The 55,913-nt window shown below is 68.6% G+C and carries 58 protein-coding genes and 2 tRNA genes (1 of these 60 running past the window's edge); 44 read left to right on the top strand and 16 right to left on the bottom strand.

Going from position 1 to position 55,913, the window contains the following annotated elements; translation table 11 throughout:
• The 7 genes from ABZ396_RS28695 to ABZ396_RS28665 form a co-directional block, all read left to right on the top strand.
• Window positions 1-222 carry the end of a nucleoside deaminase gene (locus tag ABZ396_RS28695; RefSeq protein WP_358917344.1) on the top strand. The gene continues 306 nt to the left of window position 1, outside the view, so the window shows 222 of its 528 coding nt (coding positions 307-528); its start codon lies off the left edge, out of view; it ends in the stop codon at window positions 220-222.
• A gap of 64 nt (window positions 223-286) precedes the next feature.
• Window positions 287-371: transfer RNA gene (locus tag ABZ396_RS28690), tRNA-Ser, on the top strand.
• A gap of 307 nt (window positions 372-678) precedes the next feature.
• The gene (locus ABZ396_RS28685) at window positions 679-855 is read left to right on the top strand and encodes a hypothetical protein (protein ID WP_358917345.1); all 177 of its coding nucleotides are present in this window, start codon (window positions 679-681) and stop codon (window positions 853-855) included.
• A gap of 21 nt (window positions 856-876) precedes the next feature.
• Window positions 877-1,170 (top strand): Dabb family protein, encoded by a 294-nt coding sequence (locus ABZ396_RS28680; protein WP_358917347.1) that lies wholly within the window; start codon window positions 877-879, stop codon window positions 1,168-1,170.
• A gap of 211 nt (window positions 1,171-1,381) precedes the next feature.
• Window positions 1,382-2,284 (top strand): RNA polymerase sigma factor SigF, encoded by a 903-nt coding sequence (locus ABZ396_RS28675; RefSeq protein WP_358917349.1) that lies wholly within the window; start codon window positions 1,382-1,384, stop codon window positions 2,282-2,284.
• Between the two features lie 437 nt (window positions 2,285-2,721).
• Window positions 2,722-3,636, top strand: coding sequence for an RNA polymerase sigma factor SigF (locus ABZ396_RS28670; RefSeq protein ID WP_358917351.1), 915 nt, complete (start codon window positions 2,722-2,724; stop codon window positions 3,634-3,636).
• 550 nt (window positions 3,637-4,186) lie between these two features.
• Window positions 4,187-4,429, top strand: a complete 243-nt coding sequence (locus ABZ396_RS28665; RefSeq protein ID WP_358917352.1) for a hypothetical protein — start codon at window positions 4,187-4,189, stop codon at window positions 4,427-4,429.
• 188 nt (window positions 4,430-4,617) lie between these two features.
• Here ABZ396_RS28665 and ABZ396_RS28660 read toward each other — a convergent pair whose 3' ends face one another.
• Window positions 4,618-4,821 carry a hypothetical protein gene (locus ABZ396_RS28660; protein ID WP_358917354.1) on the bottom strand — a complete coding sequence of 68 codons (204 nt, stop codon included), beginning with the start codon at window positions 4,819-4,821 and terminating at the stop codon, window positions 4,618-4,620.
• Window positions 4,822-5,016: 195 nt separating this feature from the next.
• On the opposite strand from ABZ396_RS28660, the gene ABZ396_RS28655 reads away from it, so the two are divergent.
• From ABZ396_RS28655 to ABZ396_RS28640, 4 genes are all read left to right on the top strand, one after another.
• Window positions 5,017-5,589, top strand: coding sequence for a MarR family transcriptional regulator (locus ABZ396_RS28655; RefSeq protein ID WP_358917356.1), 573 nt, complete (start codon window positions 5,017-5,019; stop codon window positions 5,587-5,589).
• Between the two features lie 19 nt (window positions 5,590-5,608).
• Window positions 5,609-8,146 carry an MFS transporter gene (locus tag ABZ396_RS28650; RefSeq protein ID WP_358917357.1) on the top strand — a complete coding sequence of 846 codons (2,538 nt, stop codon included), beginning with the start codon at window positions 5,609-5,611 and terminating at the stop codon, window positions 8,144-8,146.
• A 112-nt stretch (window positions 8,147-8,258) separates the two neighbouring features.
• Window positions 8,259-9,080, top strand: coding sequence for a YceI family protein (locus ABZ396_RS28645; protein ID WP_358917359.1), 822 nt, complete (start codon window positions 8,259-8,261; stop codon window positions 9,078-9,080).
• Window positions 9,081-9,134: 54 nt separating this feature from the next.
• The gene (locus ABZ396_RS28640; protein WP_358917361.1) at window positions 9,135-9,608 is read left to right on the top strand and encodes a PPOX class F420-dependent oxidoreductase; all 474 of its coding nucleotides are present in this window, start codon (window positions 9,135-9,137) and stop codon (window positions 9,606-9,608) included.
• A gap of 20 nt (window positions 9,609-9,628) precedes the next feature.
• Here the strand turns inward: ABZ396_RS28640 and ABZ396_RS28635 are convergent, their stop codons facing one another.
• The 9 genes from ABZ396_RS28635 to ABZ396_RS28595 form a co-directional block, all read right to left on the bottom strand.
• Window positions 9,629-10,363 (bottom strand): TetR/AcrR family transcriptional regulator, encoded by a 735-nt coding sequence (locus ABZ396_RS28635; protein ID WP_358917450.1) that lies wholly within the window; start codon window positions 10,361-10,363, stop codon window positions 9,629-9,631.
• A 118-nt stretch (window positions 10,364-10,481) separates the two neighbouring features.
• Window positions 10,482-11,864, bottom strand: a complete 1,383-nt coding sequence (locus ABZ396_RS28630) for an MFS transporter (RefSeq protein ID WP_358917363.1) — start codon at window positions 11,862-11,864, stop codon at window positions 10,482-10,484.
• Between the two features lie 114 nt (window positions 11,865-11,978).
• Window positions 11,979-14,201, bottom strand: coding sequence for a glycosyltransferase family 39 protein (locus ABZ396_RS28625; protein ID WP_358917365.1), 2,223 nt, complete (start codon window positions 14,199-14,201; stop codon window positions 11,979-11,981).
• Entirely contained in the window at window positions 14,198-15,688 is a 1,491-nt protein-coding gene (locus ABZ396_RS28620; RefSeq protein WP_358917367.1) for a bifunctional glycosyltransferase family 2/GtrA family protein, read from the bottom strand. The genes ABZ396_RS28625 and ABZ396_RS28620 overlap by 4 nt, the downstream gene beginning before the upstream one ends.
• A gap of 14 nt (window positions 15,689-15,702) precedes the next feature.
• Window positions 15,703-17,367, bottom strand: coding sequence for a HAMP domain-containing sensor histidine kinase (locus ABZ396_RS28615; RefSeq protein WP_358917369.1), 1,665 nt, complete (start codon window positions 17,365-17,367; stop codon window positions 15,703-15,705).
• Window positions 17,364-18,104, bottom strand: coding sequence for a response regulator transcription factor (locus ABZ396_RS28610; protein ID WP_225826737.1), 741 nt, complete (start codon window positions 18,102-18,104; stop codon window positions 17,364-17,366). Before ABZ396_RS28610 ends, ABZ396_RS28615 begins: the two co-directional genes overlap by 4 nt.
• Window positions 18,105-18,373: 269 nt before the next feature.
• Window positions 18,374-19,246 carry a DUF2797 domain-containing protein gene (locus ABZ396_RS28605; RefSeq protein WP_358917371.1) on the bottom strand — a complete coding sequence of 291 codons (873 nt, stop codon included), beginning with the start codon at window positions 19,244-19,246 and terminating at the stop codon, window positions 18,374-18,376.
• A gap of 633 nt (window positions 19,247-19,879) precedes the next feature.
• On the bottom strand, window positions 19,880-20,101 hold the full coding sequence (locus ABZ396_RS28600; protein WP_358917373.1) for a hypothetical protein: 222 nt from the start codon (window positions 20,099-20,101) through the stop codon (window positions 19,880-19,882).
• Between the two features lie 673 nt (window positions 20,102-20,774).
• A complete protein-coding gene (locus ABZ396_RS28595) occupies window positions 20,775-21,605 on the bottom strand; it encodes a hypothetical protein (protein ID WP_359186283.1) in 831 nt (276 codons plus the stop codon).
• Between the two features lie 875 nt (window positions 21,606-22,480).
• On the opposite strand from ABZ396_RS28595, the gene ABZ396_RS28590 reads away from it, so the two are divergent.
• From ABZ396_RS28590 to ABZ396_RS28580, 3 genes are all read left to right on the top strand, one after another.
• Entirely contained in the window at window positions 22,481-22,846 is a 366-nt protein-coding gene (locus tag ABZ396_RS28590) for a VOC family protein (RefSeq protein WP_358917377.1), read from the top strand.
• A 572-nt stretch (window positions 22,847-23,418) separates the two neighbouring features.
• On the top strand, window positions 23,419-23,739 hold the full coding sequence (locus tag ABZ396_RS28585; protein ID WP_358917379.1) for a site-specific integrase: 321 nt from the start codon (window positions 23,419-23,421) through the stop codon (window positions 23,737-23,739).
• Between the two features lie 143 nt (window positions 23,740-23,882).
• Window positions 23,883-24,065 carry a hypothetical protein gene (locus ABZ396_RS28580; RefSeq protein WP_359186280.1) on the top strand — a complete coding sequence of 61 codons (183 nt, stop codon included), beginning with the start codon at window positions 23,883-23,885 and terminating at the stop codon, window positions 24,063-24,065.
• Window positions 24,066-24,145: 80 nt separating this feature from the next.
• Here ABZ396_RS28580 and ABZ396_RS28575 read toward each other — a convergent pair.
• Together ABZ396_RS28575 and ABZ396_RS28570 are read right to left on the bottom strand one after the other, a co-directional pair.
• Window positions 24,146-24,218, bottom strand: a tRNA-Arg gene (locus tag ABZ396_RS28575).
• A gap of 512 nt (window positions 24,219-24,730) precedes the next feature.
• A complete protein-coding gene (locus ABZ396_RS28570; protein ID WP_358917382.1) occupies window positions 24,731-24,940 on the bottom strand; it encodes a hypothetical protein in 210 nt (69 codons plus the stop codon).
• 210 nt (window positions 24,941-25,150) lie between these two features.
• On the opposite strand from ABZ396_RS28570, the gene ABZ396_RS28565 reads away from it, so the two are divergent.
• From ABZ396_RS28565 to ABZ396_RS28420, 30 genes are all read left to right on the top strand, one after another.
• Window positions 25,151-25,513, top strand: coding sequence for a hypothetical protein (locus ABZ396_RS28565; RefSeq protein WP_358917384.1), 363 nt, complete (start codon window positions 25,151-25,153; stop codon window positions 25,511-25,513).
• 16 nt (window positions 25,514-25,529) lie between these two features.
• Window positions 25,530-26,138: a hypothetical protein gene (locus ABZ396_RS28560; RefSeq protein ID WP_358917386.1), complete on the top strand. Its 609-nt coding sequence runs from the start codon at window positions 25,530-25,532 to the stop codon at window positions 26,136-26,138.
• Window positions 26,135-26,632, top strand: a complete 498-nt coding sequence (locus tag ABZ396_RS28555) for a hypothetical protein (protein WP_358917388.1) — start codon at window positions 26,135-26,137, stop codon at window positions 26,630-26,632. Before ABZ396_RS28560 ends, ABZ396_RS28555 begins: the two co-directional genes overlap by 4 nt.
• Complete coding sequence (locus tag ABZ396_RS28550; protein ID WP_358917389.1) at window positions 26,629-27,006, top strand: hypothetical protein; 378 nt, start codon at window positions 26,629-26,631, stop codon at window positions 27,004-27,006. The genes ABZ396_RS28555 and ABZ396_RS28550 overlap by 4 nt, the downstream gene beginning before the upstream one ends.
• Window positions 27,003-27,200: a hypothetical protein gene (locus tag ABZ396_RS28545; protein WP_358917391.1), complete on the top strand. Its 198-nt coding sequence runs from the start codon at window positions 27,003-27,005 to the stop codon at window positions 27,198-27,200. Before ABZ396_RS28550 ends, ABZ396_RS28545 begins: the two co-directional genes overlap by 4 nt.
• Complete coding sequence (locus tag ABZ396_RS28540; protein WP_358917393.1) at window positions 27,197-27,952, top strand: hypothetical protein; 756 nt, start codon at window positions 27,197-27,199, stop codon at window positions 27,950-27,952. The genes ABZ396_RS28545 and ABZ396_RS28540 overlap by 4 nt, the downstream gene beginning before the upstream one ends.
• A complete protein-coding gene (locus tag ABZ396_RS28535) occupies window positions 27,949-28,125 on the top strand; it encodes a hypothetical protein (RefSeq protein WP_358917394.1) in 177 nt (58 codons plus the stop codon). The genes ABZ396_RS28540 and ABZ396_RS28535 overlap by 4 nt, the downstream gene beginning before the upstream one ends.
• A complete protein-coding gene (locus ABZ396_RS28530) occupies window positions 28,122-28,439 on the top strand; it encodes a hypothetical protein (protein WP_358917396.1) in 318 nt (105 codons plus the stop codon). The genes ABZ396_RS28535 and ABZ396_RS28530 overlap by 4 nt, the downstream gene beginning before the upstream one ends.
• Before the next feature lie 316 nt (window positions 28,440-28,755).
• Window positions 28,756-28,920 (top strand): hypothetical protein, encoded by a 165-nt coding sequence (locus tag ABZ396_RS28525; RefSeq protein ID WP_358917398.1) that lies wholly within the window; start codon window positions 28,756-28,758, stop codon window positions 28,918-28,920.
• Between the two features lie 85 nt (window positions 28,921-29,005).
• The gene (locus ABZ396_RS28520) at window positions 29,006-31,114 is read left to right on the top strand and encodes an FtsK/SpoIIIE domain-containing protein (protein WP_358917400.1); all 2,109 of its coding nucleotides are present in this window, start codon (window positions 29,006-29,008) and stop codon (window positions 31,112-31,114) included.
• Between the two features lie 356 nt (window positions 31,115-31,470).
• On the top strand, window positions 31,471-32,112 hold the full coding sequence (locus ABZ396_RS28515; RefSeq protein WP_358917402.1) for a hypothetical protein: 642 nt from the start codon (window positions 31,471-31,473) through the stop codon (window positions 32,110-32,112).
• Between the two features lie 783 nt (window positions 32,113-32,895).
• The gene (locus ABZ396_RS28510) at window positions 32,896-33,489 is read left to right on the top strand and encodes a hypothetical protein (RefSeq protein ID WP_358917403.1); all 594 of its coding nucleotides are present in this window, start codon (window positions 32,896-32,898) and stop codon (window positions 33,487-33,489) included.
• 175 nt (window positions 33,490-33,664) lie between these two features.
• On the top strand, window positions 33,665-34,057 hold the full coding sequence (locus ABZ396_RS28505; RefSeq protein ID WP_358917405.1) for a hypothetical protein: 393 nt from the start codon (window positions 33,665-33,667) through the stop codon (window positions 34,055-34,057).
• A gap of 453 nt (window positions 34,058-34,510) precedes the next feature.
• A complete protein-coding gene (locus ABZ396_RS28500; protein WP_358917407.1) occupies window positions 34,511-34,990 on the top strand; it encodes a hypothetical protein in 480 nt (159 codons plus the stop codon).
• A gap of 502 nt (window positions 34,991-35,492) precedes the next feature.
• Window positions 35,493-36,281 carry a TIGR04255 family protein gene (locus tag ABZ396_RS28495; protein WP_358917408.1) on the top strand — a complete coding sequence of 263 codons (789 nt, stop codon included), beginning with the start codon at window positions 35,493-35,495 and terminating at the stop codon, window positions 36,279-36,281.
• Window positions 36,271-36,924, top strand: coding sequence for a helix-turn-helix domain-containing protein (locus ABZ396_RS28490; RefSeq protein ID WP_358917410.1), 654 nt, complete (start codon window positions 36,271-36,273; stop codon window positions 36,922-36,924). Before ABZ396_RS28495 ends, ABZ396_RS28490 begins: the two co-directional genes overlap by 11 nt.
• 3 nt (window positions 36,925-36,927) lie before the next feature.
• Window positions 36,928-37,635 (top strand): hypothetical protein, encoded by a 708-nt coding sequence (locus ABZ396_RS28485; RefSeq protein ID WP_358917412.1) that lies wholly within the window; start codon window positions 36,928-36,930, stop codon window positions 37,633-37,635.
• Window positions 37,636-37,800: 165 nt separating this feature from the next.
• Window positions 37,801-38,022, top strand: a complete 222-nt coding sequence (locus ABZ396_RS28480) for a hypothetical protein (RefSeq protein WP_358917414.1) — start codon at window positions 37,801-37,803, stop codon at window positions 38,020-38,022.
• 164 nt (window positions 38,023-38,186) lie between these two features.
• Window positions 38,187-38,450 (top strand): hypothetical protein, encoded by a 264-nt coding sequence (locus tag ABZ396_RS28475; RefSeq protein WP_358917416.1) that lies wholly within the window; start codon window positions 38,187-38,189, stop codon window positions 38,448-38,450.
• A gap of 43 nt (window positions 38,451-38,493) precedes the next feature.
• On the top strand, window positions 38,494-38,652 hold the full coding sequence (locus ABZ396_RS28470) for a hypothetical protein (RefSeq protein ID WP_358917418.1): 159 nt from the start codon (window positions 38,494-38,496) through the stop codon (window positions 38,650-38,652).
• Between the two features lie 119 nt (window positions 38,653-38,771).
• Complete coding sequence (locus ABZ396_RS28465) at window positions 38,772-39,512, top strand: DUF6879 family protein (RefSeq protein ID WP_358917420.1); 741 nt, start codon at window positions 38,772-38,774, stop codon at window positions 39,510-39,512.
• On the top strand, window positions 39,509-40,354 hold the full coding sequence (locus ABZ396_RS28460; protein ID WP_358917422.1) for a helix-turn-helix transcriptional regulator: 846 nt from the start codon (window positions 39,509-39,511) through the stop codon (window positions 40,352-40,354). Before ABZ396_RS28465 ends, ABZ396_RS28460 begins: the two co-directional genes overlap by 4 nt.
• An 87-nt stretch (window positions 40,355-40,441) precedes the next feature.
• Entirely contained in the window at window positions 40,442-41,221 is a 780-nt protein-coding gene (locus ABZ396_RS28455) for a DUF6415 family natural product biosynthesis protein (RefSeq protein ID WP_358917424.1), read from the top strand.
• Between the two features lie 94 nt (window positions 41,222-41,315).
• Window positions 41,316-41,816: a hypothetical protein gene (locus tag ABZ396_RS28450; protein WP_358917426.1), complete on the top strand. Its 501-nt coding sequence runs from the start codon at window positions 41,316-41,318 to the stop codon at window positions 41,814-41,816.
• An 80-nt stretch (window positions 41,817-41,896) separates the two neighbouring features.
• Entirely contained in the window at window positions 41,897-42,550 is a 654-nt protein-coding gene (locus tag ABZ396_RS28445; RefSeq protein WP_358917428.1) for a class I SAM-dependent methyltransferase, read from the top strand.
• A gap of 5 nt (window positions 42,551-42,555) precedes the next feature.
• Window positions 42,556-42,999, top strand: coding sequence for a hypothetical protein (locus ABZ396_RS28440; RefSeq protein ID WP_358917430.1), 444 nt, complete (start codon window positions 42,556-42,558; stop codon window positions 42,997-42,999).
• Between the two features lie 237 nt (window positions 43,000-43,236).
• Window positions 43,237-43,764 (top strand): hypothetical protein, encoded by a 528-nt coding sequence (locus tag ABZ396_RS28435; protein ID WP_358917432.1) that lies wholly within the window; start codon window positions 43,237-43,239, stop codon window positions 43,762-43,764.
• Window positions 43,765-43,925: 161 nt separating this feature from the next.
• Complete coding sequence (locus ABZ396_RS28430; RefSeq protein WP_358917434.1) at window positions 43,926-45,212, top strand: HEPN/Toprim-associated domain-containing protein; 1,287 nt, start codon at window positions 43,926-43,928, stop codon at window positions 45,210-45,212.
• Window positions 45,213-45,491: 279 nt separating this feature from the next.
• On the top strand, window positions 45,492-45,713 hold the full coding sequence (locus tag ABZ396_RS28425; protein WP_358917436.1) for a hypothetical protein: 222 nt from the start codon (window positions 45,492-45,494) through the stop codon (window positions 45,711-45,713).
• A gap of 207 nt (window positions 45,714-45,920) precedes the next feature.
• Window positions 45,921-46,508 (top strand): hypothetical protein, encoded by a 588-nt coding sequence (locus ABZ396_RS28420; RefSeq protein ID WP_358917438.1) that lies wholly within the window; start codon window positions 45,921-45,923, stop codon window positions 46,506-46,508.
• Between the two features lie 237 nt (window positions 46,509-46,745).
• Here the strand turns inward: ABZ396_RS28420 and ABZ396_RS28415 are convergent, their stop codons facing one another.
• The 4 genes from ABZ396_RS28415 to ABZ396_RS28400 form a co-directional block, all read right to left on the bottom strand.
• Window positions 46,746-47,300: a hypothetical protein gene (locus ABZ396_RS28415; RefSeq protein ID WP_358917440.1), complete on the bottom strand. Its 555-nt coding sequence runs from the start codon at window positions 47,298-47,300 to the stop codon at window positions 46,746-46,748.
• Between the two features lie 186 nt (window positions 47,301-47,486).
• Window positions 47,487-50,861 carry a DUF499 domain-containing protein gene (locus tag ABZ396_RS28410; protein WP_359186271.1) on the bottom strand — a complete coding sequence of 1,125 codons (3,375 nt, stop codon included), beginning with the start codon at window positions 50,859-50,861 and terminating at the stop codon, window positions 47,487-47,489.
• A 106-nt stretch (window positions 50,862-50,967) separates the two neighbouring features.
• Entirely contained in the window at window positions 50,968-53,778 is a 2,811-nt protein-coding gene (locus ABZ396_RS28405) for a DUF1156 domain-containing protein (protein ID WP_359186269.1), read from the bottom strand.
• Window positions 53,775-55,766, bottom strand: coding sequence for a helicase-related protein (locus tag ABZ396_RS28400; protein WP_359186315.1), 1,992 nt, complete (start codon window positions 55,764-55,766; stop codon window positions 53,775-53,777). Before ABZ396_RS28400 ends, ABZ396_RS28405 begins: the two co-directional genes overlap by 4 nt.
• Between the last annotated feature and the right edge of the window lie 147 nt (window positions 55,767-55,913).

The raw sequence follows: 55,913 nt of genomic DNA, 5'->3' as shown, positions 1-55,913 counted from the left end.
CTCGTGGTCACGCTGGAGCCCTGCACCATGTGTGCCGGTGCCCTGGTCCAGTCCCGCGTGGACCGGCTCGTCTACGGCGCCCGCGACGAGAAGGCCGGCGCCGCCGGCTCGCTCTGGGACGTCGTACGCGACCGGCGCCTGAACCACCGCCCCGAAGTCGTCGAGGGCGTCCTCGCCGAGGAGTCCGCCCGGCTGCTCACGGAGTTCTTCCGCGACCGCTGAGGGCCGCCCCAGGCCCCGAATACGGATTTCAGGGCATGGCCCCCCGTGCTGTAAGGTCTCCCTCGGTAGCGTGTCCGAGCGGCCGAAGGAGCTCGCCTCGAAAGCGAGTGTGGCGCAAGTCACCGAGGGTTCAAATCCCTCCGCTACCGCTGAAGAAGGGCCCCGCCGAAAGACGGGGCCCTTTCTGCGTCCGCGGACGGGGTCATTTCCACTGTCACCGCCGGCCACGGGGAGGCGCCGACGCGCGCCCCCCGACGGGGTCTGTCCCAATTCCCGCCGGGTCCGCCCGGGCAGAGCTCCGTCCTGCGCCCCCGGCCGCGCCCCGGAACCGCCAAAGAGCCTCGACCATCGGGCCGTTGGTCGCCCCGGGGGGCGTGAAGGTTACACTCGCGCCCGGCAGCAGGGTCCACAGGCTACGCAGACACGCCGGCAGATGCAGGCACAGGGGAGGCCGCGGTGGCGGTGAATGCCAGGAAGATCGCCACGTACGTGCTCGTGGTCTTCGCGCTCTACGTGATCATCACAGACCCGGCCAAAGCGGCCGATTATGTTCAGATAGGCTTTGAGGGCATTTCGGACGCGGCCAAGGCCATCGGGTCGTTCATGACCTGGCTCGCCAACGGAGCCAAATAGCGCACCACCCCGGGAGCATCCATGATCCGCCACCTGGTCCTCTTCAAACTCAACGACGGCGTCGAGCGCGACGATCCGCGGGTCGTCGCGGGCGCCGATGCCTTCTTCGCACTCGGCGACCAGATCGAGGAGCTGCGCTTCTGGGAGTGCGGCTGGAACATCACCGAGCGCCCCATCGCCCACGACTTCGCGATCAACTCGGCCGTCGAGGACGGGGACGCGCTGAAGCGGTACGTGGAGCACCCGGCCCACCAGGCGGCCGCGGCGCAGTGGCGGGAGTTCGCCACGTGGGTGATCGCCGACTACGAGTTCTGAGCAGTACGGCACCCCCCGGAGAGCAGTACGGCGCCTACTGGAGGCGGCCCTCCGCCGGGAACGGCAGGGGGCTTTTCTGTGTCTTATGCCCCAACTTGCCGTTTTTCACTCTCAACACGACGTTATGGGGTGCTTGCGCACAGTGCACATGTGTTGTGATGCTATGACCGCTTTTGACGGATGATTGACCGATGAAGAGGTGGCGTTGACCGTGTCGGCCAGTTCTGCGCCGCCCCAGGAAGAGGCGCCCGCCCCCACTCACCCCTCCGCCCAGACCCCCACCGCCCAGACCCCCACTCACCCCACCGCCCAGGCCGCCGTCCAGGCGCCCGCCCCGACCCCGGAGAAACGACGGGGCGCCGACACCAGGGCGCTGACCCTGGTGCTCTTCGGTCAGCTCAAGGACCTCAAGCCGGGCACGCCGGAGCACACCCGGGTGCGCGCGGCGCTCATCGAGGCGAACCTCCCGCTCGTGCGCTATGCGGCCGCCCGCTTCCGCTCCCGCAACGAGCCGATGGAGGACGTCGTCCAGGTCGGCACCATCGGGCTGATCAACGCCATCGACCGCTTCGACCCGGACCGGGGCGTGCAGTTCCCGACCTTCGCGATGCCGACCGTCGTCGGCGAGATCAAGCGCTACTTCCGGGACAACGTACGCACCGTGCACGTCCCGCGCCGGCTGCACGAGCTGTGGGTCCAGGTAAACAGCGCGACCGAGGACCTGACCACCGCCTTCGGCCGCTCCCCCTCCACCGCCGAGATCGCCGAACGGCTGCGGATCAGCGAGGAGGAGGTGCTGTCCTGCATCGAGGCCGGCCGGTCGTACCACGCGACCTCGCTGGAGGCCGCCCAGGAAGGCGACGGCATGCCGGGCCTGCTGGACCGCATCGGCTACGAGGACCCGGCCCTGGACGGCGTGGAACACCGCGACCTGGTCCGCCACCTGCTGGTGCAACTCCCCGAGCGGGAGCAGCGGATCCTCCTCCTGCGCTACTACAGCAACCTCACCCAGTCGCAGATCAGCGCGGAGCTGGGCGTCTCCCAGATGCATGTCTCCCGCCTCCTGGCCCGCAGCTTCCAGCGGCTGCGCTCGGCGAACCGCATCGAGGCCTGACCCCCGTCGCAAGGTCCGGCGCAAAGCCGGGCGCAAGGCTCGGCGCAAGGCCTGCGGCGAGCGCCGTCGCACGCGCCGTGGCAAGACCCGACGCAAGCGCCGTCGCAGGGCACAGCGCAGCGCCCGTTACCGGTCCGAGACACGCTCCCGGCGACTTGGTGCGACCGTAACCGCAAGCAGGATCGAGCCATCACCGGTGCGAGCGAATCGCTCACCAGCGCACTTTCCGACGGTTGGGCGTCCAAAAAGCGTCAGACCCCCTGCATCCAGGGCGGATTCGCGTATCCCATGTCGACATGTCACTACAGCGTGTTGCCGACATGTGACATTCTGCGGGAAGCGCGTTTGCCGGGGCTCCGCCTCCGGTATTCAGGTGAAGGCGCCGTTCCCAGCATGGGAGCGCCGCTGCGACCGTCCCGCGACCCAAAGGGGGTGGCATGTCCGCAGACCAGGGCAGCTCGAAGGTGCTTACGCCCACGAAGAGCGAGGCAGCGCCCAAGGAGCTCGACGCCATCGACGTGCTCGACAGCATCGACGGCGCCCCGGCGCTGGAGACTCCTCCGACGCCCGCAGTCCCGGGCACCTCGGAGGGCCTCGACACCCGCACCCTGTCCCGCTCCCTGTTCCTGCGCCTTGCCGCACTCGATGAGGACAGCCCCGAGCGTGCCTACGTCCGGGACACCCTGATCGAACTCAACCTCCCCCTCGTGCGCTACGCGGCGGCCCGCTTCCGCAGCCGCAACGAGCCGATGGAGGACATCGTCCAGGTCGGCACCATCGGCCTGATCAAGGCGATCGACCGCTTCGACTGCGAACGGGGCGTGGAGTTCCCGACGTTCGCGATGCCGACGGTCGTCGGCGAGATCAAGCGGTTCTTCCGCGACACGTCCTGGTCGGTCCGCGTACCGCGCCGCCTCCAGGAGCTGCGCCTGGCCCTCACCAAGGCCAGCGACGAGCTCTCCCAGAAGCTGGATCGCTCCCCGACGGTCCCCGAACTGGCCGCGGTCCTGGGCGTGTCCGAGGAGGACGTGGTCGACGGTCTCGCCGTCGGCAACGCCTACACCGCCTCCTCCCTCGACTCCCCGGCCCCCGAGGACGACGGCGGCGAGGGCTCCCTGGCCGACCGCCTCGGCTACGAGGACACGGCCCTGGAGGGCGTCGAGTACCGCGAGTCGCTGAAGCCGCTGCTGGCCAAGCTCCCGCCCCGCGAGCGCCGGATCATCATGCTCCGCTTCTTCGCGAACATGACCCAGTCTCAGATCGGCGACGAGGTCGGCATCTCCCAGATGCATGTCTCCCGCCTGCTGACCCGCACCCTGGCCCAGCTCCGCGAGGGCCTGGTCTCGGACTGAACCCGCTCCGACCGCTTCGTTAGTGACGGGGCGTCAGCCACACTGGCGCGATGCTTCTCCGTAGGACACCGAGTGGCCGCCGAGGCGCCTTCACGGCAGCGTCGGCGGCCGCCGTCTGCCTGGCCTCCGCACTCACGGCGTGCGCAGGGGGTGGCAGCGGCGGCTATACGGCGGTGGGGGCGGCCGGCCCCCGTCCGGGGGCCGGGGACGTCGTCGAGACCGACGGGATCGGTGACGCTGGTCCCGCTGGACGGCTCGGCGGGGACGGCGAACGGGTCACCCTCGGCCGAAGGCGGTCACCCTCGGCGGAAGACCGCCCGGCCACCACGGAAGACGGCTCGGCCGCCGGGCGGCCGGTCCCCCTTCCGGCCCCGAGGCAACAGCCCTGCCGCCCTCACCCTCGCCCTCTTCCTCCCGCCGGGACGGCACCCAGCCCCAGCGATCCGATCCGCCGACGCCGAACTCACCGCACCCCACGGCCTCTTCACCCGCCTCCCTCATCTGGAGCGCCCCCACGCTCGAGCCCACGGACAAGCGGTGGTGCGAGAAGGTGACGGTCGAGTTCCGCAACTCGGGCGGTACGGCGGTCCGTTCCGACACGATCACCCTCGGCGCGCACATCATCGACCTGCTGGGCATCGACTGGGCGACGATCAACTCGACGCAGTCCCTGCCGGCCCCGAGCGCGCCCAACTCCCGTACGAGCGGGACCTGGACAGTCTGCGTGGACGACTGGCGCGCACCCCTGGGCATGCATATCGAGACCCGGGTCGTGGCGGCCGACTGGAGCTGAGTGGAGCTGAGTCGGTGCGCCCCGGGCGACTTTGGGGGCGCGAGGGCGGCCGGGGTCGTACGGGCACGACGAAAGCCCGGGGCGGGAGACCCCGGGTTCTTCGTCGCGCCGCCGCCCTGGCCGTCGTATCGCCCGAGGTGCTGACCGAGCGACCAGCGACCGTCGGACGACTTGTGACCGTCGGGTGACTACTTGAGCGCGAGCCAGGCCACCGCCGCCACCACGACCACTACGGCGACAATGCCGAGGATCAGGCCGATGCGGGGGCCGCCGGAGGAGGAGGTGGACGCCGTCTGCTGGGAGGTCTGCGGGGCCTCGTCGACGAACGCGCGGAACATCTGGGTGCTGCCGGCGGGGTCGTAGTTGCCCTGGGGGCCCTGGGTGTTAGCCATGCCCCGAGACACTAGCGAATCCCGGGGTGTGGCCCAAGTGGGGGGCCACCCGGGGGCACAGCCCACCTCACCTGGATGTTTACGTTCGCAATACTTGCCTTTGCCAAGCTTTTATATCCATATCCCGCTCTTTTATTTGCCTGTGGCAACCAAGCAGTTCTATGGTTGCCCCAAGCAACGAATAGGGGAGGTGTGATGGCGGAGCAGGCGCAGTTCGAGGAGCTAGCGCGTCAGCTCAGCGCCGTCGGAGCCGTGAAGCGGGACCTCGCGCGGATCCTGCCGCACGAATGCCCGGCCGGTTCCGCGGCCGTGCTGACGCTGCTCGGCCGCTACGGATCCATGCGCATGAGCAAGCTCGCCGAGCTGCTCGCCGTGGACATGTCCGTGACCAGCCGGCACGTGGCGCACGTCGCCGAGCGCGGCTGGATCGAGCGGTCCCCCGACCCGGCGGACAAGCGTTCCCGGATCGTGCACCTCACCCCCGCGGGCGAGGCCACCCTCCGGGACCTGTCCCGGCGCAGCACCGAGCTGCTCACCGAGCGGCTGGGCGACTGGAGCGACGAGGAGGTCGACCAGCTGATCCGGCTGATGACCCGGCTCCGGGACAGCTTCGGCGAGTGCCGGGCCGCCCAACCGCGTCTGACCGCGACGGCCCCGGCCACGCCCGACCCGGCGGCCTCGAAGGCCGCCGCGACGGCCAGGGTCACCTCCGCCGCCCGCGCCCCCACCACCCCCGCATTCGAACCGACCACCCGTACACCCGCGTAAGACGTAGAAAAGGAAGCCCATGGCAACGACCACACCAGCCGGTGTGCGGGCCCATGCCAAGCACGGGGGAGGCTCCGTCGAGCAGGCCCCGATGACGCACCGGCAGATCATGGAAGCGCTGTCCGGGCTGCTGCTCGGAATGTTCGTGGCGATCCTGTCGTCCACGATCGTCACCAACGCCCTGCCGCACATCATCACCGACCTGGGCGGCGGCCAGTCCGCCTACACCTGGGTCGTCACCGCCGCCCTGCTGTCGATGACCGCGGCCACCCCCCTGTGGGGCAAGCTCGCGGACCTGTACAACAAGAAGGCGCTCGTCCAGATAGCCCTGATCATCTACGTCCTGGGATCCGCGGCCGCCGGTCTGTCGCAGAACGCCGCCATGCTGATCGCCTGCCGTGTCGTCCAGGGCATCGGTGTCGGGGGTCTGTCGGCCCTCGCCCAGATCGTCATGGCCGCGATGATCTCCCCGCGCGAGCGCGGCCGCTACTCCGGCTACCTCGGCGCGACCTTCGCCGTCGCCACCGTCGGCGGCCCGCTGCTCGGCGGTGTCATCACCGACACCTCGTGGCTGGGCTGGCGCTGGTGCTTCTACGTCGGCGTCCCCTTCGCCGTCATCGCGCTGATCGTGCTGCAGAAGACCCTGCACCTGCCCGTGCTGAAGCGCGAGGTCAAGGTCGACTGGGCCGGCGCGTTCTTCGTCGCCGCCGCCGTCTCGCTGCTGCTGCTCTGGGTCACCTTCGCCGGTGACAAGTACGACTGGATCTCCTGGCAGTCGTACGCGATGGTCGGTGGTTCGATCGTCCTCGGTCTGATCTTCGTGCTCGTCGAGTCGAAGGCCAAGGAGCCGATCATCCCGCTGCGGCTGTTCCGCAACCGCACCATCACCCTGGCGTCGCTGGCCTCACTGTTCGTCGGTGTCGCGATGTTCACCGGCACGGTCTTCTTCAGCCAGTACTTCCAGCTGGCCCGCGACAAGTCCCCGACGATGTCGGGTGTGATGACGATCCCGATGATCGGTGGACTGTTCGTCTCCTCCACCGTTTCCGGGCAGTTCATCACCCGCACCGGCCGCTGGAAGGCATGGCTGGTCAGCGGTGGCGTGCTCGTGACGGCCGGCCTGGGCCTGCTCGGGACCATCCGGTACGACACGGCGTACTGGAAGATGTCGATCTTCATGGCGCTGCTGGGTCTCGGCATCGGCATGATGATGCAGAACCTGGTGCTGTGCACGCAGAACCAGGTCGCCCCCTCCGACCTCGGCTCGGCCAGCTCCACGGTCACCTTCTTCCGGTCCCTCGGCGGTGCGGTCGGCGTCTCGGCGCTGGGCGCGGTGATGTCCCACCGGATCACGCACTACATATCGGAGGGCGTCTCCGCCCTCTCCCCCAAGTACCAGGCCGCCCTGGCCGGTTCCAGCTCGTCCAGCGACAGCATCCCGGACCTGAGCAAGCTGCCCGCCCCGCTGCGCACCCTCATGGAGAGCGCCTACGGCCACGGCATCGCCGACGTCTTCCTGATCGCCGGCGGCATCGCGGCCCTCGCCTTCCTGATCACCCTGTTCATCAAGGAGGTCCCGCTGAGGACCAAGGGCGGGCTCGCCCAGGCCGCCGACGGGGACAGCGCCGAGGCCGCCCCGGCCGCCGCCGCTGCCGCCTTCGAGGCTCCCGCCGGGGAGAACGTGCCCAGCTGGGCCGCCCCGGTCGTGAGCAGCACCACGGATGCCGCTCCGGAAGCCACCCGGCAGCTCGCCGCCGTGGCGACCATCGCCGCCCCCGAGCGGTCGGCGGGCTCCGGCGGCACCCCGGTGCACGGCTTCGTGCGCGGCGCCGAGAGCGCCCCGGTCGCCCAGGCCGCGGTCACCCTCATCTCGCTCTCCGGCCGCCAGCTGGGCCGCTCGGTCGCGGGCTTCGACGGCTCCTACCGCCTGGACGCCCCCGGCGCGGGTTCGTATGTGCTGATCGCCTCCGCCGACGGCCACCAGCCGCAGGCCTCCACCGTCGTGGTGGGCGAGGACCCGCTGTCGTACGACATCCTGCTCAGCGGCACCAGCGGGCTGAGCGGTGTGGTGCGGGGCGCGGGCAGCGCGCTGCCGGTCAAGGACGCGATGGTGATCGTCACCGACGTGCGCGGCGACCTGCTGGCCACCGCGGCCACCGGTGAGCAGGGCCAGTTCGTGTTCGGCGAGCTGGTGCCGGGTGTGGTGACGGTCGCGGTGAACGCGGCCGGGTACCGCCCCCGTGCCCTGCCGGTCGAGATCGGCACCACCGGGGTCACCCGGATCGAGGTCGACCTGGACGCCGGCGCCCAGCTGCAGGGTGTCGTACGGGCCCCCCACGGGCCGCTGGCCGACGCCCGCGTCACTCTCGTGGACGCGGCCGGCAACGTGGTCGGCACGGCCACCACCGGCGTCGACGGCGCGTACGCCTTCGCCGACCTGGACGGCGGTGACTACACCGTGATCGCGACGGGCTACCCGCCGGTCGCCACGGCCCTGAACGTCACCGGCACCGGTGTCGACGGCCACGACATCGAACTCTCCCACCCCGGCGAGTAGTTCACCCCGGCCCGGGGCAGCGATGGTTCATCGGCTGCCCCGGGCCGCTCGCAATCCGCGCAACTTATAAGGCTTTTCACGCCTCTAGATCGGTTTTCAGGGAGAATTCGGGATGGGACTGACCGCGAGGATCCGCACCCGGGACGGATGGGCCGTGTCGCACGCGGTCGTCACGGTGACCGACATGACCGGCACGCAGGTGCTGCGCGCCGAGGCCGACGACGAGGGCACGGTACGGGACCCGAATCCGCTCGTGCCCGGTGCGTACACCGTCATCGTCACCGCCGTGGGCTACGCGCCCGCGGCCTGCAGCGCCATCGTCACCGCCAGCGGCCGCGCCGAGGTCGGCACGGTCACGCTGGCCAGGGTGGGCGGCACCGAGCTGCCGCCGCCCGGCCCGTGGACCGCCGACCCGGTGCACTCCACGGTCGGCGCCGTCGCCCAGCACCTGGGCATCTCCAGTGTCCGCGGCCGTTTCACGGACTTCACGGCCGCCATCGAGATCGCCCCCGACGACGTCACCAAGTCCCGGGTCCAGGCCGTCATCCGGGCCGCCTCCATCGACACCGGCAACGCCATGCGCGACACACATCTGCGCTCGGCCGACTTCCTGGACGTCGACCGGTACCCCGAGCTCACGTACACCTCGACCGGGCTCACGGCGGCCGGCTCCGACCGCTGGACGGTCCACGGCGAGCTGGCCATGCGCGGTGTCGTACGCCCCGTCGACCTCGACCTCGCCTACCTCGGCACCGGCGCCGACCCCTGGGGCGGCACCCGGGCCGCGTTCCGCGCCACTACCGAGCTGCACCGCGAGGACTTCGCGATGAACTACAACCAGGTCGTCCAGGCGGGCATCGCGGCCGTCGGTACGACCCTCAAGGTGGAGCTGGAGATCCAGGCGGTGCAGGGGGAGTCACTGCCGCAGGCGTGAACGTAGGCACGGCAGGAGCAGGCTGAGCGGGCCCCGCGGCCCTAGGCTGGCGCCATGGCACCGAACATCGCGACGAACACCGCCGTCTCCCTCGACGAACTGCTGGACTTCGTACGACCCCGCCACCGCGCGATCCTGCTCACGCGCCGCGCCGACGGGAGCCCGCAGGGGTCCCCGCTGACCTGCGGGGTCGACGATTCCGGGCGGATCGTGGCCTCCACCTATCCCGAACGGGCCAAGACCCGCAACGCCAAGCGGGACGAGCGGGTGAGCATGATCGTCCTGAGCGACGACTGGAACGGGCCGTGGGTCCAGATCGACGGCCGCGCCGAGGTGATCGACTCACCCGAGTCGGTGGAGCCTCTGGTGGAGTACTACCGGAACATCGCCGGGGAGCATCCGGACTGGGACGAGTACCGGGCGGCGATGCTGAAGCAGGGGAAGTCGATCATCCGGGTGACGCCGGAGAAGTGGGGGCCGGTCGCCACCGGCGGTTTCCCGGCGCGGTTGGCTTCGCCGGAGGCCTAGTGCCGCAACAGGCACTGGCCTCAAGCGGGTCGGGTCACCTTGGCTTCGATGCCCGCGATCAGCAGGTCCAGCGCGAACGTGAAGTCTCTGTCCAGCATTTCCGCGACCGTGTCCCCGCCCCTTGCCGCCATGAGGCTCTTTGATTCCTCCAGGACTTCTGCGGTGCCGGGGGCCTCGGTCGCCGCGTCCATGGCCGTGTTGAAGTACTCGTCGGGGGTCATGCCCGCCGTCGCCACCCTGGCGGCGAAATGGCCCTCGATCGTGCCGTAGCCGTAAACGAACTGGAAGACGGCCGAGATCGCGCCCGTCACCCCGTGCGCCGGCAGTCCGGCACGGCGCATGACGCGCTGGACCACGCGGGAGAAGGCGAGCGAGTGGGGGCCGATGTTGAGGTAGCGGCCGGCCAGCGGGGACAGCCAGGGGTGGCGGACCAGCAGCGCGCGGTACTCCGTGGCCAGCGCCCGCAGTTGCTCCCGCCAGTCGCCGTCGGTCACCTCAGGCAGCCGCAGTTCACCGAAGGCCGCGTCCAGGGCGAGTTCCAGCAGGTCGTCCTTGGTGTCGACGTACCAGTACACGGACATGGCGGTCACATTGAGTTCGGCCGCCAGCCGCCGCATGGAGAACTTGTCGAGCCCGTCGGAGTCCAGGAGACGGACGGTGGCCGAGGTGATGCGCTCGCGGTCTAGCCCGGAGGGCTGACCGGTACGGCCCCCCTTGCGCGCCTTCTCCTCCAGCCACACACTGGCCCGCGCCATCACGACCCCCTCCTCGACGATCACTTCTCAAGATGCTAAAGCTGCAGCGCCTCTTTTAGGGACGCGGGGCTATGTCCGATATGCGGCTACGGCCAATTCCACACCTACCCCCTCCCCCTCAGGCGACATTCCTCTCCGCCCGCCGAAGAAGCCCCGCCGCGACAAACCCCCCGACCACCACGGCGACCGCGCCCACCAACTGCCCGGCCCCCAGCCCCGCCGACAGCGACTTCCCCGACGCCACCCAAGAACTCAGCACCGCTCCCAGCACAGCGACCCCCAGCCCGTTCCCGAACTCCGCCAGCGTGCCGTTGATCCCGGCCCCCACCCCGGCCTTCTCCCGAGGGATCGCGCTCATGATGGCGTGCGCCATGGCCGGGTTGGCGATCGCGCACCCCGCGCCGATCAGCAGCAGACCGAGCAGCGTGCCGCCGTACCCGCTCGCATCCAGTACGGCGATGGACACCAGCCCGAGCGACATCAGCAGCATGCCCAGGGCTGTCGCCACCGGCGTGCCCATCCTGGTCGCCCACTTGGCCGACAGGCCCGTGAAGTTCAGGGCGACGACCGTGAGCGCGAGCGGTGCCGTGCGCAGGCCGGCCTCCAAGGGGCCGTAGCCGAGGACGAATTGAAGGTGCTGGGTGAGCAGGAACAGCGCGCCGCCCATGCCGAAGGTGATGAGCACCGCGCCGGCGACGGCGCCCGTGAAGCGGCGGTCCCTGAAGAAGTGGGGGTCGAGCATGGGGTACGGGATCCGGCTCTCCCAGTACGCGAAGGCGCCGAGGACCACCGCCGCCACGGTCGCCGTGACCAGCACCGGGGCGGACCTCCAGTCGTGATCGGGGCCGGAGATGATCGCGAAGACCAGTGCGGCCATGCCGACCGTGGAGAGCAGGGCACCGAGCAGGTCGGGGCGGTCGCCCTGCGGGTTCTTCGACTCGGGGACCAGGGCCACGACCGCTGCCAGGGCCAGTGCCGCGACCGGGAGGTTGATCAGGAAGATCGCGCCCCACCAGAGGTGGTTGAGCATGAACCCGCCGATCAGCGGGCCGGCGGCGAAGCCCAGCGCGTTGACGGCGCTCCAGATGCCGATGGCCTTGGAGTGCTCGTCGGGGGTGAAGATCTGCATCGCCACGGCAAGGGTGGTGGTGAGCAGGAGCGCGCCTCCCACGCCCATGCCGGCCCGTGCGGCGATCAGCTGGGCCGTGGAGTCGGCCAGGCCCGCGGCCAGCGAACCCGCGCCGAACAGGACGAGGCCCGTGATCAGCATCTTCTTGCGGCCGTAGCGGTCGGCCGCGCTGCCCGCCGTGAGCAGCAGGCCGGACTGGACGAGCGAGTACGCGTTGATCATCCACTGGATGTCCGCGGTGGCCGCGTGCAGTTCCTGGGTGAGGGAGGGGATGGCCACGTTCAGAACGGTGTTGTCGAGCAGCACGGTGAGCTGCGCGAGGCAGACGACACCGAGGATCAGCCAGCGCTGGGGGTGGCCCTGAGAACTCATGCTGTACACCGTAGAACGATTCCTGTACGGCGTACAACGCCGTACGCCGTTCCCCGCGCGTGCGGCGAGAGGGCGGTGGCCCGGGCCACCGCCCTCTCGCCGATCAGACCACCGTCAGCTGCTGCTGCTCGCCTTCTGTGTCATGTCGTAGAAGGTGGACGAACCGACCGTCACCTTCTTGAAGCTCTTCTCGACCCACGAGGTGATCAGCGAGGACGCACCGCTGCCGCTGCCGCCCATGCCGCCACCGGTACCGGAGGAGATGAAGTAGTGGATCTTGCCGTCCGCCACGTACTCCTTGAACTGGGCCAGTGTCGGGGCCGGGTCGGTGCCGTTGAAGCCGCCGATCGCCATCACCGACTCGTCGGTGGCGAGCTGGTAACTCGCCGCGTTCTGGGCACCGATGGCCGCCGCGACCCACGTGTAGTTCGACGAGTCCTTCTCCAGCAGCTTCTTGGCCTCGGAGGTGACGGTCGCGCCGTTCAGCAGGCCGACGCCACCACCGCCTTCGCCCATCCGGCCGCCGCCCGGGAAGCCGTTGCCGTTCTGCGTGCTTCCGTTGCCGTTCTGGCCCTGACCCTGCTGGTTCTGGCCCGGCATACCGTCGCCGAAGCCGCCGTTGCCGCCGCCAGGGAAGCCCTGCTGGTTCTGGGTGGTGCCGTTGCCGCCCTGCTGGTTCTGGCCGCCCTGGCCGAAGCCACCGCCGCCCATACCGCCACGGCCGCCGGGACCGCCGCCGAAGCCCATCATGCTCGCGCCCGCCGGGCCGGCCGTCGGGATGGAACCGGTGTGCGCCGAGTCCACCGTGCTCAGGGTGTACGCCGTCGGACCCGCCAGCGCGGCCACCAGGCCCACCGCCGCTGCTCCGAGGGCGAGTTGGCGGCTGATCCGGCCCGCGAAGACCAGGCCGAGCGCGGCGGCCAGACCGCCGATCAGGACCAGCCACTTCAGCCAGGGAAGGTAGGTGGAGGTGCGGTCGAGGAGCACATAGCCCCAGACCGCGGCCGAGACCACGGCGGCGGCGAGGGTGATCGGAGCCCACAGCTCGGCGCGCTTCTCCCACAGCAGCCCAGCGCCCATGCCGATCACCGCGGCGATGTAGGGGGCGAGGGCGACCGTGTAGTACTGGTGGAAGATGCCGGCCATGTAGCTGAAGACCACCATGGTGATCAGCAGCGAGCAGCCCCAGACCAGGAAGGAGGCCCGGGTCACCGAGGTCCGCTTCAGCTTGCGCGTCGCCACCAGGCCCGCGGCCAGCAGGATCAGCGCGGCCGGGATCAGCCAGGAGATCTGGCTGCCGATCTCGGAGTTGAACATCCGGTCCCAGCCGGTGGCGCCCCACTGGCCGGTGCCGGTGCTGCCGCCACCGCCGCCGACGCTGCCGGTCTCGTCGCCGCTGATCCGGCCGAGGCCGTTGTAGCCGAAGGTCAGCTCCAGGAAGCTGTTGTTCTGCGAACCGCCGATGTAGGGGCGGGAGGTGGCCGGCCACAGCTCGACGATCGCGACCCACCAGCCGGCGGAGACGATCAGCGCGCCGGTCGCGAGGGCCAGCTGGCCGATCCGCTTCTTCAGTTTGTGCGGGCCGACGGCCGCGTACAGGAAGGCCAGCGCCGGCAGGATCAGGAAGGCCTGGAGGGTCTTGGCGAGGAAGGCGAAGCCGATCGCCACGCCCGCCCACACCAGCCAGCTGGTCCTGCCGTCCTCGACGGCGCGGACGACGAAGTAGCAGGCCAGCGCCATCAGCAGGGCCAGCATCGCGTCCGGGTTGTTGAACCGGAACATCAGCGCCGCGACGGGGGTGAGCGCGAGCACGGCGCCCGCGATCAGGCCGGCCGCGGGGCTGAACCGGCGGCGCACGGAGGCGTAGACGACCGCGACCGTGCCGACGCCCATGAGGACCTCGGGGCCGAGGATCGTCCAGGAGTTCAGGCCGAAGATCCGGGCCGCGATCTCCATCGGCCACAGGAACGCCGACGGCTTGTCGACGGTGATCGCGTTGCCCGCGTCCAGCGAGCCGAAGAACGTCGCCTTCCAGCTCTTGGTGCCCGCCTGTATGGCGGCCGAGTAGAAGGAGTTGGCGTATCCGGACGCGCTCAGGTTGTAGAAGTACAGCAGCGCGGTGACGAACAGCAGGCCCAGGAAGGCCGGGCGTGCCCAGCGTGGGTCCTCGGGGCGGCCGCGCCAGAGTCTGCGTACGAAGGGCAGCCGGGGCTCATCCGACTCCGGCGCCGGCGTGGCGTCCCGGGTGTCCGGGACATCGGGCATGTGCTTGGGCGGCGGGGGAGCCGTGGGGGCCGGGCCCCACTGTGTCGGCTGGTCGGTGTGGGTGCTGCTCATCGGGGCTCCCCCGCGTCGGTGTCACGGGGGCGTACCGGCTGCAACTGCATGGTGGCGTCCCTCCAGGTGCCGTCCGCGGCTTCACCGGCGCGGAACGGAGTGGTCGTGGTGCCGCCCTGGGCACAGGGCTGGTGCGTCGGGCGCTGCGGGAGCGGGCCCTGCGGCTGGTATCCGCCGGGGACCGTGGTGTACGTCGGCGACGACGGGGTGTGCGCGGCCACCACCGTGGAGGAGGACTGCCGGCCGCCGTCGCGGTCCGGGAAGACCCAGGCGCGGAAGAGCAGGAAGCGCAGGACGGTCGCGGCGAGGTTGGCGGCGACCAGCACCGCCAGCTCGGTGGAGTGCGCGGGGTCGCTGCTCGCCGCGTTCAGGGCGGCGAGCGAACCGCTGGTCAGCGCCAGGCCGATACCGAAGACGACCAGGCCCTGCGCCTGGTGCCGCACCGCTCCGCCCCGGCCGCGCACCGCGAAGGTCAGGCGCCGGTTGGCGGCCGTGTTGGCCACGGCCGACACCAGCAGCGCGAGGGCGTTGGCGATCTGGGAGCCGGAGAACTGCCGGAAGAGGCTGTACAGCACCAGGTAGAAGAGGGTCGACAGGGCGCCGACCACACAGAAGCCGACGAGCTGGCGGGCCAGGCCCTTGGGCACGTCCTCGATGTCGCGGTCGCGCGGGTCGTCGCCGAAGGGACGGCCGACCCGGTCCAGCGGCAGCGAACCGGTGGCCAGGGCCTTGCCCACCCGCCAGACGCCCTTGAGGTCCTCGGTCGCCGTCCTCACGATGTGCACGGTCGAGTTCGGGTCGTCGACCCAGTCGACGGGCACCTCGTGGATGCGCAGGCCCGCGCGCTCGGCGAGCACCAGCATCTCGGTGTCGAAGAACCAGCCGGTGTCCTCGATGAGCGGCAGCAGCACCTGCGCGACATCACGCCGTATCGCCTTGAAGCCGCACTGCGCGTCCGAGAAACGGGCCTGCAGCGAGCCGCGCAGGATCAGGTTGTACGAGCGGCTGATGAACTCCCGCTTGGCGCCGCGGACCACGCGCGACGAGCGGGCCAGCCGGGACCCGATCGCCAGGTCGGAGTGGCCGGAGATGAGCGGCGCCACGAGCGGCAGCAGCGCGTTCAGGTCGGTCGACAGGTCCACGTCCATATACGCGAGGATCGGCGCGTCCGAGGTCGACCAGACGGTCCGCAGCGCACGGCCGCGGCCCTTCTGCTCCAGCCGGAACGACTTCACCTCGGCGATCTCCGCCTCAAGTCGCCGCGCCACCTGGGGGGTAGTGTCCGTGGACGCGTTGTCCGCGATGGTGATGCGGAACGCGTACGGGAAGGTGCGCTTGAGGTGCTCACGCAGTCTGACGACACATGGGCCGAGGTCCTTCTCCTCGTTGTAGACGGGGATCACTACGTCAAGGACAGGCGTACCGGCGTCTCCGGCCGGGAGGTGCTCCCGCGCCGGCAGGGGGCCGGGAGAAGAGTCGGTTCGCATGGCGACGACTCTGGTCAAGCGCCCTGTTGCACCCATGTGGTGGCACTGTGCTGTGCCTGTGAGTGCGATTGCCGGTTGGTTTGGGGGGCGGGCTGAGGGGCCGCCGGGGCAAGCGCGGGCAGATAGAACGTGAACACCGTGCGGCCGGGAACACTGTCCACGGTGACGGCGCCGCCGTGCGCGGACGCGACCGCCTGCACGATGGCGAGCCCGAGACCGGTGGAGCCGGTGGACCGGGACCGCGCGGAGTCACCGCGCGCGAACCGCTCGAAGACGTGCGGCAGCAGATCCTGCGGGATGCCCTGCCCGTTGTCCTCGACGTCCACGCACATCCAGGGCCCGCGCCGCTGGATACGGGCGGTGACGGTCGTCCCCGGCGGGGTGTGCTTGCGCGCGTTGCCCAGCAGGTTGACCAGCACCTGCTGGATACGGGCCGCGTCGGCGGCCACCAGTGCCGGCTCGTCGGGCAGGTCCAGCCGCCAGTTGTGGTCCATGCCGGCCGCCCGGGAGTCGCTGATCGTGTCGACGACCAGCGGGATGAGGTCGGTGTGCTCGAACTGGAGCGGACGGCCCGCGTCGAGCCGGGCGAGCAGCAGCAGGTCCTCGACGAGGAGGGTCATCCGGCCGGCCTCGGACTCGATACGGCCGAGGGCGTGCCGGGTGTCGGGCCCGACCTCCTCCCCGCCGCGCCGGGTCAGTTCGGCGTAGCCACGGATGGAGGCGAGCGGGGTCCGCAGCTCATGGCTGGCGTCGGCGACGAACTGCCGTACCCGCATCTCGCTCTGCTGCCGGGCGTGCAGGGCGCCGTGCACATGGTTGAGCATGCGGTTGAGCGCGGCGCCGACCTGGCCCACCTCGGTGTGCGGGTCGCACTCCGACTCCGGGACCCGCTCGCTGAGGTTGACCTCGCCGGTGTGCAGGGGGAGTTCGGAGACGCGGGTGGCGGTGTTGGCGACCCTGCGCAGGGGGCGGGTGGCAACGCCGACCATCACGGTGCCGGCGAGGGAGGCGGCGACCAGACCGGAGACGGTGAGGCTGATCTCGACGAGGATCAGGGTGTTGATGGTGCCGTCGACGTCGGAGGTCGGGAGGCCCACGTAGAAGCTGCCCTTGTTGCCCACGACGTACTGGACCTGGTACGTGCCGAGGCCGGGGATGTCGACCGTGTGCGGCTTCTGGTCCTGGGCGACGGAACCGAGCGCCTTGATCTGGGCCTCGGTGAGGTTCGCGGGGCTCATCTGCGTGTAGCCGGCGGAGTTGTTCTCCTTGGTGCCGACCTTGCCGCTGGTGATCGACCCGTTCTCGACCTTGGCCGCTACGGTCTTCTGCGGCTGCGGCCCCTGGGTGACGAAGGAGCCGAGGTCGGTCCTGTCATCCGGCTTGGGCGCCTTGCTGCCGGCCGGGAGGTTGCCCTTGCCGCCGAAGCCGCCCACGGGTCCGCCGGCCGCGCGCAGCGAGACCTCGCGCAGGTTGCTGTTCAGCTGCCCGTACAGGTGGTCCCGCAGCACAAGGGTGGTGACGGTCCCGATCACCGCGCAGACCACGGCGATCAGCGTCACGGACACGACGACGAGCCGGGTCCGCAGGGTGCGCGGCTGTCCCTCCCCCACTCTCGGCTTCGCTCGAGCGGGGGGACCCCCACGTCGCTTCTGCGCACGCGGCCGTCGTAGTCCGCTCATGAAACGGCGGGCTTGATCAGGTAACCGGCCCCACGCCGGGTGTGGATCATCGGCTCCCGGCCGGCGTCTATCTTCCTGCGCAGATACGAGATGTAGAGCTCGACCACATTGGCCTGCCCGCCGAAGTCGTACGACCACACCCGGTCCAGGATCTGGGCCTTGCTGAGCACGCGCCGCGGGTTGCGCATCAGGAAGCGCAGCAGCTCGAACTCGGTGGCGGTGAGGTGGATGGACTCCCCGGCCCGCGAGACCTCGTGGCTGTCCTCGTCCAGGGTGAGGTCACCGACGACGAGCACGGAGTCGGAGCGCCGGTCGGCCGCACCGGACCGCCGGATCAGCCCGCGCAGCCGCGCCACGACCTCTTCGAGACTGAAGGGTTTGGTGACGTAGTCGTCGCCGCCGGCGGTGAGCCCGGCGATCCGGTCCTCGACCGCGTCCTTGGCGGTGAGGAACAGCACCGGCACGTCGGGCAGCTCGCGCCGCAGGCGCCCCAGCACGGCGAGGCCGTCCATGTCGGGCAGCATCATGTCCAGGACGACGGCGTCGGGCCGGAACTCCCGGGCGGTCTGTACCGCGCCCTGGCCGTCGCCCGCACTCCTGATCTGCCAGCCCTCGTAACGGAGGGCCATGGAAAGGAGTTCGGTGATCGACAGCTCGTCGTCCACCACAAGCACTCGGACGGGGCTCCCGTCCGGCCTCAGCAGTTCGGTGCGCCCCTGGGGCGAGGTCGTGGTCATGGTGGACACCTTGTCGGCGTCCTCTGAGAACACGCTTTCACTGATCTGTGATTTCCCTGAGAAACACACAGGCGCCTCTCAGGGAACACCTGGGAACCCCATCACGTGCGCACCAACTCATGACCGCGCTCATGCCGGGCTGTGCGGATCTTGTACGTCCATTGCCAGCCCTGGACCGTTGATGAAGCGCTGATGAACAGGTGATGAGAGCGTACCGAGCCGGGCCCCGGAGAGCCATCGGCGGTCTTCGAGAGGTGCTCCCCCGGCGCTCAGAAGAGCCCGTCCTGGGGAGTCGCGAACCCCCTCACGGGCACGTCCAGTTGACCGCCGTCCCCCGCCCCGGCGGCGGTCAGCTCCCACCCCGGCAGCAAGCGCGTGTCCAGGACGACGACACCGCGCCCGGTGGCGAGGTGCAGATCGGGCCCCGCGGCCGCGACCAGCTCACCGCTCACCACTCCGCCCGGGACCAGCTCGGCCACCTCACCGAAGGCGGCAGGCAGCCCGCCCAGCCCGAACACCCGCACATGATCCACGGGTTGGCACGGCTCGGGCCGCAGGGACTCGGGCCAGCCGCCGAGCCCGACGGCCCGCGCGTGCAGCTCCTCGATCTCCGCGGCCCGCTCGGCCCGCGTCTCCGGCAGCACGGCGCGTACGACGCGCTTGTCGGCGTACGGGATACGGTCGGGCACCCTGAGCGCGGCCCGCAGCAGTTCTTCGGCCCGCCGCGCGGCCATCAGCGGCCCGGCGCCGAGCCAGCTGAAGCAGACCGCTCCCTGCTCCAGCAGCCGAGCCGGCCCCCGCTCGACGGCCGTGATCCCCACCTTGACCATCCCGGGCCCGAACCAGGCCAGATAGACGTGGTACGGCCGGGGGTCGTCGGCGATGTTGTCGGCGGCCACGGAGTGCGCCCGGTCCAGCCGCGCGCACTCCTCGCAGCGGGCCCCGGTGCTCCGCCCCGACACGGCTGCCCGGGTCGGGCAGGCGTTCCCCCGCGCCCCCACGCAGCTTCGGCCAACCCCTTCCGCGACCGCGAAGGCCACACGCTTCCCCCGGACGAGCGGACTGAGCCGCCCGCCGCTCCACACCAGCAGGGGCCCGTGGTCCGACCACCGCAGCCCCGAGCATTTCCACACCTGTGTCATCACTCGCGAGGGTAGAGGCCGTGACCCACCGCGAACCACCAGCGCCTGTTCCGCGACTGATCGGCCGGGCCGTGACCGTGCCGGCCGGGGTCAGAATGATCTACGTTCTGAGGCTCCGGAAAGCCGGCCCTGAACGAAGAGCGGGGGGGGTGCGGGACTTGAACCTACGTCGGCTCGCGCCACGGCGACTCGCGCCACGGCGGTTTCGAGGCCGTTCTCGCCTCGCGCGGGGCCTGGCCCTGGCTGCTGATCAGCCGCCCGCCCGCGCGGTCGCCGGCTCAGGCCCCCCGGTGGGGCCGTCGAGGTGCAGACGGCAGGTGGCCTGGACGCTCACGACACGTGAGACGGTCCCCGGCGGCTGTCGACACCCCTCACTCGTGGGAGCCGAGCCGCCTCGGGTCACGCCGCACGCGTGCCCCAGGTGGGCTCCTGCCCATCCTCTAGCAGGGCGGTCTCGTCTTCCCCGAAGTCCGGGGCCTGGAAGGGGTTTGTCGCCGGGGGCGGCGACGCCGCGGTGGAGCTGCGGGGTTGCCCTTCCAGGGCGGAGAACAGCGACGTCAGATCGATGAGAGGTCTCTCTTTCGTTACAGGTCCCCGAAGGGACCTGGTGTGCCGTGACCGGGCACAGCGGTCCTACAGCTTGGTCATTTTGGCGTACGGGCTCAAGATCCGCATTTGCGCCGAGCCGAAATCAACGAGCGCCGCGATTCCGTCCTCGACGCCGATCACCCGGCCGAGACCGTACATGTCGTGTGTGACCTGGTCGCCCACGGCGAAGTGCTTGGGAGCACGTGCGACCGGGGCCTTGAAGGGGCTGGTAGGCAGATGACGCTTCGGTGCAGCTGGCTTTGTCATTGTCCTCAGTATGCGCCCATGTGTGTCCCGTTGGCTGTGGCCGTCGGCACAGATCATCCGGTACGGCCTCAGCCACGCTACCGGCTTGGGCCGTCGACCGGAACAAACTGCGACAGCCGACCTGTGGCAGCCGCTTGAGCCTGATGCTCCGCCTCGGCCTCCGCCGGGGTCAAGCCGTTGCAGGTGTGCACCCCGTCATACGACCCCGAAACGAAAAAGACCCCGGAGTAACCCGGGGTCTTCACTCTGTGTGCACTCGGCAGGATTCGAACCTGCAACCTTCTGATCCGTAGGCGCGTTCACGCCGGATGCGTGCCCCGCCGACCGGCCATTCAGCACGGTTGATCCACGAAGCTGAGTCTAGATCGTCCGCGATTGCGTGCTGGTGCACGTGGCTGTTGATGTCAGACGTTGATGTCAGGGCGACGTTCCCTTTTCGGTCACGTCCACGGACGTGATGTACGGCGGGGTCAAGAACGTGGGCTCTGCTGCTAGCGGGCACGCGCACTGACGGGAGCAAGGCACTCATTCAGGTGATAGATGCCCTGGCGGGGCGAGCGAGGAGGATGTGACTGCCGCTCGAAGGCGGAGTGGGTCTGAGCTCGCGGTGGGCAGTGGCCGAAGGTCGGCGAAGCGGGTGGGTGACGGTGTCTCCAGGTCTGCAAGGCGGTGTTCAGCCTGTGCAGCCCAGGACACTTCCGGGCGGAGCACAGTTCTCCGGGGTGTTGTGACGAACCACGGACTGGTTGAGGGTCACGGTGCCGCCGGCTTTGTAGATGCCGCCGCCACTGCCGGGGCCTCCCGTCGCGGCATTGCGCAGGACCGTGGAGCGGGTCACCGTCAGCGTGCCTCCGCCGTTCCAGATGCCGCCACCGGAAGGGGCGGTGTTGCCATACACCGCGGAGTCGGAGACCGTCACCTCGCCCAGGTTGTTGCCGATGCCGCCGCCGTCACTCACTCTCGCGGTGTTGCCGTGCACCGCCGAGTGGATCACCGTGACCGTTTGGCCGGCGAGGTAGTTGAAGATGCCTCCGCCATTGTCTCCGGAGTTGCCGAACACGCTGGAGTCGCGCACCGTGAGGCGCCCGTTGTTGTTAATGCCGCCGCCGGCGCCCAGTGAGTAGTTGTCCCTCACCGTGGAGCCGATCACCGTCAGCGTGCCTTGGTTCTGGATGCCGCCACCTGGGCCTGATGACGCCGTGTTGTCTCTCACCGTGGAACGGCTCAACGTCAGCGCGCCCTCGTTGTTGACGCCGCCGCCGGAGGACACAGCGCTGCCATGGGTGAGGATCAGGTCGTCCAGGTGAACCTGGGCTCCGCTGCCGACCGTGACGGTGGAGCCTGCCTGGTTGCCGTCGAGCACCGTCCCACCGACGCCCCTCAGAGACAGGTCCTTGCCGATGGTGAAGGGGCCGGTGCAGGTCCCTCTCACCAGCAGGGTGTCTCCCGGCGCAGCGGCGGTGATGGCGGGCTGCAGGGCGTTCGGGTTGGCGTTGCAGCTCACCACAGTCCCCTGGGCAGCCGCGGCTGGGACCACTCCGGTCAGGCTGGCTGCCCCTGCCGCTACCGCTACAGTCGCCGGCCGCACCCAGCGACGCCGCAGGATCCTACCTACTTCGATGCGCATCTGGCTTTTCCTGACCTTTCATCACGCATGTCCGGAAAAGGGGTACCCCATCACGGCGTCTCCCAGCGCGGCGTGAGCACCCCGTGATCGCACATGTGGTGCCCCGGCCAGGCAGCGCAGCATCGGGGGCGACCGGCCTTCTCTCCGAATAGTCCAACAAACGCACCTATTCGGACTACACGAACCATTCGGGCTCGACCGAGGAGCCGGGCACGTCTTCCTCCGGTCGCACGCCATCCCTGGTCCACGGGAACCCTCAGACCTCTCGGCTCCCGATCCTCTTGGCAACCCTGAGAGAACCACGGTGGTGAATGGGCACCGCAGCCAACGGCCCCTGCCCGTGCTCGGCCACTCCGTCTGGCTGTGTTGTGGCGCGCCCTACCCGCAGACCATAGGCGTGTTCGCCCTGGATGAGCGGCCCGCCAACCAGCCCTTGAGCGCTGTCAATCCACAAGGGTCAGCGCTCGCTGGCCCGCCGTTGTGCCCTGGCGTGCGTGGCTGTCGATGTCAGCTGCCGTACACCACTTCCCTGGACGCACCGACATCCCCTGGCTGCGCCTGGACCGCACCGACTGCGGTCGCGCGCGGTCGTCAGGTGTGCGGGTTGACGTCCACCAGCGCCCGCCAGCTTGGCATGCCTGCTTCCTCTCCGCAGGGCACGCGAGCGTCACGGAGCCCGCGACGATGCCGGGGCAGCCGCCTCTAGGGTATTCACGCGGAAGTCAACCGATCGGCCCGGAGATGCCACGCCCATGCAGATGAAGTTGGTCGCGATAACGCTCGATTGCCCTGATCCGCTGGCTTTGGCGGCGTTCTACCAGCGGGCCACCGGCCTTGACCCGCATCCGAAGTCGGACGCCGACTTCGCGGGCCTGATTGGCGAGTACGGACTCTTCATCGGTTTTCAACGGGTCGACGACTACCGGGCTCCGAGCTGGCCCGACCAGATCGTTCCCCAGCAGCTTCACATCTGCTTCAAGATCGAAGAGGACTTGGACGAAGCCGAGGCCCGGTTGCTGAAGCTGGGTGCGGGCAAGCCGGATCACCAGCCTCACGGGGATAAGGCGCGGGTCCTGACCGATCCGGCTGGGCATCCCTTCTGCATCAGCACACGCTGATTGCTGGCTTCACGGACCAAGCCGTACACGCCTGCAGAGGATCGGGACTGCCTACTCATCGCAGAGACACAGTGACGCACGCCACTCAAACTTCGATGGCACACGAAGGTTCGTTGGCACAGGACAACTGTGTGCTGTGCCAACGAACGTTGAGCGCGTGCAGTCGAACTCTGAGTAATCGGCGAAGCATCAGCCTGCGACCAGTTACGGTCACGAGAAGACGCGGACGAGATGTGGCGCCTGATGCCGGAGGAACCCCTGCCCGAGAATCCCGCCGCCCCGGGCCCGAGGAGGCCGGACCCTCCAGCTCCAGCACCCTCCATACACATAGGCGACGTTCAGGGGCCGCTCGTCGTCGGGAGAGACGACTCCGCCATCTCCGTGGCGATGTCTTCGCGGGCGCTACTCTTCTACCCTTCGTAAGGCTCTGTGGACTGTGATGGGCAGCGCCCCGGCGGTCAGGACGTCGCCGCGCAGCTCGAACGCCCCCGCCGGCGGCGGCCCCCGCTGGTCGCCTACCTGTACCGCCTCGACCTGGCCAACGTCCGTTGGACGGCGCTGAGGCTCGACTGTTGCTCAAGACCGCCCGGCCCCAGCACCTCTACGCTCTGTGGCTGCTGCTCGTGTCGACGGGCCTGCGCCGGGGCGAAGCTCTCGCACTCACCTGGGAAGACATCGACCTCAAGAACGGCCAGGTCCGCGTCCGCAGGAACGTGCAGCGCATCCGGCGTGAACTGATCTTCGGTACCCCCAAGACCGCGCGATCGATTCGCAACGTGTTGCTCCCGAAGGTCTGCGTGCGGGCGCTGACCCAGCACCAGGCGCAGCAGGAGCGGGAGCGCAAGGTGGCGGGAAGAAGTGGCAGCCGACCCCGGGGCAGCCCAACGGGCTGATCTTCACCACGACGACCGGCCGCGTCACCGGCCCACGCAGTCTGAACCGGATGCTCACGATCCTGTGCCGGGACGCCGGCGTGCGGCGCGTGCGCGTGCACGACCTCCGGCACACCTGCGCCTGACTGCTGCTCGCTCAGGGTGTGGACGCTCGCACGATCATGGAAACGCTCGGACACAGCACGATCACCATGACGCTGGACACCTACGCCCACGTCATGAACACGACGCTCAAGGCCGCCGCCGATCGGATGGACGACACTCTCCGGCTGGACGACCCGAAGGAAGATTCACAGGAAAAGCAGGGGCCTGAGCCCGAGGAATGAGCGCCGCTTTCAGCCGCGTTGATGTCAGCCGTTGATGTCAAAGGCCCCGCCGGGCGAACCGGCGGGGCCTTTGACCTGTGTGCACTCGGCAGGATTCGAACCTGCAACCTTCTGATCCGTAGTCAGATGCTCTATCCGTTAAGCTACGAGTGCATGTTCTTTTGTTTTTTGTCTTCGCTTCCGGCCCTTCTGGCCCGCTCGCGGCGACAGGAAGAACATTACATGACTGCCGCCGCCATGTGAAATCCGTTAGGTGCACCCCTTGTGAGCTGCGGAAACGCCATTTCTGGGGGGGGTCCTGCGCGCACCGGCTGCCCGGCCGTCGGTACGGCACCCCCGGCGTTCCGCGGCGTCGACGACCGGTGGGAGTGGCCTGGATCACAGCGGTGCGAGGGCGGGGCGAAAAGGAGCCGTAAACGACTCAGGGAGCCCAGGCCGAAAATGGCTGGGCTCCCTGAGTCAGGTGCGGAGGCGGAGGGATTTGAACCCTCGATGGGATTGAAGTCCCAAACCGCATTAGCAGTGTGTTGCCCCTCGTCTAGTTGCGACGGGGGGCAACTGCCCGAGACGCTCCGCCACAGGTCACAACCCGGGTGCCGTCTGGCGGTGTTGGTCCCCGTCGGAACGCGTACGGGCCTCTTGGTGCCATCGCCGTGCCATCGGAGTCACGTCCCGCCGGGCGCGTCGTCTTCCGTCATCACGATGCGCCGGACCTGTTGGCGGGTGTACCCGGTCGCCTCGCAGATGTCCTTCTGCGGGACTCCGTCCCTCGCTGCCTGCCTGATCGCCGCCGCGAGTTCCTTCCGCAGGATCTCGGCCCGCGTCTCGGCATCTCTGAACCGGCGCGCGATGTGCTCCAGTGATCGCTTATCCATGACACATAGTGTTCCATCGGCCGTCATGGAACTTAACGTTACGCAGAACCGCTGCAAAGCCCAGCGTAAGAACGCTTGGTGATGGAACATAATGTTCCCTAGAGTGGAGGTGTCGGCAGGGATACCAGCCGAAACGCAAGCGGCCCCCGCCGGTGTTGGAGCACCGAGCGAGGGCCTCACGGAACAACCTGATCTCGACAGGAGTCCGCTGTGACGCATCTTTCCACCCGCCGCGAGCACCGCACCAACCGCCGTGCCATTCGCGCCACTCTCCGCCGCCGGGCGGCTGAGACCCGCCTCGCCGCCAGCTGCCGGCGCCGCCCCCGCTCCCTCCCCACCATCAGCATCGCGGCCGGCGTCACCAACGGCCTCCGCTCGGTCGCCAAGCGCCTCGGCCTCGCCCCCGCCGAGCAGGCCCGCACCCGCCGCACCGTCGCCGGGGGCCGCGCCCACCAGACCCGCTCCGTCGCCCACTGGACGCTCACGCAGGTGCGGGCGCTGCTCGCCTCTTACAAGCCGCGCAAGGCCGAGTACGTCGCCGCGGTCGCCGCATTCGCCAACACCGCTGTCTGAGCCGGGGATGACCACCATGACGAATCGCACTCACGTTCCCGCCGTCGCCCTCGGTACGGCCGGCCACCTCCCGTACGCCGTGCAGACCGCCACCCGGCAGCCCGCCGAGCAGGCCAGCTCGCACCCCGCCGCCGTCGGTAGCGATGGCGCCCGCGAGCACACGGACCACGATGCCGCCGCCACCGTCGCCGCCCTCACCCGCGAGTGCCAGAAGCGCGGTATCACCCTCGAGATCGCCGAGGACACGAGCGTGGACCTGACCCTGAGCGTCAACGGCGTCCGCACACTCGTGGGTCCGTTCGAGGACGCGGAGGAGGCCCTCGACGAGATCCGCCTCTTCGGCCGCTGCATCGACTGCCGCATCCCGGTCGGCGACACGTGCGCGCCGTATGCGCCGGGACACCGCCACATCGACGGCAGCCCGATCATGATCTGCCAGGCCTGCCGGGACCGGCGTGCCGTGCTGGCCGCCGACCCGGCCCGGCTGGCGTTCAGTCGGGCCCTGGATGCGATCGAGACGGCGTTCAAGCTGTCGAAGAACCCGGGGCAGACCCGGAGCGCTCTGGTGAATGCGGTGGCCATGTACGCCACCGACGCCGAGGTCCCCGCCTGGGGTGTCCGGTGAGCCGGAACACTCCGGCCGAGCAGGCGCCCACCCGTGTGGTGGGCGCCCTGCCCGCGGCCATCACCGAGCCGTCCGATCTTGCCGTTGCCGTTCGTGTCGCGCAGCAGATGCTCAGCAGGTACGGCGCGGTCGATCACCGCGACGTCCTCGCCCTGAACGAGGCGTACGGCGCCATCCGCGAGTCCCTCAAGATCATGCTGCGCGCCGTCGACGCCGAGCCTGAGATTGCCGACACCGGCAAGATCACGCGTTGCCCGGCCGCTCACCCCGACGACCCGACCGGATGCAACGGGCCGATCGTCGTCACCGTCCTCGATGCGAACAACGCGGGCGCCAACGGCTACGAACACCACGCCGCGACACTCCTCGCCTCCCTCGACGGCGGCCGTGTCTACGCCCTGCCCGACGCCCCCACGGGCGCGGCCATCCGCACCTTGACGGCCGCCGGCCGCACCCACCCCTACGCCTGGGTCCCGCGAGGTGAAGACCGGTGACCGAGCCCCGCACGATCACCCTGCCCACCGCCGACCACGGCGACGTCACTTTCGACGAACCTTCCTGGTGCGCCGGCCACAGCCACCACGACCCCGAGACCCTGCGCATCGACCTCATGCACGCCGGGCCCGCCATCGACTTCACCCACCTTGGCCGGACCCTGCTCTCCGCCGAACTCGCGCAGTCCCCCAACGCCACGCCCGGCCCGCCGCACCTCGACGGCCGGACGCCCGGCGTCTCCGTGCACCCGCTCGGCAAGACCCTCGACCCCGTCCAGCTGTACAGCCTGGCCGCCGCCCTCGACACCTACTCCGACCAGCTGCGCGGCCTGGCCGACCAGCTCGCCCGGATCCTCGCCGGGGGTGCCGAGTGAGGCGCTGGCCCGTCCCCCGGCCGACCGAGCGCGCTGCCCTCGCGGCGGTGTGCCGGTCGGCCCGGCCCCTCCCGCCCGTCGACTTCCTGCTCGAAGCCCTCGTCATCTGCCGTCGCGTCGACGACCGGGAGGGCATGACCCTTGCCGCGCACCGTGTCGTGCGCGCCGCCGCCCCGGGGGTGGGCGAGTCATGAAACACGACTACCTGAAGTGGGCCGCCCTGCTCGCGGCCCTCGTCGCTACCGCATCCGCCGAGTACGAACTCGCCCGGCAGGTCGGGTTCAACGCCTGGGTGGCCGCCGCCGTCCCCGGCGCCCTGGACATCTACACAGTCAGGGCATTGAGGGCCCACCGGGATGTCCTCGCCGCGGTCGCTGCGATGATCGGCGTGAACGCCGCCTCCCACCTTGTGACCGCCGGCCTGGTGGCCGTGTCCGTGCCGCTGGTCGTCGCCGTCTCGGCGATCGCCCCGTTGGTGCTGTGGCGCGTCCACTCCCTCAGCACCGACGAGAAGAGGCACGCGCCGGTCCGGAGCCCCGACAGGCTGCTGCCGGAACCCGCCGAGGTGACCGCCCCGGTGACCGTCGAACGCGTCGCCGACGACCAGCCGCCAGCCCTCCCCGAAGACCCGCAGATGGTCATCCCCGAGACCGTGCCCTGGCACTGGAAGGACTCCGACGGCCCGTCCACGGATCCGTTCGATAACGGGCCCAAGATGACCAGCGCGGTGCCCGCTCAGACCCCCCACGAAGTGGTCACCGAGGTCGTCACGCTCACGCCGTCCGAGCTGCGGCGCAGGGCCTCCCGACTCAACCGCGACTTGGTCACGTCGACGAACCGGCCGGTGACCATCGACCGGCTTCGTGGGGAGTTCGGACTCACCCGCCGCGAGGCCGCCGAGCTGCGCCGCCAGGTGGTCACCGCGAAGGGAGACGACCGGTCATGAAGGCACTGATCCTCGGCGCCCTGTTCGGGTTGCTGCTCGTGTTCTTCCCGTCCGTGGTCGCCGCCGCCACGGCCGTGCTCGTGGCGGCCGCGGTGAAGGCCGTCCCGGCCGCGGTCATCTTCGCCCTGCTCGCCCGCTCGGTCCTGCCTCGGGTGCGGAGGTGGACGCGATGATCGAGCAGACGCCGCTGGACAAAGCGGAGGCCGCCGCCCGGGATGCCGCCGACAACACGGACGTCGTCCGGATCGTGGCCGCCGTCCTCGCCGCGCAGCAGGCACAGCCCCCGGCGCCCCCGGTGGTGCAGCAGACCACGCAGCGCCCGATCGGGCTGTACATCGCGGCCGGCATCGGCGGGGCGGTCACCCTGTCCTTCCTGGCCATGGCCGCCGCGCTGCTCGCGGTCGCCGTCGCTGTCGGCGCGGTGAGCACCACCGTCTGCGTGCTGGTGCTCCGCAGCGTCTGGCAGGACATGCAGCGCAAGGGCTGACCTGCCCTTCCGTCCCACTGAGTTCCTTGAAGGAATTCAGTCGGGCGGTGGGGCCGGACCGCCCGGCACCAACAGCAGAGCTGACCAGGAGGCACCGTCCATGAACCGAGCCCAGCACCTCAACCTCGCCGACGCCGCCGTGGTCAAAGCCGAGCGGATCGCCGACACCGTCGAACACCTCGCCAAGACCACCGACCGCACGGGGACGCCGTAGCCCTCGCCGCAGCCGGCTCGCTGTGGAACGACATCGCACTCACCCACGCCGCCATCGCCGGCGCCCTGCTCGCCGAGACCGTGCTGACGCCGGAGCCGACCAATGCCTGAGCCGAAGCTGACGCTCCGAGAGAAGGCCGCCGTCGTACGCCTGGAGTTGAAGGGCCTCCGGCGTGCCGCCGCCGGGATCGTGCACCAGCCGGGCCTGGACCGTGAGGTCGAGGCCATCTACCGGAAGGCCCGCGAGCGCGAGGCCAAGAACAAGTAGCGCCACCCGGGGCGGCCGTCACCGGCCTAGGAACCGCCGGCCGCCCCGGGCCCCGATCCACCTGTGAAGCGACCGGAGAACCAGCATGTCCGAGAACGTTGTCCAGCTCCACAAGACCCCGCCGCCCGCGATGTCCACGAACACGGACACCCTCACCGAGACGATCGTCGACGTCGTCCAGGGCGCCGAGCCCCGTCCCGTCGACCCGCCCAAGCCGGCCGCCGAGCCCGGCACGTGGGTTGCCGAGCGGCAGGCCTACCTCGCCGACGCCCCGCCCGTCGTACCGGCCGCCTTCCGCCGCTGGGACGCCTTCGCGGACACCGTCCGCTGGGGTGTCTCCTACTACTGGCACGTCACCGCCTTCCACGCGCTCCGCACCCCCGTCTACGTGGGCCGTCTGCTGCTGCGCTCCCCGCGCGGTGCGGGCCGGCTGATCGTCCGCTGGGGTCGGTGGGTCGCTGACACCGAAGCCCGCCCCGTCGAGGCCAAGGCCGCCGCGTCCGCAGACATCGAGGCGTGGCTGTCGCTGTCCCGGGAGCACTCCCGGCGGGTACGGCCGCGCCGTATCGCCTCGATCGCCGTCGCCACCACCACCGGCATCACCAGCCTGATCGCCGGGTTCCTGGTGCCTGGGTGGACGCTCGCGGCTGCCGTCCCCGCCGCGGCCCTGCTCGGGACGGCGGGGAAGAAGAGCGACGGGAAGCCGCTCATCACCCGCTACGTCGCCAAGAATGTCCTGCGCCGCCTTGACTCCACCGAGGTGTTCGACGCGCTCGCCGCGATCGGCATCGAGGGCAAGAAGGGCCGCAAGGGAGTCGAGTTCGCCTCCGAGGTCATGCGGGATGGCCCCGGCTGGCGCGCCGAGGTCGACCTCCCGCCCGGCGTCGAGGCCACCGCCGTCCTGGAGAAGCGGGCCGCGCTCGCCGCCGCCATGCGCCGGCCCATCAGCACGGTGTGGCTGGAGGGCGACCGCGCCGCGCACCCTGGCCGTTTGGTGCTGTGGGTGGCGCAGCGGGATCCGGCGAAGGCCGGCCGGAAGCTGTGGCCGCTCATGAAGTCCGGCCAGGCCGACATGTACGAGCCGCTGCCCTACGGTTTCGACCCACGCGGCAACCTCATCACCATCACGCTCATGTACTCGAACCTGCTGGTCGGAGGCATTCCCGGCTCCGGGAAGACGTCGTGCGCCTTGGCGATCGTCCTCGGTGTCGCCCTCGACGCTTCGGCCGAACTGTGGATCTTCGAACTCAAGGGATCCGGCGACCTCGACTCCGTCAAGCCGATCTGCCACCGCTACGTGTCCGGCGACGAAGACGAAGACCTCGAGGCAGCCCTCGGCGGGATGCGCTCCGGGATCGCCGAGTACCAGCGGCGCGCCGCGTTCATCCGCTCCCTGCCCGCCTCCGAGGTCCCCGAGGGCCGCAAGGTCACCCGCGCGATCGCCGAGAAGTACCCCGAGCAGAACCTCGGCCCGCGGGTCATCGTCATCGACGAAGTGCAGGAATTGTTCACGCACGCCGACTACAAGGAAGAGGCTGCAGCGCTGGCCACCCGCCTCATCAAGAAGGCGCGCGCCTACGGCATCATCCTGATCCTGCTCACGCAGAACCCGGACGCCCCGTCCCTGCCCACCTCGGTGTCCAGCTCGGTCGGCACGCGCCTGTGCCTGGCGGTCATGGACTGGCGGGCGAATAACAACGTGCTCGGCACCAGTGCTTACGAACGGGGCCTGCGTGCCACGGACATCAGCATCGACGAGCAGGGAACCGGCATCCTCGCCCGCGGCCGCGAAGGCATCACCGTGCGGGCCGCGTTCATCAAGCAGACGGAGGCCGAGGACATCGCCAAGCGGGCTCTCGCGCTGCGTACCGCCGCTGGCACCCTGACCGGGCAGTCTGTCGGCGCGCAGGTCGAGGTCCTGGACGTGGAGACGGTCGTCGACCACCTGCGGGCGGTCTGGCCGGACGAGGTGGAGGCCGTCCACTCGCACCGTCTTGTGGAGGCCCTGGCACGGCTCCGGCCGGACTTGTACAAGCTGTGGCTGGAGATGGATGCGGCGGCCGCGTCGACGGCGCTGAGTGCGGCGCTGAGGCCGTTCAAGGTGTCCACTCGGCAGCTGACCATCCGGGAGTGCTGCGGGGGCGCCAAGGGCCTGCGCTACACCGATCTGCCGGCCGTGGAGGACGGCGCGTAGAGGCCCGCGGGCCGGTTTCGGATCAACCCCCTGGTTTCACCTTGATCTGAAACCGGTTTCGCCCCTGATATCGGGGCTGAACAGCGAAGTTTCAGGTTTCGGGCGGTCACTCGCGACCCGGATTCTCGCTTACGAACGGCCCTGCGGCTGCGGTCCGAGCCGAAATCGCTACCTCAGGCTGCGCGTCGGCCGACGCGCCCACAACGCGTGGCAACACACCCACGAGGCCGGCGCCAAGTCGACCGACAGAGGAGGTACATCACGATTGGGTGAATCTCGTCGCCGCGAGGCAACCACACGTCATCTTTACAAGTCACACACCTCGCATCCAACAGCGCCGCACCTCGGGGGGACCCATGAGTAACCAGCAGCCGCACCAGCCCGGCTGGAGCAACCCGCAGCAGCCGCAAGGCCAGCCCCCGTATGGTCAGCCGCCCTACGGCCAGCCCCCTTACGGTCAGCCGCCGTTCCCGCCGCAGCCCCCGAAGAAGACGAGCGCGGGAAAGATCATCGGCCTCGGGTGCCTCGGCATCGTCGGCCTAGTCGTCGTCATCGGCATCGCGGCCGCCGCCACCAGCGGATCCAGCTCCAACACCACCAGCGACTCGACGGTCACGTCCACCGCCAAGAACGACAACTCCCCCGCGGCCGCCAACGGCGACAGCAAGAAGACCGAGCCCAAGAAGACCGCCGCCGCGAAGACCGCCGTCTTCAAAGTCTGGGGCACCGCCCCCGCTGGCGCCCTCGGCAGCCTCGACATCGGCTACGGCTCCGACACCGACACCCGTCAGGGCGCCTTCAAGAACGGCAAGTTTGAGGCCACCCTGCCGTTGAAGGACGGCACGATGTACTACCAGCTGAACGCGCAGTTGCAGGGCTCCGGGGACATCAACTGCTCGGTCACTGTGGACGGGAAAACTAAGACCGGGCACGCGTCGGGCGGCTACAACATCTGCACCGCGCAGCTGAGCAGCGACTTCACGGGCGGCTGGCAGTAGAAGCCGCCGCGTCATCCTGGCCCCTGTGGCACCACGCGGCCCCCGCCTCGACTGCCGAGGACGGGGCCGTTGTGCGTCTACCAACCCGCAGTTGCCCGTTCGGAGCACGTGCCGCACGGCGGCAGCACACGAGGTGGCCACTCCTCGTCATGGATGATGTAGACCTCCACTCCGCACAGAGCCCTTCGGCGTCGCTGGTGTGACTCTGAGATGGCATGGACGAACCCATCCGCCGGGCTCGTCTTACCGTCCACCGCGGTGTCTCGATGGGTCCACGCCTGCTGATAGGGAGCGCTCATCGCGCCAGGCTAGGGCAGCACCACGAGGTACGGGCGATGAATCAGTTGGCGGCTCAGCGGTGGCCGGCGGGGCTGGGCTTGGATCACGGCTTCCACGCCTTCGGCAGCCGCATCTCGGCTGGGGGACCATGTCAGAGCCCAGCTGCCGGCTCATCCGCTGGCTCGTAGGCTGTAAATAGGCGGTGAGTGTTATGGCCTGGTGGATTTGGGTAATCATCGTTTTCTTCGGCATCTGGATGCTGCTCACCTTCGGCAGATGGGTGTACCTCACAGAGCAGGATCGACGCCTCCGTGAGTACCAAGCGCGTCCAAACGACTACGAGCCCGGCGGTGGACCGTGCAACGACGGTGCCGTCGACATCGATGGGCCCGACGGGCCGGATTAGTGAACCCTCGCCCTGCATCACAAGACGGCCACAGTGTCCACACGCCACCCTCACAGCGCGCATGATGCCCTTCAACATCAGCAAGCCATGGGGGAACCATGCACGCCCGTACAGCCGCCTGCGCCGCTCTCCTCCTCGCAGCATCCGCCACCGCCTGCAGCAGCAGCGGAGAACCCGAGACCATCCGCGTCACCGTCACTCAGACCGCCCCGGCCGACGCCAAGGCCGGCACCGACACCACCGACCAGCCCAAGACGGCAACCGGTGCGAAGCTGGGGACCGGCCAGAAGTTCTCCTTCGAAGGCGACGAGGAGTACGACCCGATGGCGGGCAACGCCACCGTGCTGTCGTATCAGCAGCCAGTACACGCCTCCGTCACCGCCGCCGAGGAGTTCAACCAGCCCGGCTACGTGTGGGCAGCCCTCGAAGTGAAGGTCTGCGGCACCAAGGGCGACTTCACCACATCGTCGACGCCCTGGACGCTGTCCTACAACGACGGCACCCGCATCGAACCCAGCGGCACCACCTACGAGGACTTCCCCAAGCCCGAGTACGTCCAGGACGCCCCGATCTCCGCAGGCGACTGCTCACGCGGCAAGATCGTGTACGCCGTGCCCGGCAAGCAGCGGCCCGCTCAGGTCCTCTACACCACCGACGACTCCCCGACCCTGCGGTGGTCGCTCGCCAAGTAGACGCAGGAGGTGGCGGCCGTGGCCGGCAACCCGCGCAACGGGCCCCACAGACACACGACGCAGCCCCAGCCAACGTCCCGGCTGGGGCTGCGTCGAGTCACAGCGCACCGCGTCTTCTCAGGTCCCGCCCGTGGCGCATGATGACCCCTCAGCAGCATCAGCTCAGGGGGGAATCATGCGCATCCGCGCCACCATCGCCATGGCCACGGCCGCGCTCGCCATCACACTCGTCGGCTGCAGCAGCACCGACAGCAAGCCCACGCCCACCGCCACCAAGAGCACCGACACCAGCGCAGCCGAACAGGCCGCCGGTATCCCGGCCGAACCCACCGGCGCCAAGCGGGACGCCGTCCTCGCCGCCATCCGAGACGTCAATGCCAAGCTCACCGCCGACGAGGACAAAGCCATCCGCGCGGCACGCAACCAGTGCTCCGGCCTCAACGGCGGCGCCACGAACCCGGGCCACCTCGCAGCCGAGCGGTTCTCCTACGACGGGGTCACGCTCACCGACGACGACGGAACCCACCTCAACATCGGGCTGCGCAAGACGCTCTGCCCCAACACCTGACCACGCCAACTCCGGCCCGGCCCGCACCCCGCAGGCCGGGCCTCGGCATACCAGGGGGTGAGCGTGGCCACCGACCGGGGCGAACTCACCAGCTACGAGTACCGGCAGAGGCCGCCCGCATCCGCAGTGGCCATGCGGCGGACCCGCCCACTCCAACGATGAAGGCCGTTCGTGCAGGGGCAGACCCGCGACGGGGGAAACGAGCCCGCCCCTGCACGTCGGCGCCCGCGGCCTCCCCCACGGAGTTGCAGGCGCCTTAACCCCGTCTGGGGTCCACCACGTCCTGCGGCCGGTGTGACTGGAGTGTCACGGGTGACGGGGGATGGTTGCGAGATCAACACACAAGTAGCGAGCGGCGCTTGTGCAGATCACAACACGGCCACGGCGCCCACATAAAATCTCCATGCGACGCATGATGCTCCCTCAGCACCCGAAGCGTCCTGGGGGGACAACATGCTGTTCAAGCGAGACCCGGAGAAGGCAGCACAACGGGAAGTCCGGCGCGAAGAGAAGCGTAAGCAGCGCGAAGAGTGGAGCGCCAAGAGGAAGGCAGAGAAAGAAGCCCTCGCCGACTGGCGCCGCGCCCACCCGGCAGAGAAGACACTGAACACCGCGTGCATGATGCGCATGTGGCCCAGCTCCAAGTTCGGAGAGACCACACTCGGCCCCATCCTCGGCGGGCACGCCGAGTTCGTCGACGCAGGCGCACACAAGGGATGGACGGCAACGCGACTCGTCGCCGGCGTCGCCACCGCCGGCCTCTCAGCGGCCGCCACCGGACGCAAGAACAAGGGCGCCGCCGTCATCAACCTCACGTTCGGCAACGGGGCAGCCCAGACCTACAACGTGACACCCGAGACGGCCACCCTGCGTGCCGCCAACCAGTACGTCAACGCGTTCAACGCCCTCGCCGCCCAGCTGGCCGCCGAATAGGAATAGCCCGGAGGAGGCGCCCGTGGCCGGCAACCCCCGCAACGGGCGCCGGCATCGAGCAATCAACGCTCATCGCTGCGACCGCCCGCACCCGACTCGCCGCAGTGGAGGCCGCGTAGGGGGCGCCACTCCCGCCAGACCGCGTTAGGCCCTGGGGTTACCCATTTCCTCACCAACTCCTCACGCAACATGCGAACATGCGGCCTACACACCACCACAAGGGGGGCCAGACATGGCGAAGATCAAAACCAGGCAGAAGATGGGATGGATCGCCCTCGCCCTCCACTGGACGATGATGATCTTCACGGTCGGTCTGTAGACGCCCGTCTTTCTCGCTGCACGCCGGCGTCGCCTCACCGTCACCCATGCACCCGAGGGCTACCGCCCCTACTGAGACAGCCGCCAGGCGGTGCGGCCCTCTCTCCTCACAGTTGCGACACAGGTACCGAATGGTTGCACGTGCGGTTGTCGTTCCGGTTTCTACTCGAGTAGTTTATTTGACATGGGGCACCGTGAGATCTATACGAATCCGCCGTTGGCGCTCACCGTCGTTGAGCTCCGCCACACGGCCAGTCCGTCGCTGTCTGAAACCGACAAGGCGGGGTTGAAGTCACTGCTCGCGAGCACCTTCCCGATCTATAAGCCGGCCCAGCAGGTGAACATCACCGTGACCAACGCCGGCGCCTCGGAAGACCGCGCCGTGTACCCCCGCTACATGACGAGGGACTTCACCGAGGCCATCACCTTCCGCGACAACGCGATCGTTGTCGAGACGACCCGGTACAAGCGGCGTAGCGCTCTGCGCGAACTCCTGCACCAGGCTGTGGAGGCTCGCCAGAAGGTCTCTGCCGTCGACGGTATCGAGCGCCTGGGTATCCGGTACGTCAACGAGGTCCGCGTCCCCGACCTCGAGCACCCGTCCGACTGGGAGCGCTGGATCTCCGCACCTTTGACCGGCATCTCCAGCCTTCGTACAGAGGACCTAGCGGCCCAGACCTGGCACGGCATGACAGTCTTCGGCACCTCGTCTGTCGGAGTCGCGCTTCGGCATGGCACCTTCGAGGGCTACGCCGTCGAACCAGCCGGCGACCTCCGTCGCCACACCCCTCCGCCCGGCGCCTTCTACCTCCTCGACCTTGACTCCTACTGGGTCCCGGAAGGAGATATCCCGCAGCTCGACTGGAGCAACATCGAAGAGCGGTTCAACGCCGTCGGCCTGTCCGCATACGAGCTGTTCCAGCAACTGATCACGGACCGCTACCGCACGGAGGTGCTGAAGCGTGAGCAGTGAGACACATCGGCCGATGCACGCGGCCACTGCGCCTACCGGCAGCAGCCTTGTAATTCAGCCGCAGGAACCCACCCCGACCACGTCAAACCAACTGTCAGACCTCACCGAGGCAGCCGGATCGCTCCGGTACCAAGCCAAATTCGTCTTCGAGGACACAACCGAGTTTCACACGGAGCTCCTATCCCGCGAATGGCGTAAGCGCACCGCCGAGCGCGGGAAGGAGTCGCCGATCGCGCTGCTAGAGGAACTCTCCGACCTTGGCTTCTCTTGGCGGCACATCGCCCGCATGCTGGGCGTCAGCGTTCCGGCAGTGCAAAAGTGGCGACGCTCTGGCGGGGTGAGCGGCGACAATCGCATGCAGCTGGCGAGCCTGCTCGCTCTATGCGACATGATCCAGCAGCCCCTCATCCACGACGTCGCCTCCTGGTTCGAGATGCCCCTCACCCCGGGCGTGCCCGTGACTCCGATCGACCTTTTCACCGAGCGCAGGCCAGACCTAGTGCTGGAGCACGCGATCGGGCACAACGACGTGGAAGAGATCCTCACCGCCTACGCACCGAACTGGCGCGACCACTACCAATCCAACTTCGAGGTGTACCGCGACGTGGATGGGGCCATGTCGATCCGCCAGAAGGAAGGGTGACGAGTGCCCGCCGAGATGGAACGTCCGCACGACCCGCGCGACCTGTACCACGCGTGCGGCGACGACATCGTCGCCGCACGACCCGTTCTCACGGGCGACGTCTACGAGGACGTCACCATCATTGAAGCCGACGCCTCCACGCGCGAAATGACGGCCATGATCCTCGATCACCCCTGCTCACTTCGCGTGGACGGGGTCAACCTCGTCCCACGTCTGACCGTGGCCGAGGTGACGCCCGTCCCCGGCGCTCAGTGGAACGGCTCGTTCAACCGCATGTTTCTCCCTCCGCCGTTTCCACAGGCCAGCGGAGGAGTGAAGGCCTGCGCAGCATTCTTCGATCGTTGCTACCACATATCTCCCGAGCAGCTTCAGGCCGGGACCAGGATCGCCTGCCTCAATCCCTTCGGCATCAACCTCCTGCTCCAGCGCAGGGTGAAGCACTTCAGCCGGGTGACAGTCGAGACGTTCAAGTTTCAGGAGGCCAACGAGGGCGTCTACGAAGAGGCCGACCTGATCGAGGAGTGGTGTCTCGAGCGCGAGGACGACGGAGCCAAGACCCTCGAGGCCATGGCTGAGTGCATGGACTGGATTCGGGAAAAGCTCCCCGACGGTCGGCTCCGCCAGCAACTCCTCGAAGACTCGCAGTCTCGAAGCACCATTCGCCGGGACGCCAGGGCCCATCTGAAGGCGCTGCGGCAGCAGTCCCAATAGGCGGTGGCGCGCCTAGCTTGAGCGGCTTGAAGGGATCACGTCACAGCGGTGCTGGAGAGGCTAACGATCAGCACCGCATAATCCGGTGCCAGTAGCACACTTGTACCCACACGCACCACGAACCCCCGCCCACGCGGGGGTTTTCGCATGTCAGGGGGTGATCACATGCCCCGCACCACCGAGGCCGGCCGCGAAGACGGAGCCGGGATCCTGTGGTTCACGATCCGCCAGGCAGCCAGTTTCACCGGCAGCGACCCCCAGACGATCTACAGCTGGGAACGCCGCGGCCATCTCACCCCCTCCGGCGGCAGACCCCGACAGCCCTGGTACGCCTGGCGAGACGTCGCCGCGCTGGCCGCCAAGCGAACAGAGCGCACGGCCGCTTGACCCGCGGGCCAGCGGTGTAAGAGCAATTGTCAGGAGTTGTAAATTGGGCCTTCCGGCGCGGTGATCCCGGCGGCCGGCCGCGAGCGGGGCGTTTTCGCGTGCCTTCGAGGCGGTATTGGCGGACAACGGCGCGGCTGTAGCCCCCGGTGTGACAACATCAACGCATGGGCATCTTCGACTCCATCGCGCGTGGCCTCGGTAGCCTCCGCCCGCTGTCCGACGCGGAACTCGAAGACGAGCGCGAGGCGCTGCGACAGCGTTACGTATCCAGCGGGGATGTCAACGAGTCGTCGAAGCTCTACGACGAGCTGCACCGCTACGACGAAGAGATGACGCGCCGTGCAAACGAGGCCTATGCCCGCGAGAACCCGAACCCACCAGAGCCCAGGCATCGCGAGCACGGGTGGTACCTGCCGAACGACGACTAGGCGGGCGTCTTCAGGCTGCGACCTGGGATATCGCGTCTCCGCCATGTCCGTCGAGGAGATGGAGGCGTTGGCCGACGAGGTCGTGGTCCTGCGCGACGACATGTTCCGCGCCGACTGGAACGCGACCGCGGCCAAGGTGCCAGGCTTCAGGCCGATCCCGCCACGCCAGCCCAGCGACAAGGTGAACGGCATCCCGACCTGACGCGCGGTTGCACGCAACATCCCGGCGTCAGCCTCAGTGCGCAATCCGCTGCAATTCTCCGGCGCCCGAGCGCTATCCCGCGCATCCTGGACACCCGACCACCAGGACACGGAGGCGACATGACCCTCAGGTTCCTTGGCACGACCAGCGACGGCGGCGACTGCCCCACCCTCTACGAGATCGAGGGCACCGACGAGATCCTCGTCCAGGGCGACCGCGAGACCGACCCCGAGCACCTCGCGCAGTTGCGGGACGTCAAGCCGTCCGAGACGTTCGTCCGCGTCCCCCGAGACCTGCTCACACGCTTCGCCCCACGCCACCAGCGCACGGGCGTGATCCCGTTCAGCGAGGTCGCCCACGTCTTCACCAACTTCAAGCACACCGCCTGGCGGCTGGAGACCCGCCGCGGCTACGCCACCGACCGGCGCAGCGACGCGTGGGCACGCTGGCAGGCCGGCGCCGACGTCGCCCACGACGAGCCGGACGCCTGGCGCCACAACGTGGCGGAGCAGACCGCGCAGGGCAAGACGTTCGGCCGGGTGCGCCTGGTCGACGACCCGCCCACCGAGGGGCAGCGGTTCCTGCTGACCCGGGCGCCGAGCAACGTGGCCGTCGGCGACGAGATCCGCTACCTGTGGCGCACGGACGCGGTGCGGCTCGGCCTGCCCGACTTCGACTTCTGGCTCATCGACTCCCGCATCCTGCTGCGGTTCGTGTTCGACGAGGACGACACCACCCTCGGGGTGATCCAGTCCGAGGACCCCGCCGAGGTGCTCGCCGCCTGCCAGGCCCGGGACGCCGCATGGCATCACGCGTTCCCTGCCGCCGACTTCGCCGAGCAGGTACGTTCCACTGTGTGAGCACGGACTACCAATCCGGGCGCGTCTCCCTCGGCGCGCGCATGCGAGAGCTGCGCACCGAGGCCGGGTTCGACGGCAAGGGCATCGCCGAACGGCTCGGCTGGCAGCGCTCCAAGGTCTCGCGGCTGGAGAACGGCAAACAGACCCCCAGCCGCGACGACCTTCAGCAGTGGGCCGAAGCCGTCGGCCGGCCCGACGCGGCCGCCGAACTCGCCGGGCGCCTCACCGGGTTGGAGACCCGCTACCGGTCGCTACGCCGGCAGTACGCCAACGGGCACCGCGCCCGCCAGGAGCAGGGCCTGGTGGAGACCGAGCAGACCACGCTGCTCCGCGCCGTCGAGGTCATCCGGATCCCCGGTCTGTTCCAGACCCCGGAGTACGCGCGGGCCGTGTTCGCCGCGAACGCCCGCTTCCGTGACGTCCCCAACGCGGACATCGAGGACGCCGTGCGGGCTCGTATGCGCCGCCAGCAGGCCCTGTATGAGCCTGAGCGGTCCTTCCGCGTGCTGCTGTGGGAAGGCGCCCTGTACGCACTGAACGCCCCGCGCGAGGTCATGGCTGCCCAACTCGACCGCCTCCGCTCGATGATCGGCATGGACACCGTCGAACTCGGCATCATCCCGTTCGCCGCCGAGCTGAAGCGCTCCCCGTCGCACGGGTTCTGGATCTATGACCAGCGGCTCGTCATTGTCGAGACCCTGTCGACTGAGATGTGGCTGGACGACGGGGAGTCCATCGCCCTGTACGAGAGGGCGTGGGAGTGGCTCAATGAGTCCGCGGTCTACGGGCCAACGGCACACCGGCTACTCGGCCGCGCGAGCGCCGCTCTGAACCTCTCGTAGGCAACCGGCCGCAACTGCCGTACCGGCGCCCGCAATCCCGCGCAATCGCCCTGCGGCCGCGCAATCGCCCTGCCTACCGTCCCGGTCATGGCCCAACCGACCGACTCCCTCATGCGGTACGAAGCCGGGGACGCGTGGCTCGCCAATTGCTCCGCGGACCCGAAGCTCGTACGTCTGGCCTGGGACACCGACGCCCTCGCCCCCATAGAGTCCGGCCCCCGCTGGCTCGTCGCCGAGTCCCGCCTCGTCTACGCCATGGCGGCCCTCTCGCGGATCGCCGAAGGGCAGCGCGGCCCGGTCCTCGCCGACACGCAGGGCGACAAGGCGTGGTGGCTGGCCGCTGTACTGCCCACCCGCGGGACGGATGCTGTGCGGGCAGCTGTGGCTGAACCACCCGGACGGATCGGGCCACCTCACCGACCCCGCCGTACTCGCCGCCGCCCTCGGCCCCGGCGGGTACCGCCACCACACGGAGGCGCAAAGATGACCACGTCGCAGGCGCTCGGCGAGACCCTCGACCAGGCGCCGCCGGACATTGCCACCATGCGCTCCACGGCCGACCGGATCCTCGCCTTCGGCGCGGAGCCCATCAGCAATGAGGACTTGGAGACGCTCCGGCTCGCCATGCGTGGCCAGATCGAACTCCTCATCCCCACCGTCCAGGCCCTGGCGGCCGGCTTCCCGAAGGGCGACATCCCGCGCGAGTGCGCGCTGGCCGGTGCGCGTGAAGCGAGCATGCGGCTCCGGCTGGGTGTCGGCGGTCCCAGGCCCGTGCGCATGTCCGTGTCGATGAAGCTGGCCCGCTCCGTAGTCGCCCTGTGCGATCACTTCGAAAACCTCGGCGGCCGGTCGCCCTCGCGCCCCTGAACTCCCGCCCCGGCTCCCCAACCCTGGACAGGTCGAGCAGCCGCGGCGGGTTGCACCACACAGCACGGCAACGACACCCCAGAAGGGCAGGTCAATGACCGTCACACTCGAACAGCCCGCCAGGACGCTCACGCGGGACCCGAAGGAACTCCTCAACGCGGTCGCTCCGCACATCACCGAACTGACCGTCAACGTGTTCGACTCCGGCATGAGCCTGTGGGACCGCGAGGTCGCCCTGCTCCTGCGCGAACACACCATGGTCCGCGACATGGCCGAACGGATCCTCGGCAACGCCGTCATGTACATCATGGGCTCCATCGAGAACCCCAACGTCCACCTCGGCGTCGGCAAGCTCGTCGACATCGGCGTCCACCAGCTCATCCTCGACACACCCGTCTGGTGGGGCATCTGCCGCCTCTACAACGGCGGCCGGTTCAAGCACCACGCCCCGTTCATCGAGCGCCGCCAAGATGGCCTGTGCCTGCGCACCGGCGACTTCCTCCGCTCCCAGGGCTGGGAGATCGACGAGGAGCTGTGGGCCATCGACGGCGCCGACTGCTCCCCGTGCGACGACAAGGTCCCCGACAGCCACTGACCCCGGCTACAGTCGCCCCCGTCCTCACGGCTCCCCGAGGGCGGGGGCTCCCCGCATCCCGACAAACCAGAGGAACAGCTGTGCCCGTACCGCACGACATCGCCGCCGAGACCGAACTGTGGGACACCTACGCCGAGTCCGCGTTCAAGGACGACGCCGAGCCGTCGTTCGGCTGGACCCAGTACGCCGGCCACGGCCCCGGCCCGGAACTCCTCGGCGCCCCGCAGTCCGTGCTGGAGGTCGGCTGCGGCACCGGCCGCGCACTGGCCCACCTCGCACAGCAGGGCGTCAAGGCGACCGGCGTCGACCTGTCCCCACGCATGGTCCAGCGCGCGGGCGAGAAGTGGGCGCCGCTCGGTGTACGGATCGAACAGGGCGAGATCCTCCACTGGCTCGCCGCCGACGAGAGCCGGTACGACGCCGTGTACTCGATCTTCGGGGCGGCCTGGTTCACGGACCCGTCCCGCCTCTTCCCCCTCATCCGCGAGCACCTGGTCCCGGGAGGCGTGTTCGTGTTCTCCCAGCCACCGGCCATCCCCGGCGCCTACGGCCCGCAGGGCATGTACAAGGGCGGGTTCGCGGGGAAGGCCATGTTCACCTACCGGTACAGCTACAAGCCTGCGGTGTGGGAGCGGCACCTACTCCGGGCGGGGTTCTCCACGACCGAGGCGATGGTCGTGGAGGCGCCGAAGCCGGGCCACATCGGCACCCTCATCGTGCAGGCTCGCGCCTGAACGCCATGGCGAGTGATCTGAACGGCTGCGGACGGGTCACGATTTTCCCGTTCCTCCACGACTGGGAGACCAGCTCGCGATGCGTCCTGACGTACACCACCACAGGCGGCGGGGCGACTGCAGTGATGGGTGTGATTCCGGTCGAGGGGAACGTCCACGAGCCAGGCGACCTGCTCGCCATGGCTGGACGGCACGGGTTCATCGGGGAGTGGAAAGGCAGCCATGAGCAGCGGTGCGGCTGCTGGCTTGCCTGTACGGGCTATGGGTCGCGGATGGTACGGAAGACGGCCACGATCGACGTGCCGGATGCGGGCTGGGCATTGGACATGGTGCGCGCGGTGGATCTGGACGGCCCGTACTACGGGCACCTGCGGGTGGTGGCCGGCCGGATGACGCTGACTGATGAGGAGTTGATCGTGCGGGCGCGGGCGCTCGTGCCGACGAGCTGACCACGGCCTCGGCCGAGCGCGTCCGGCCCGGGGCCGCCCCATGTCCGCGGGACGACCCGAATACCGTCACGACTCCTGGCGGTGACCAGCATTTGAGAGGCGTGCCGGTCGCGTTCCATCACGCCACAAAAACGCTGGTCACAGACCGGGTAACCGCATCCCCTATGCGGTACACCTCTCGCGGCAGCCGTCCATATTCGCCTGCATTGCCCGCACCCTCGCCATAGCATGCCCGCCATGACTACGGACGCCGCTACGCCAGAGCGGAACCCATTCCTTGAGGCGGTCGGTCGGGTAACCGTCGCGGGCGCCCACCTTGACCGCTACCTGCACACCCTGCTCGGCTCCCTCGCCATGGAGCCGACGCTGCTCGTCCTGGCCAACGCCGAGGGCACCGCCCGTCTCATCGAACTGTGCGAGTTGGCGTTGAAGTGCTACGACCACAACGCAGAGGACGTGACCGACGTCAAGGACTGCCTGGCCCGGGCCAAGGTGCTTAAGGGCAAGCGGAACACCATCGTGCACTCGCTGTTCATGCAGGCCGAGGAGGGCGACGGCTTCAAGGCGATGACGCCGGTCCGTAAGACCCTGGGCCACTCGGCCACGCCGTTCACGGTCGAGGAGATGGAGGCCGTAGCCAAGGAGATAGACGCGCTGCTGCACGACTTGTTCCGGGCGGGCTGGAATCTCCGCAGTCGGCTGACCGGCATGCGCCACATTCCTCTGCAGGCAGAACCCGCAGAAGTTCCCAGGTCCGGCACCTGACGCTTGATCTGTCGCAGCGAAGGTTGCTTGGTTCCCACCGAAGTTCAACCTGCGAGGCAGGCGAGACTCAGTTTCGGTCGCGGCCAGCACCGTCGGACGGATCCTCGCCACAGCCGGAAAATGGGACCGGGGCGCGCCCAAGGGGATGGGAGCCTGTAGGTATGGGGCATCACTCCTATCTAGTCGCCGGCGACTGCCAGTTCCTCTATACCCGCAATCACTACGACGAGGAACTGGCAGCGCTCTTCAACGAGACCGACCGCAAGCTCATCGTTGTTGACGGCAGCGATGTCGCTCCTGGCGATGAGTGGGCCGCGAGCGAGTACGTGTTCGGGTACTACACCACCGCCCACGCTCTGCGGCAGCGCCTGAACGTGCAGGGCTTCACCTCGCGTCGTGCCCTCGCCGACCTGGCAGAGGGCATCGCGCGCTGGCGCAAGACCTACGACAGCCAGAGCGAGATCCGGGAACGACAAGCGCGGAGCGAGATGCTGTCTGAAACCCTCGCCCGGCCCCCGCGTGAGCAAACCGAACTGTTCGCAGCCATCGGCGAGGCGATCCGACCGCACCGGCCGATGAAATCGTTCGCCACGACCGAGGAGCACTTCCAGTACGAGAGCGAGTTCATCGAGACCGTCACTGACGTCGAGGAGCTCCGCTGGTTCGTTGAGAGACGTAGCCTCATACGGCTGATCATCGACCAGGCCCCCGACGACACGCGGGTCGGACTCGACCTCGGCGAGCTGACTGGCTGCTGCGTACATCTGGACACGACCCAGCCCATCGCAGGACCCACACGCGAGCTCCAACTCGCCGCCCTGCCCGATAACGCCCCGCTGATCGTGCTCACTGAAGGAAGCACCGACTCCAGCCTCCTCACCCAGGCCATGCGCATCACCCACCCGCACCTCGCGGACTTCGTCCGCTTCATCGACTACACCGGAACGAAGGCCCACGGCAGCGCTGGCGCTCTCGTGACCATGGTGAACGCGTTCATCGCGGCCGGCGTCGCCAACCGCTTCGTGGCCATCGCCGACAACGACGCCGGCGGACATGAGGCGCTCGCCAAACTGAAGAGACAGAAGCTGCCAGTGGGATGCAAGGTGCTGCACTACCCGGACCTGCCCCTGTTGACCAGCTACCGCACCATCAACCCGGCGTCCCGAACCGTGTCGCTGACCAACGTGAACGGCGTCGCTGGCTCTCTGGAGATGTACCTCGGCAAAGACGTCCTGACGATCGACGGCGCGCTGGCGCCAGTCCACCTGGGGAACTTCATCCCCGCTGTGCGGCGCCGCCAGGGTGCACTCTCGAAGCCACACAAGGGCCTGGTGCGGAAAGCGTTCGAGGAGAAGATCAAGACTGCTCGACGAGAGCAGCACAGCGGCACCGGTGACTGGAGCGGCGTGCACGCCATCATCGAGAGCATCGTCCACGCCTTCGACTGAACGACGCCGGATCGTCAACGCCCGGTGCAGAGTCTCACCTTGGCAATCTGGTGGGCTCTCGTCCCGGTGTCTGCACTCGATTCATCGAGGGGCCCTCAACGACCTTCCAGGACAGCCACGCAACGGCAACCGCTCAACCTCTGGTGAGAGAACCAGCCGTCACCAACCTTCGGTGAGAATCACTCAACCTCACTGTGATAGATCAACGCTCACGGCGTGGCCGCACCCGACTCTCTGGGGACTTGCTACGCAAATCGAACACACGCTCTAATCGCGAGTATGCACCGAGTCGACCACCTAACCGAGCGGCAAGAGCGCATCGTGGCGTGCATCCGGGAGTGGATCACAGAATACGGCGAAGCCCCGACCGTGACAGAGATCGGCGAGCGCGTAGGCCTGCGCAGCCGCTCGGCCGTGCACTACCAGCTGCGGCAGTGCGAACAGAGGGGCGCCATCGCCGTCGAGCCCCGGCGACCCCGCGGCATCCGGCTCGCTCGCTGAGAGGCAGCCCCGTCACCGTAGGCTGCGCGCCATGCCCGCATGGTTCACAGCAACCCGCAGGTAGCCGAACGGCGGTTCGCCGAGGCCATCGTGATGCTCGTGACGACGGGATACAACACCCCGCTGATCACAACCCAGACACACTCTCAACACAGCGCCCACACATGGTGCATGATGCCCCTTCAGTACGCATCATCTGGGGGATCTATGCGCACACGCACCGCCATCACCGCCGCCCTGCTGCTCGGCGCCACCGCCGCCGCATGCGGCGGCAGCGACTCCGCCAAGCCCGGGCCGACCGTGACCGTCACCAAGACAGTGACGCCCGCCGCCAAGTCCGCCGAGCCGTCGCCGTCGTCGGCCACGTACGCCTTCGGCACGCCGTGGGAGTTCGAGAGCACCGACGGCAGCATCGGGACCTTCGCCGGCACGGTCACCGTCCTCGGCTACAAGCAGGGCGTCGCGTCCGTCGGGAGCGCCAGCCAGGAAGCCGGCGCATCCCGCTACGTGTGGGCGTACGCGGACTTGAAGCTGTGCGTCACGAAAGGCTCATACAACGACGACAACACCAGTTGGACGCTGTACTACAGCGACGGCAGCCGTGTAGATCCATCCAGCAGCACATACGACGATTTCCCGAAGCCCGAGTTCCCGATTCAGGTCACCGTGACCGCTGGGAAGTGTGCCCGCGGAAAGCTCGTTTTCCCTGTGCCGGGCGGGAAGCGTCCCGAGTCGGTTCTGTACTCGCCTCCAGGGCTCGACCAGCCGACGGAGTGGACAGTCCCGAAGGCGTAGCCCCGACGGCCTCCGCGCCGGGCGTTGCGAGCAACGCATCGCTCGTCGTCCGGCGCGCGCAATCTGTCGCAATCCTCCGACGCGGACGCGCGATCCGCAGCATTCTGGACGTCCGACCAGCCAGAACGGAGGGCACCATGACGCTCAGGTTCCTCGGCACCACATCGGAGAAAGGCAACTGCCCCACCCTGTATGAGGTCGTCGAGACCGGCGACCTCGTCGTGTAGGGCGACCGCGTCACCGACCCCGAGTTTTGGGAGTCGCCGCCTGCGATTCCAAGACGGTGAGTTCGTCCGGCCAGCCCACTATGCGCCCATGATCGCGCAGTCGGTACAGATCGGCGACGAGGGATGACCTTACGCCCTGCGTTCGGGGAGACCACCCAAAGAAACGGATGGCCTCGGGTACGACTTCCTCAAATGAGATGCCCGGAGTGTCGCGGATGAGGCCAAGGAGCGCGGTCTGCCGCTCCCTGGGGGCAACATGCGCCACTGGGCGCTGGGTGAGCCCCGGAAGCGGCCAGCGGGCGAACCGACACTGGCGGTCCGGAAGGTCGAGAAACTCGCCGTCGCTCGCGATGCCCCCCTCTTCGACAAGCTGCTCCACGGCAACCTGGACGAGCTGCTTCCGCGTCGGGCTGAGCGTAGTCAGATGGAGCACCTCGCGGACGTGGAGGACGAGGACTTGTTCGTGTATTGGCCCCTCCGCAGTGATCAGCTCCCGGACGAAGTCAACGAGGGCGGGTGCCGGCGTCTTGCCGCGCAGGGGTATCGCATTGCGGTCGAGATGCAAGAAGTCGGCCGGCTGGTACGGGACTCCCCAGTCACCATGGTCCTTAGGGAGTTTTAGCGCACTTGGCATACACGAGCCTTTCTCGGCAGCACGTAGGGAAGACGCTGCTTACCGCTCCTGCTGCACCTACGAAGGTGGCCGTACCGAACCGCCACGTCGGCGAGGGCCGATGGCCGGACAATGATCTTATTCGGATTCGAATTCTGCTTGCAGTTTGAGAGTGTTCGCGTTTTCGGTAAGGATGCGTGCCTTGTCGTCGGGGAAGCCGTCTGGCCGCTTCGCATGGATCTCTACAGTGATCTCCACTTCGGAGCCAACGAGGTCGAGGTGCGGGAGGATCTCAATGGCGTACTTGCTGGCGTTCTTGCTGTACTGCTCCGGGGTGAGCACTGCTCGGGCGTAAAAGCGGGTGTTGCGGATGACAAGCTGTCGGGTTTGTTTCTCGTCGGTCTGCGCCGGGATGTGCACCCCGTGTCCTGAGGTGGTCTCGGCCGCGGGGGTGTCTGTGGGTACGCCTGTGTCCTGACTGGCCCTCTGGGCCGGTACGGCAGCTGCGGCTGCGTCCGCCTGCCGTTGCTGGAGCGCAGTGTCCGGCCGGACCAGGAGTGTGGAGTCGGTGATCTGCCCGAAGCGGGCGTCGCCGCCGGGAAGCACCAGGCCCTCGTAGCGGGAGGCGGCCTGGTCGTAGCCGGTGGCCAGGGCAAAGCCTTCCGCTTCCCAGCCGATCATGTGGAGTACATCCTCGACACCCCGGTCGAGGACCGAGCGGTCCCGCAGGCGGTTCATGTACGGGTAGCGAGTGTGCAGCTCCCACAGCTGACCGACGCTGATGTGGCCGTTGCCTTGCCAGAGGGAGGCGAGCGGGCCGGTCAGCTTCTGGTGCAGCAGCGCCGGGGCCTGCTGGAGCCACAGCAGGGCCTCGCGCTTGAGTCGCTCCGCGGTGCGCACGGCCAAGTCCGGCTTGCCGGTCTCGACCTTGATGGCCTCCCACTGCACGGGACGGGCCGGGTCTTCACGCTGCTCGGGCACGATCGCCCAGTGGTAGGTCTCGGCGACGCGCAGGTAGACCTTCTCGTCCGCTGCCTTGATGCGGCTTTCGGCCTGGCGGCGCTGGCTGGGGTTGAGGTCGAGTTCGTCGGCGCGGTCGAGGACCTTGCGCCAGCCAAGGTACTCGCGGGCGGCTTCCATGAGCTCATCCAGCCGCTTCTTGTCTGGGGCGAGGAAGACCAGCATGTTCCGGTGCGAGCGCTGCGACGGCCCGCGGGAGCCAAGGGCCTCGGCGGCGAAGAGCATCGCCGGGCTGTCGTCCTTGTTCTTGGTGTGGTGGTGCTGCGGGTGGAGTAGGACCAAGCGCACCTCGTCAGTGTCGGGGATGTCGCCGGTGTGCTGCGGGGCTACGTGCACCCCGGAGAAGTCGCCGGTGCGGCGCTGGGCGGGCCCGAGGCGGCGGACGAGTTCGGCCCAGACGTCCTCGGGGCGCTCGACCAGCCGGTCAGCTTCGTCCTTGGCTATCCGGGTGACGCTGGCCTGGGTGTCGTACCAGTAGCGTTCCCCCTCCGAGTACAGGTAGGTGGACCTGTCGGCCAGGGTGTTCAGGGCGGTGCGGAAGTTGCCCATGCTGTCGCCGGGCATGGCCATCCCCAGGCGCACGTGCGGCTCGTCCAGGCCCTTGGTTGCGGCCTTCAGCGTGGCGGCCGAGCCCATGAACAGCGTGCGGGCGATGCGCCGGGTCATGGCGCGCTCCCCCAGGAAAGTCTTCTCCTGGTCGATCTGGACCGGGGTGGAGTTCACGCCGTCTACGTCGGCGTCGAGGATGGGCTTCCAGCGGTCCTCGAGGTAGTGGGTCAGCTCGCCAACCACGCGCTGGTCGCTGAGGGGGATGTCACCCGGCATGATCATCGAACTCTGGTTGCCGTCCCGCCACAGCGCATGGATGACGGCGCTCATCAGCCGCAGCACGCCACGGGTGCGCTGGAAGCGCTCGAGGGTAGACCAGTCCTCATACAGCCGGGCAAACAGCTCGGGGTGGATCGGGTAGGTGGACTTGATGCGGTTCTCGTACTCGGTGCTGTCCGCGCCGGAGGGGAAGTCCGCCTTGTGTCCGGCATAGAACTGGGTGAACAGCCGGGCCACCTTGTTGATGTCAGCCTGCGCGCTGCCGCTCGGCGGCTCGAACAGGCGACGGCGCACGATCTCGAACGACTCATCGGCTTTCGCCGGCCGCCACGGCTCGGCGATGCGGTGCAGGATCCGCTGCAGCCGCTCCAGCGCGTGCCGTCCGGCCGGACCGCCGATCTCGTTCTCGTCCGCATCGATGGTGCCGTCATCGGAAGCGGGAATGGAGACGATCAGCTGCGCCCCTGAAACAGCCTGCACAGCCTCGGTGAGGGTCTGGGCGAAGGTGAAGTGGGTCTCAAAGGAGCCGCCGGACAGGTTTTCGGCGTCTACGAGCTGCCGGGCGTAGGCGACCCACTCGTCGACAAGAATCAGGCACGGAGCGTACGCGGCGATCACATCCTGCAGGGCCGCGCCCGGGTTGGTACCAGTACGGTCGGCCTCGGCCACGATGTCATACCCGGTACGGCCGCCGAGCTGCCAGGCAAGCTCGCCCCACAGGGTGTTGACCCGGGTGCCGTCGGCCTTGACCTCCGGCTGCCCCGGGCTGAAATACGTGCCGACCAGAACCACCCGGCGCACCGGCTGCTTCGGCAGACCCGAGGGAGCCTCGGCGATCAGCTCGTGCATCTCCTGCGGCAGCTGCTGCGGCTGAATCCCAGGGGCGAACAGGTGGTACAGGGCCAGCATCGAGTGGGTTTTGCCGCCACCGAAGTTGGTCTGCAGGTTGAACGTCGGCGGGGCATTGTCATCGCCCGATATGCGGCGCAGCGACTTGCCGAGCAGCTCCCGCAGGCCCTCGGTTAGATAGGTGCGCTGGAAGAACTCCACCGGGTCGGTGTACTCGGGAGCCCCCTCCCCATGGGCGACCTGAGCGAGGTTGGCGGCGAACTCCGAGGCGTTGAAATCCCCCCGTGCCACATCCTGATGCGGGGTGAGGACCGCACGCCAGGGCTTGAGGCCCTCCGCCGCCACGGCCGGGGCGGCGGCGGCCTCGCGGGTGGCGCGCCTGGTCTCCGCCTCGATCACGGCGCGCTGGTGCTCCAGCCGGGAGCGACGCACCTGCTCGATGAGGTCCTTGCCAGCGCCGACCGCGGTGAGCAGCCGCTCGGCGGTGTCCAGGGCGCGACCGGTGTCGTCAGAGTTGAAGGGCTCGTTGTGCGCCCACTTGTTGCGGATGTCGTTCAACTCGCCGACGTAGTTGCGGGCGGCCGGCGGCAGGACGTGGCGGAAGTAGGAGGCCCAGTTCCGCAGCATGGTCTGCAAAACGAACTGAGGATCCTGCTTGGAGGTCGGGCTGAAGCCGCCCTCCCGGGCTGTCGCAACGGCGTCATCGAACCATGTCTCGCCCTGCCGTCGGATCATCTCCCGCTCGACGAGCGGGAGCAGCCCGTCGGGCAGCAGCTCGATCATCCGGCCGATCCGGTCGCGGTTGCTCAGTGCCATCGTGTTTGCCGTCCTGCCTATCCTGTCCGCCGCGCCCGGTACCCCACCGTGCGCGGTGTCGTCGTTCTGCACGTGCCCCTCCCCCTGCCTCGCCTTTCGGCGACCGTCAGAACAACTGGTCCTCGTTCTCGTCGCTGCTCCCGGAGAACAGCTCCGACTGGGAAGCCCTGCCGCCGCCCTGCTTCTCCGCTGCGCGCGCTGCCATCTGGAGATCCGGCCAGGAGCTGACAAGGTTGTTGAACCCTCCACCGCTCTCAGACCAGTTGTTGGCGTCGCAGACGCGGTAGAGAAGGTAGGCGAGTTCGCGGACAGCGTCTTCGTCGATCCGGTCCCGTGTTTGTGCCAAGAGCGTGCCGGCGGCCTCTACGCCACCCTTGCTCTCAAGGAGGCGTGACAGGTGCAGGGTCACAGCCCAGACGGAGATGCGGTGATCTTCCGCTGGGTCGTAGGTGGTGGACAGGTCCGCCGGCTTGTGAAGCCCGACCTTTCCTCCCCGGGCCTTAAGCACCCCGGCATCTTCCAGACCGCTGATCGAGGTGATGTAGCGCTTGCTGAGCGTTTCGGCGTCGCCATAGGGGCCTTGGTCCCAGTTGTACTGCTTGAACCAGTCCAAGCACCAGCGGGTGTCGTTGTCCACGTCCCCCTCCTGCTCGGACTGCACCTCGGCGAGTACGTCGTTGATCAGCGCGAGGGCGGTGCGCACGCGCATGGGAGAACCGTCCGGTTCCGTGATCTTGGAGTATTGGGAGTAGACAGCCATGCCGGGGCCGATTGCCGACTGGGCCAGGTCGACTGGTGCGACATTCCCGGATTGCAGATCTCGGACGGCCTGGGGCAGTTCATCCCGGAGAGCATTGACGAAGCCCCGCAGGGTCGTAGACCCCGCGCTCTCCGGACGTGGGCGGCAGGCCAGGACGATGGAGGATGCCAGGGAGTTCCGTCCGTTCGTGCGCAATCCGCCCTGCTGCTCGGTGCGCATCGGCCACGTGGCCGTCACCTCGTATCCAGCTTGGATCAGCCCCTCCAGCATCGTCTCCCAACCGGTGGAGGCGGTGCCTTCACTGCTACTGGTCTCCTGTTGCTTGAAGGCGTAGTAAACGGTGATTGGATAATCGTCAGAGGCCTGGGCTCGGATGTTGTCGAAGACTTCGATGAAGCCCTTCTCGAAGTACCGGCTGGCTTCCAGCTTGGAGTCGTGGCGGGTGGCCTCCGCGACCAGCTCGGCCGCCTTCGGAGTGAGGACGGTGCCCAGTTCGTCAAGTCCAAGCGATCTGAGCGTCTGGCGGAGCCAGACGTAGAAAAAGTCCGAGAGGTCCGCGTAGATGACGTTGTCGTAGTAGGGCGGATCGGTACTGACGACGCCTCCGGCAGGGACCGTTGCGGTACGGGCATCAGACTGAACGACGTGGCCCGTGGGAGAGGCAGGCACCTCCTTCAGGGCGTTGACGAGGTATTCGACGCCGCCGAGGAAGTTACCTGAAGTGTTGCCGAACGGGTTTGCCTCAGCCGTGGTCCAGATGAAGCTGAGCGCCTGCCGGGCGAAGACCTGCTGCACCTTTTCCCCACCAGCGTCCCAGAAGGACAACTGGGACAAGCGATTCGCTGCTCGGCTGACCGCCAGGGACAGGTACACCCCGACGCTGCGGGCGTAGTCCGAGGCCCGCTCGGCACTCATGCCCTGCTCGAGTGCATCTTTCTCCGCTTGCTGCCAGGCCACCTGGGCGTTGCGGCTCAAGCATTCGAGGGTGATCAGCTGTCGGTCAAGGAAGAGCTGGTGGTGCTTGAGGATGCCGTATGCCTGCACGCGGAACCCCGCGACCTTGCCAGGCAGGTCGGTATCGAGCACGTCCGGTCGCTCCAGCCCAGACGCGGCCTGCACCTGCTGCTCGTCGAAAGACACGTAGTGCCGCTGACGTTTGCCAGCCGTGGCGATAGCCAGCGGAGTGTCCGTGATACGACCGAGCTTGCCCTGCGCACGGACGTAGCTCAGGGAGAACGACTCGCCGCAGGTCAGGCAGCGCCCGCTGGTGCGCTCCACGGTGGGAGCCTCGGTGTCGCCGTCACCGTCTTCGACTCCGAATCGAGGCGCCATCCCGGGGCGGGTCTCCTCAACGACGAGCCGGACCTTCTTCTTGGCCTTGTTACACAGCAGGAAACTGTTGATCAGCGGGGCGGGGCTGCCGCAGGCAGGGTTCGGGCATTGCACTGTACGGGCCCAAAACCACGCCACTGCGGGCAACATCGTGCCGTCGGGCATCCGCACCTTGGGATACAGGTGGCCGACCTCTTGCTCGGCCCCCTCGCGCATGAGCCGCGCGTAGTACGCGACGTCTGCAGCGAGTCCACGCGCGCCGGACCAAGTACCGTCCAGCTTCTCCTGCCGCACTGCCGAGACCGGCGGCTGACCCGCCCACTTCGGCGGTATCTCGATCATCGCCTTGTTGATGAGGACCGGCACTGGATTGAGATCGCTTGCGTGGGCCTCCAGTCCGAGTCGCTGGGCCTCCTGCGGGATCGATCCACCGCCCGCGAAGGGGTCGAGCACGGGTGGTGGGTTACCGCCGCAGGCCTTCTGTATCTCTTCTCGCACTTCGCGCATGACGCGCTCGTCGTGGGTAGCCTCCCAGGGCACCATCCGCTCAATGAGGTTGAACAGCCTTGCCCGCTCGCGCTGCTGGTCTTCCTCGGTAGGGAACTTGTCCGGGTGGGAGGATGGGTCGTCCACAAGTTGCGCGAAGAGCACCGCGCGCGCTGCAGCAAGCGGTCGCCGGGCCCACCACAGGTGCAGCGTGGAGGGGTGTCCATGCCTGATTCGCTTCTCGCGCTCAGATTCCCTGTTTATGACGTCCAGGGGCAGAGCGACCTCGATGAGCTTCCGTCGGCGCGGTGTCGCGTTGTTTTCGTTCACGGCGCTCATCGTGGAGCTCCTCCTTTGGTCCAGGCGTCGTGCCAATTCAGGACGATGCCCTCGGTTTTCAGGTCGCCGAACTCGGTGTCGGCGAAGGCGTCGATCAGGTAGCGCAGGTCATCGTGCGCGGGCCCGTCGGGGTGGACGGCCACGAGCGCGAGCCGGTGCTGGTCGCCGCGGTTCTTGGCGACCAGCACCTCATTGCGGCTCACATAGAAGTCCCGGGCACCAGCCCGGCGGCCCTTGACCTCGATGTGCACCAGGTGGCCATCCGGAGTGAGTGAGCGGATGTCGTAGCCGGGGTTGTTGTGCGCCATCTCCTCAGGGATGCGCCCGAGTTCCTTCTCGGCCTGGAGGACTGCGGCGATGGCCCGCCGGTCGGTCTCGTAGCCGTCGCTCGCCCGCATTGGCGCGGGTCCGGTCGCGCCCAGGGCCTTGGCGAGCCAGCCCACCGGTACCACCAGGGCGCAGCCGGCCACGACGGGGGGCCGGGGGTGGAGGGAGGCGTCCTTGTCCAGCTCCTCCAGGCGCTTGGTGCGCCGGTGTTCCAGTTCTTCGGCCCAGTTTCGGGCCTTGTCCGGCTTGTGGCGCACGCGCTTACCAGCGGCGAGGTCCTGTTCGAGTTTTCCGGCCTGGGCGTGCCAGTAGTTGATCTCGTGTTTCAGGCGCTGTTCGACCTGGGCTCGGGTGCGGGTGACAGCTGGCAGGAGGCGGTCACGTGCTTGGCGCAGGTGTTCGGGCAGCGCTTCGCGGATGGCCCAGTCCAGGGCGGGGGCTTCGCCGCCGTCGTGCAGCCAGGCCTGGTCGAGCAGGGCCTGGGCGGCCTGGGCCTCGACCGGCGTCGGGGGGCGGTAGTCCAAGTACGGGGCGGGGCCGGCGTTCCTGGCAGTGCCGTTGGGCAGCAGTTCGGTGAAGGCGAAGGCCCGGTCGGCGGTGCGGCCGTGCCCGTCGGTGATCTCTTGCGAGAGGGCCACGAGCAGCCGGGGCTGCTCGCCCGCGTCGGCGGCGTCGATGAGTATCGCGCCGCGGCCGAGCAGGTCGGCGTGCTGTGCGATGACCTGGTCGAGAACGACGTCGAAGAGCGGGTGGCCGGGGGCGATCAGGTCGGCGCGGGGCTTGCCGGGGGCGCTGATGCGGTCGCGGTCGAAGCAGACTCGTTCGTACTTGCGTTGCACCGCGCCGCCGAGGCCGGTGAATCGAGCCGGGTCACGCAGGGGGGCCGGCACGTGAGTGATCTCGAACCGGCCTGCCTCCCGGGGCATCAGCCGGCCGCCGGCGCGTTCGAAGGCGTCCCGGAAGAATGCCTGCACGTAGTGCGGGTGCAGGCGGCGGGCCTGGGCCTCTTCCATCCGCAGGCGGATGGCGTCGACGTCCTCCAAGCCCATGACCTGAGCGTCGAGCGCCAAGCCCTGGATCAGGTCGACGGCGCGCTGCCCGACCCGGGCGTCGATGACCTCGTCGAGCTGGGCCTTGACCTCGGGCCGGTCGCCATAGCGGATGGCGCGCACGAGCAGCTCGCGAAGGGGCTCTCCGTCGAAGATCTCGCCGAGGACGTTGTAGACCTTGCCGTCGTAGGCCTTGTTCTGCTGCTCGATCTTGTCCAGCAGGCGCTGGAAGACCTGGCCCTCCCGGGTGTTCTCGGCGACTAGGTTCCACAGGTGACAGACCTCGGTCTGGCCGATGCGGTGGATGCGGCCGAAGCGCTGCTCGATGCGGTTGGGGTTCCACGGCAGGTCGTAGTTGACCATGAGGTGGGCACGCTGCAGGTTCAGGCCCTCACCGGCTGCGTCGGTGGCCAGGAGCACGCGTACGTCCGGGTCCTGGTTGAACCGGTCACGGATCGTGCGCCGCTGTTCGCGGGGGGTGCCGCCGTGGATGGCCACCACTGCGTCGGCTCGGCCGATCAGGGCGCGGACCCTTCGGGCCAGGTACTCGAGGGTGTCGCGGTGTTCGGTGAACACGATGAGCTTGCGCGGGCGGCCGTCGGCGTCGCGCAGGTGGGGGTTGTCCTGGAGCAGCCCGGACAGCTCCCGCCACTTGCGGTCCTCGCCTAGACGAGTAAGTCCTATGTCCTGGGCTGACGATCAGGCATGAACAGAGGGTGTTCAAGATCATGTTGTGACGCAAGACCTGAACACCCTCTT

Source organism: Streptomyces sp. NPDC005866 (assembly GCF_040629895.1).
Classification (GTDB): domain Bacteria; phylum Actinomycetota; class Actinomycetes; order Streptomycetales; family Streptomycetaceae; genus Streptomyces.
Note: the sequence above shows the minus strand (reverse complement) of the source record. Positions and strands in the feature narration are given on the sequence as shown.

Excerpts from the sequence above, each read along its gene's own strand:
- ABZ396_RS28680 (WP_358917347.1), top strand. The coding sequence starts at position 877 with ATGATCCGCCACCTGGTCCTCTTCAAACTCAACGACGGCGTCGAGCGC.
- ABZ396_RS28670 (WP_358917351.1), top strand. The coding sequence starts at position 2,722 with ATGTCCGCAGACCAGGGCAGCTCGAAGGTGCTTACGCCCACGAAGAGC.
- ABZ396_RS28660 (WP_358917354.1), bottom strand. The coding sequence starts at position 4,821 with ATGGCTAACACCCAGGGCCCCCAGGGCAACTACGACCCCGCCGGCAGC.
- ABZ396_RS28655 (WP_358917356.1), top strand. The coding sequence starts at position 5,017 with ATGGCGGAGCAGGCGCAGTTCGAGGAGCTAGCGCGTCAGCTCAGCGCC.
- ABZ396_RS28650 (WP_358917357.1), top strand. The coding sequence starts at position 5,609 with ATGGCAACGACCACACCAGCCGGTGTGCGGGCCCATGCCAAGCACGGG.
- ABZ396_RS28645 (WP_358917359.1), top strand. The coding sequence starts at position 8,259 with ATGGGACTGACCGCGAGGATCCGCACCCGGGACGGATGGGCCGTGTCG.
- ABZ396_RS28640 (WP_358917361.1), top strand. The coding sequence starts at position 9,135 with ATGGCACCGAACATCGCGACGAACACCGCCGTCTCCCTCGACGAACTG.
- ABZ396_RS28635 (WP_358917450.1), bottom strand. The coding sequence starts at position 10,363 with ATGGCGCGGGCCAGTGTGTGGCTGGAGGAGAAGGCGCGCAAGGGGGGC.
- ABZ396_RS28630 (WP_358917363.1), bottom strand. The coding sequence starts at position 11,864 with ATGAGTTCTCAGGGCCACCCCCAGCGCTGGCTGATCCTCGGTGTCGTC.
- ABZ396_RS28625 (WP_358917365.1), bottom strand. The coding sequence starts at position 14,201 with ATGAGCAGCACCCACACCGACCAGCCGACACAGTGGGGCCCGGCCCCC.
- ABZ396_RS28620 (WP_358917367.1), bottom strand. The coding sequence starts at position 15,688 with ATGCGAACCGACTCTTCTCCCGGCCCCCTGCCGGCGCGGGAGCACCTC.
- ABZ396_RS28615 (WP_358917369.1), bottom strand. The coding sequence starts at position 17,367 with ATGAGCGGACTACGACGGCCGCGTGCGCAGAAGCGACGTGGGGGTCCC.
- ABZ396_RS28610 (WP_225826737.1), bottom strand. The coding sequence starts at position 18,104 with ATGACCACGACCTCGCCCCAGGGGCGCACCGAACTGCTGAGGCCGGAC.
- ABZ396_RS28605 (WP_358917371.1), bottom strand. The coding sequence starts at position 19,246 with ATGACACAGGTGTGGAAATGCTCGGGGCTGCGGTGGTCGGACCACGGG.
- ABZ396_RS28600 (WP_358917373.1), bottom strand. The coding sequence starts at position 20,101 with ATGACAAAGCCAGCTGCACCGAAGCGTCATCTGCCTACCAGCCCCTTC.
- ABZ396_RS28590 (WP_358917377.1), top strand. The coding sequence starts at position 22,481 with ATGCAGATGAAGTTGGTCGCGATAACGCTCGATTGCCCTGATCCGCTG.
- ABZ396_RS28570 (WP_358917382.1), bottom strand. The coding sequence starts at position 24,940 with ATGGATAAGCGATCACTGGAGCACATCGCGCGCCGGTTCAGAGATGCC.
- ABZ396_RS28560 (WP_358917386.1), top strand. The coding sequence starts at position 25,530 with ATGACGAATCGCACTCACGTTCCCGCCGTCGCCCTCGGTACGGCCGGC.
- ABZ396_RS28540 (WP_358917393.1), top strand. The coding sequence starts at position 27,197 with ATGAAACACGACTACCTGAAGTGGGCCGCCCTGCTCGCGGCCCTCGTC.
- ABZ396_RS28535 (WP_358917394.1), top strand. The coding sequence starts at position 27,949 with ATGAAGGCACTGATCCTCGGCGCCCTGTTCGGGTTGCTGCTCGTGTTC.
- ABZ396_RS28530 (WP_358917396.1), top strand. The coding sequence starts at position 28,122 with ATGATCGAGCAGACGCCGCTGGACAAAGCGGAGGCCGCCGCCCGGGAT.
- ABZ396_RS28525 (WP_358917398.1), top strand. The coding sequence starts at position 28,756 with ATGCCTGAGCCGAAGCTGACGCTCCGAGAGAAGGCCGCCGTCGTACGC.
- ABZ396_RS28520 (WP_358917400.1), top strand. The coding sequence starts at position 29,006 with ATGTCCGAGAACGTTGTCCAGCTCCACAAGACCCCGCCGCCCGCGATG.
- ABZ396_RS28515 (WP_358917402.1), top strand. The coding sequence starts at position 31,471 with ATGAGTAACCAGCAGCCGCACCAGCCCGGCTGGAGCAACCCGCAGCAG.
- ABZ396_RS28510 (WP_358917403.1), top strand. The coding sequence starts at position 32,896 with ATGCACGCCCGTACAGCCGCCTGCGCCGCTCTCCTCCTCGCAGCATCC.
- ABZ396_RS28505 (WP_358917405.1), top strand. The coding sequence starts at position 33,665 with ATGCGCATCCGCGCCACCATCGCCATGGCCACGGCCGCGCTCGCCATC.
- ABZ396_RS28500 (WP_358917407.1), top strand. The coding sequence starts at position 34,511 with ATGCTGTTCAAGCGAGACCCGGAGAAGGCAGCACAACGGGAAGTCCGG.
- ABZ396_RS28495 (WP_358917408.1), top strand. The coding sequence starts at position 35,493 with ATGGGGCACCGTGAGATCTATACGAATCCGCCGTTGGCGCTCACCGTC.
- ABZ396_RS28480 (WP_358917414.1), top strand. The coding sequence starts at position 37,801 with ATGCCCCGCACCACCGAGGCCGGCCGCGAAGACGGAGCCGGGATCCTG.
- ABZ396_RS28475 (WP_358917416.1), top strand. The coding sequence starts at position 38,187 with ATGGGCATCTTCGACTCCATCGCGCGTGGCCTCGGTAGCCTCCGCCCG.
- ABZ396_RS28470 (WP_358917418.1), top strand. The coding sequence starts at position 38,494 with ATGTCCGTCGAGGAGATGGAGGCGTTGGCCGACGAGGTCGTGGTCCTG.
- ABZ396_RS28465 (WP_358917420.1), top strand. The coding sequence starts at position 38,772 with ATGACCCTCAGGTTCCTTGGCACGACCAGCGACGGCGGCGACTGCCCC.
- ABZ396_RS28455 (WP_358917424.1), top strand. The coding sequence starts at position 40,442 with ATGGCCCAACCGACCGACTCCCTCATGCGGTACGAAGCCGGGGACGCG.
- ABZ396_RS28450 (WP_358917426.1), top strand. The coding sequence starts at position 41,316 with ATGACCGTCACACTCGAACAGCCCGCCAGGACGCTCACGCGGGACCCG.
- ABZ396_RS28440 (WP_358917430.1), top strand. The coding sequence starts at position 42,556 with ATGGCGAGTGATCTGAACGGCTGCGGACGGGTCACGATTTTCCCGTTC.
- ABZ396_RS28435 (WP_358917432.1), top strand. The coding sequence starts at position 43,237 with ATGACTACGGACGCCGCTACGCCAGAGCGGAACCCATTCCTTGAGGCG.
- ABZ396_RS28430 (WP_358917434.1), top strand. The coding sequence starts at position 43,926 with ATGGGGCATCACTCCTATCTAGTCGCCGGCGACTGCCAGTTCCTCTAT.
- ABZ396_RS28425 (WP_358917436.1), top strand. The coding sequence starts at position 45,492 with ATGCACCGAGTCGACCACCTAACCGAGCGGCAAGAGCGCATCGTGGCG.
- ABZ396_RS28420 (WP_358917438.1), top strand. The coding sequence starts at position 45,921 with ATGCGCACACGCACCGCCATCACCGCCGCCCTGCTGCTCGGCGCCACC.
- ABZ396_RS28410 (WP_359186271.1), bottom strand. The coding sequence starts at position 50,861 with ATGGCACTGAGCAACCGCGACCGGATCGGCCGGATGATCGAGCTGCTG.
- ABZ396_RS28405 (WP_359186269.1), bottom strand. The coding sequence starts at position 53,778 with ATGAGCGCCGTGAACGAAAACAACGCGACACCGCGCCGACGGAAGCTC.